This window comes from Pseudomonas sp. TJI-51 (assembly GCF_000190455.2).
Taxonomy (GTDB): Bacteria; Pseudomonadota; Gammaproteobacteria; order Pseudomonadales; family Pseudomonadaceae; genus Aquipseudomonas; species Aquipseudomonas juntendi.
The window spans coordinates 2,568-45,075 of record NZ_AEWE02000021.1 but is presented as its reverse complement, the minus strand read 5'-3'; the positions used below and the strand labels follow the sequence as shown (position 1 = coordinate 45,075).

At 62.6% G+C, this 42,508-nt stretch carries 36 protein-coding genes and 1 pseudogene; 17 read left to right on the top strand and 20 right to left on the bottom strand.

The window, feature by feature from the left end; genetic code table 11:
* The first annotated feature begins 385 nt into the window (after positions 1 to 385).
* From mksB to mksF, 3 genes are read left to right on the top strand one after another with little or no spacing between them, the layout of a single operon-like run.
* On the top strand, positions 386 to 1,675 hold the full coding sequence (gene mksB / locus G1E_RS05785; RefSeq protein WP_009686111.1) for an Mks condensin complex protein MksB: 1,290 nt from the start codon (positions 386 to 388) through the stop codon (positions 1,673 to 1,675).
* Positions 1,665 to 2,372 (top strand): Mks condensin complex protein MksE, encoded by a 708-nt coding sequence (gene mksE, locus G1E_RS05780; protein ID WP_009686110.1) that lies wholly within the window; start codon positions 1,665 to 1,667, stop codon positions 2,370 to 2,372. Before mksB ends, mksE begins: the two co-directional genes overlap by 11 nt.
* Positions 2,369 to 5,200 carry an Mks condensin complex protein MksF gene (gene mksF, locus G1E_RS05775; RefSeq protein WP_009686109.1) on the top strand — a complete coding sequence of 944 codons (2,832 nt, stop codon included), beginning with the start codon at positions 2,369 to 2,371 and terminating at the stop codon, positions 5,198 to 5,200. Before mksE ends, mksF begins: the two co-directional genes overlap by 4 nt.
* 134 nt (positions 5,201 to 5,334) lie before the next feature.
* On the opposite strand, the gene G1E_RS05770 is transcribed toward mksF, so the two are convergent.
* The 5 genes from G1E_RS05770 to rplU form a co-directional block, all read right to left on the bottom strand.
* Positions 5,335 to 5,778, bottom strand: coding sequence for a CreA family protein (locus G1E_RS05770; RefSeq protein ID WP_177329605.1), 444 nt, complete (start codon positions 5,776 to 5,778; stop codon positions 5,335 to 5,337).
* Positions 5,779 to 5,800: 22 nt separating this feature from the next.
* The gene (gene proB / locus G1E_RS05765; protein ID WP_009686107.1) at positions 5,801 to 6,919 is read right to left on the bottom strand and encodes a glutamate 5-kinase; all 1,119 of its coding nucleotides are present in this window, start codon (positions 6,917 to 6,919) and stop codon (positions 5,801 to 5,803) included.
* An 85-nt stretch (positions 6,920 to 7,004) separates the two neighbouring features.
* On the bottom strand, positions 7,005 to 8,231 hold the full coding sequence (gene cgtA, locus G1E_RS05760; RefSeq protein WP_009686106.1) for an Obg family GTPase CgtA: 1,227 nt from the start codon (positions 8,229 to 8,231) through the stop codon (positions 7,005 to 7,007).
* A 188-nt stretch (positions 8,232 to 8,419) separates the two neighbouring features.
* Positions 8,420 to 8,677, bottom strand: a complete 258-nt coding sequence (gene rpmA / locus G1E_RS05755; protein WP_009686105.1) for a 50S ribosomal protein L27 — start codon at positions 8,675 to 8,677, stop codon at positions 8,420 to 8,422.
* A gap of 38 nt (positions 8,678 to 8,715) precedes the next feature.
* A complete protein-coding gene (gene rplU / locus G1E_RS05750; protein WP_003247466.1) occupies positions 8,716 to 9,030 on the bottom strand; it encodes a 50S ribosomal protein L21 in 315 nt (104 codons plus the stop codon).
* Between the two features lie 244 nt (positions 9,031 to 9,274).
* On the opposite strand from rplU, the gene G1E_RS05745 reads away from it, so the two are divergent.
* From G1E_RS05745 to G1E_RS05735, 3 genes are all read left to right on the top strand, one after another.
* Entirely contained in the window at positions 9,275 to 10,243 is a 969-nt protein-coding gene (locus tag G1E_RS05745; RefSeq protein ID WP_009686104.1) for a polyprenyl synthetase family protein, read from the top strand.
* A 167-nt stretch (positions 10,244 to 10,410) separates the two neighbouring features.
* On the top strand, positions 10,411 to 10,752 hold the full coding sequence (locus G1E_RS05740; protein ID WP_009686103.1) for a zinc ribbon domain-containing protein YjdM: 342 nt from the start codon (positions 10,411 to 10,413) through the stop codon (positions 10,750 to 10,752).
* Between the two features lie 83 nt (positions 10,753 to 10,835).
* Positions 10,836 to 11,081, top strand: a complete 246-nt coding sequence (locus tag G1E_RS05735; protein WP_009686102.1) for a hypothetical protein — start codon at positions 10,836 to 10,838, stop codon at positions 11,079 to 11,081.
* Between the two features lie 113 nt (positions 11,082 to 11,194).
* On the opposite strand, the gene G1E_RS05730 is transcribed toward G1E_RS05735, so the two are convergent.
* The 4 genes from G1E_RS05730 to G1E_RS05715 all read right to left on the bottom strand — a co-directional run bounded on the left by G1E_RS05730 (position 11,195) and on the right by G1E_RS05715 (position 15,515).
* Complete coding sequence (locus G1E_RS05730; protein WP_009686101.1) at positions 11,195 to 11,812, bottom strand: FKBP-type peptidyl-prolyl cis-trans isomerase; 618 nt, start codon at positions 11,810 to 11,812, stop codon at positions 11,195 to 11,197.
* 127 nt (positions 11,813 to 11,939) lie between these two features.
* The gene (locus tag G1E_RS05725; RefSeq protein ID WP_003247486.1) at positions 11,940 to 12,428 is read right to left on the bottom strand and encodes a TIGR00645 family protein; all 489 of its coding nucleotides are present in this window, start codon (positions 12,426 to 12,428) and stop codon (positions 11,940 to 11,942) included.
* 147 nt (positions 12,429 to 12,575) lie between these two features.
* Entirely contained in the window at positions 12,576 to 12,914 is a 339-nt protein-coding gene (locus tag G1E_RS05720; RefSeq protein ID WP_009686099.1) for a hypothetical protein, read from the bottom strand.
* A gap of 162 nt (positions 12,915 to 13,076) precedes the next feature.
* Positions 13,077 to 15,515, bottom strand: coding sequence for a Lon protease family protein (locus tag G1E_RS05715; RefSeq protein WP_009686098.1), 2,439 nt, complete (start codon positions 15,513 to 15,515; stop codon positions 13,077 to 13,079).
* A gap of 261 nt (positions 15,516 to 15,776) precedes the next feature.
* On the opposite strand from G1E_RS05715, the gene G1E_RS05710 reads away from it, so the two are divergent.
* From G1E_RS05710 to G1E_RS05695, 4 genes are all read left to right on the top strand, one after another.
* Positions 15,777 to 16,265, top strand: a complete 489-nt coding sequence (locus tag G1E_RS05710) for a DUF3015 domain-containing protein (RefSeq protein WP_009686097.1) — start codon at positions 15,777 to 15,779, stop codon at positions 16,263 to 16,265.
* A 69-nt stretch (positions 16,266 to 16,334) separates the two neighbouring features.
* Entirely contained in the window at positions 16,335 to 18,188 is a 1,854-nt protein-coding gene (locus tag G1E_RS05705) for a DUF4105 domain-containing protein (RefSeq protein WP_009686096.1), read from the top strand.
* Positions 18,189 to 18,309: 121 nt separating this feature from the next.
* Complete coding sequence (locus G1E_RS05700) at positions 18,310 to 18,666, top strand: hypothetical protein (RefSeq protein WP_009686095.1); 357 nt, start codon at positions 18,310 to 18,312, stop codon at positions 18,664 to 18,666.
* Between the two features lie 68 nt (positions 18,667 to 18,734).
* Positions 18,735 to 19,232, top strand: a complete 498-nt coding sequence (locus G1E_RS05695) for a GreA/GreB family elongation factor (protein ID WP_009686094.1) — start codon at positions 18,735 to 18,737, stop codon at positions 19,230 to 19,232.
* Positions 19,233 to 19,281: 49 nt separating this feature from the next.
* On the opposite strand, the gene gdhA is transcribed toward G1E_RS05695, so the two are convergent.
* From gdhA to G1E_RS05680, 3 genes are all read right to left on the bottom strand, one after another.
* Positions 19,282 to 20,622 carry an NADP-specific glutamate dehydrogenase gene (gene gdhA, locus G1E_RS05690; RefSeq protein WP_009686093.1) on the bottom strand — a complete coding sequence of 447 codons (1,341 nt, stop codon included), beginning with the start codon at positions 20,620 to 20,622 and terminating at the stop codon, positions 19,282 to 19,284.
* A gap of 230 nt (positions 20,623 to 20,852) precedes the next feature.
* Positions 20,853 to 22,520 (bottom strand): energy-dependent translational throttle protein EttA, encoded by a 1,668-nt coding sequence (gene ettA, locus G1E_RS05685; RefSeq protein ID WP_009686092.1) that lies wholly within the window; start codon positions 22,518 to 22,520, stop codon positions 20,853 to 20,855.
* Positions 22,521 to 22,757: 237 nt separating this feature from the next.
* Complete coding sequence (locus tag G1E_RS05680) at positions 22,758 to 23,156, bottom strand: hypothetical protein (protein WP_029884888.1); 399 nt, start codon at positions 23,154 to 23,156, stop codon at positions 22,758 to 22,760.
* 248 nt (positions 23,157 to 23,404) lie between these two features.
* Here G1E_RS05680 and G1E_RS05675 point away from each other — a divergent pair, with 248 nt between their 5' ends.
* From G1E_RS05675 to G1E_RS05665, 3 genes are all read left to right on the top strand, one after another.
* Positions 23,405 to 27,235 (top strand): bifunctional diguanylate cyclase/phosphodiesterase, encoded by a 3,831-nt coding sequence (locus tag G1E_RS05675; protein WP_047149689.1) that lies wholly within the window; start codon positions 23,405 to 23,407, stop codon positions 27,233 to 27,235.
* Positions 27,236 to 27,604: 369 nt separating this feature from the next.
* Positions 27,605 to 28,858, top strand: coding sequence for a serine hydroxymethyltransferase (gene glyA, locus G1E_RS05670; RefSeq protein WP_009686086.1), 1,254 nt, complete (start codon positions 27,605 to 27,607; stop codon positions 28,856 to 28,858).
* A gap of 319 nt (positions 28,859 to 29,177) precedes the next feature.
* Positions 29,178 to 30,134 (top strand): arsenic resistance protein, encoded by a 957-nt coding sequence (locus G1E_RS05665; RefSeq protein WP_009686085.1) that lies wholly within the window; start codon positions 29,178 to 29,180, stop codon positions 30,132 to 30,134.
* A 6-nt stretch (positions 30,135 to 30,140) separates the two neighbouring features.
* On the opposite strand, the gene G1E_RS05660 is transcribed toward G1E_RS05665, so the two are convergent.
* Together G1E_RS05660 and G1E_RS05655 are read right to left on the bottom strand one after the other, a co-directional pair.
* Complete coding sequence (locus G1E_RS05660) at positions 30,141 to 32,114, bottom strand: choline BCCT transporter BetT (RefSeq protein WP_009686084.1); 1,974 nt, start codon at positions 32,112 to 32,114, stop codon at positions 30,141 to 30,143.
* Positions 32,115 to 32,278: 164 nt separating this feature from the next.
* Positions 32,279 to 33,163: a homocysteine S-methyltransferase family protein gene (locus G1E_RS05655; protein ID WP_175442619.1), complete on the bottom strand. Its 885-nt coding sequence runs from the start codon at positions 33,161 to 33,163 to the stop codon at positions 32,279 to 32,281.
* Positions 33,164 to 33,281: 118 nt separating this feature from the next.
* On the opposite strand from G1E_RS05655, the gene G1E_RS05650 reads away from it, so the two are divergent.
* Complete coding sequence (locus G1E_RS05650; protein WP_009686082.1) at positions 33,282 to 34,103, top strand: ABC transporter substrate-binding protein; 822 nt, start codon at positions 33,282 to 33,284, stop codon at positions 34,101 to 34,103.
* Positions 34,100 to 34,921 (top strand): amino acid ABC transporter permease, encoded by an 822-nt coding sequence (locus G1E_RS05645; protein WP_009686081.1) that lies wholly within the window; start codon positions 34,100 to 34,102, stop codon positions 34,919 to 34,921. The genes G1E_RS05650 and G1E_RS05645 overlap by 4 nt, the downstream gene beginning before the upstream one ends.
* A gap of 118 nt (positions 34,922 to 35,039) precedes the next feature.
* Here the strand turns inward: G1E_RS05645 and G1E_RS05640 are convergent, their stop codons facing one another.
* Complete coding sequence (locus G1E_RS05640) at positions 35,040 to 35,177, bottom strand: CsbD family protein (protein WP_009686080.1); 138 nt, start codon at positions 35,175 to 35,177, stop codon at positions 35,040 to 35,042.
* Positions 35,178 to 35,254: 77 nt separating this feature from the next.
* Entirely contained in the window at positions 35,255 to 36,241 is a 987-nt protein-coding gene (locus G1E_RS05635; protein WP_009686079.1) for a hypothetical protein, read from the bottom strand.
* A 204-nt stretch (positions 36,242 to 36,445) separates the two neighbouring features.
* Here G1E_RS05635 and G1E_RS05630 point away from each other — a divergent pair, with 204 nt between their 5' ends.
* Together G1E_RS05630 and G1E_RS05625 are read left to right on the top strand one after the other, a co-directional pair.
* On the top strand, positions 36,446 to 37,921 hold the full coding sequence (locus G1E_RS05630; protein ID WP_009686078.1) for a PAS domain S-box protein: 1,476 nt from the start codon (positions 36,446 to 36,448) through the stop codon (positions 37,919 to 37,921).
* Positions 37,922 to 38,159: 238 nt separating this feature from the next.
* Positions 38,160 to 39,545 (top strand): GntP family permease, encoded by a 1,386-nt coding sequence (locus tag G1E_RS05625; RefSeq protein ID WP_009686077.1) that lies wholly within the window; start codon positions 38,160 to 38,162, stop codon positions 39,543 to 39,545.
* Between the two features lie 47 nt (positions 39,546 to 39,592).
* Here G1E_RS05625 and G1E_RS05620 read toward each other — a convergent pair whose 3' ends face one another.
* From G1E_RS05620 to G1E_RS28600, 4 genes and pseudogenes are all read right to left on the bottom strand, one after another.
* Complete coding sequence (locus G1E_RS05620; RefSeq protein ID WP_009686076.1) at positions 39,593 to 40,291, bottom strand: hypothetical protein; 699 nt, start codon at positions 40,289 to 40,291, stop codon at positions 39,593 to 39,595.
* Between the two features lie 350 nt (positions 40,292 to 40,641).
* Positions 40,642 to 41,097: a GFA family protein gene (locus tag G1E_RS05615; RefSeq protein WP_009686074.1), complete on the bottom strand. Its 456-nt coding sequence runs from the start codon at positions 41,095 to 41,097 to the stop codon at positions 40,642 to 40,644.
* A gap of 112 nt (positions 41,098 to 41,209) precedes the next feature.
* Entirely contained in the window at positions 41,210 to 41,569 is a 360-nt protein-coding gene (locus G1E_RS05610) for a hypothetical protein (protein ID WP_009686073.1), read from the bottom strand.
* A 117-nt stretch (positions 41,570 to 41,686) separates the two neighbouring features.
* Positions 41,687 to 42,374: pseudogene (locus tag G1E_RS28600) on the bottom strand (tyrosine-type recombinase/integrase); the annotation flags it as partial.
* Positions 42,375 to 42,508 lie beyond the last annotated feature (134 nt).

Below are 42,508 nucleotides of genomic sequence, written 5' to 3'. Positions count from 1 at the left end.
TCGCGACGCAAGGCCGCTCCCACATCTGTTTCGGGCCAGTCGCTCCTGTGAAGTCATCGCTGCCCGCCTTGCTTGCCCCCTTCGATATCGAAGGGGGCGCTGCTGCTTTTCTACAGTTTCCAGTCATACACCCAGGGTGCGCGCGCCAAGGACTCAGGAGTAATTGGCCCGAAACAGATGTAGGAGCGGCCTTGCGTCGCGNNGTAGGAGCGGCCTTGCGTCGCGATGCGCCGCGCGGGCGGCGCTCGATCTCACTGCCACCACAAAAAACACGCCATACACCCATGTGACATGAGGTTATCCCCCCATTACAGACCAAGGGGTGAAACCCTGCCCCCCGGATGCAGTACAATCGCCCCTTTTTCTTGGCAACGAGTCGAAGCCAATGATCGAACCCAAGCGCGTCCTGCGCGCCCTAGCCGAACACTGGGCCCTGATCGAGCCGCTGTGCGAGCGTTTCGACCAGGGCACCCTGAGCCTGGTCGAGCTGCGCCAGCATGTGGCCCGCCAGCAAGTAGAAAGCACCCCGCAGGACATCACCCAGCTGCTCGACGTGTGGATCCGCCTGGACATCCTGGTCCCGGTGGCCAAAAGCCCGAACCGTTTCGAGCTCAATGCGCAGATACACGACTTTCTCGCCTACCTGCGCCGCGAGCACCGGCTGGGCCTGTGCCTGGAGATCGAAGCCTACCTGCGCCACCTGGAACGCCTTGCGGGGCACATCCAGGACGCCTTCGACAACCGCGACAGCGACGACCTGGCGCGCCAGCTGCGCCTGCTCGACATGCGCGTGCGCGATGTGCTCAAAAAGCTCGACAACGACGAGCAGGCGCTGGTGGCCGTGGCCGAACGGGCCAAGACCAGCAACCGCCAGATCCCGCTGCGCCAGCGCTATGCCGAGGTCCTGGCCACCTGGGACGAGTACGTCGAGCCGATGATCCAGCTGGTCAACGCCGACGGCGCCTTCGAGCAAGGCGTGCGCAAGGTCGAGACCGTGCTGCTCAAGCTGCTGGGCGAACAGGCGCGCCTGGGCCACCTGGTCGATGACGACATGCTGCTGCGCACCCATGCGCGCATCCTGGAGATGCAGACCAACGCTCAGCTCACCCTGCGCCACGCCCGCGAACTGCTGTTGCCGCTGCGCGAAGAAGCCCGTCGGCACAACGCCGTGACCCGTGGCGCCGCACTGGCCCTGTCGGTGATCCGGCGCAAGGGCCTGGATGCCGTGCCGCAAGCGGCCATGCCGATGTTCACCCGCCCGCAAAGCACCTTCCTCGGAAGTGCCAGCCAGGTCGAAGCCTACGTGTACGCCCTGGCCCGCTTCGAGCCCAAGCCGGCGCGCTTCCCCAAGGCCCACAAGACGCAGTCCGGTGCCCTGCCCCGCGCCCCACGCACGGTCAAGGAAATGGCCGAACGTTGCGAACAGGCGCTGCCCCTGCCCGACCTGATGGTCTGGCTGCTGGAGCAGGAGCCCGAAGGCGCCACCGACGAGTTGCTGTACTGGTTCTCGCGCCTGTCGCGGGAAAAGCGCTTCAAGCGCGAACGCCTGGACCGGCGCGAGTACACCACCCAGGAACACCTGGTCAGCCTGCGCTCGTTCGCCCTGACCTCCAGCCGCGAAGACGCCAACAGCGCGCCTACCGACCCCAACGCGAGCCCAGCCCATGCATCTTGATCTTTCCGAACTGTCCCAGCTCGCGCCGATCTTCCGCGAGCTGTTCAAAGGCTTCCACATCAGCCGTCGCGACCCGGAGCTGTACGCTCAGCTGTCGAACTTCCAGGACCAATACCGCACCCTGTTCAAGGCCCTGGGCTTCGAGCTGGTGTGCGACACCCGTGGTTTCTACTACTTCGTGCCGGACATGACCGCCGCGCAGGTCAACAAGACCGCGCAACGCCTGTCGCTGTTCACCTTCATCCTGGTCGAGCACCTGGCGGACCAGGGCCGCGACCCCATGGCAGTGCTGGACGGCGGCAGTATCGGCCGCGACGAGCTGCCCTCGTTGCTGGACAAGTACCGCGACCTGTTCCTGCAGGCCGAGGTGCAGACCGTCGACGAGCTTGAAGAGAAGATCCTGCGGCGCATGACCCAGCTGGGCTTCGCCCACGAAGAAGGCGGCATCTACCGCTTCCTGCCGCCCATGCACCGTTTCCTCGACGTGTGCCTGTCGGTGCAGCAGGACCGCGACCTGGCCGCCACGCTGCACAGCGACCTGCCGCTGCCGACCCCGGTATTGGTCGAGGAAGAAAGCCCCGAAGAACTCAACCGCACCGACGACCCGCTGGACCTCACGCCGTTCGAGGGCGAGGAAAGCGAAGAGGACGCCCTGGCCCGGGCCATCCGCGAAGAGCAACAGGAGATTGACGCATGAGCCAGGAACGCTACGGCATCCGCCGCTTTGCACTGCTCAACACTGCAGGCTACAGCCTTGGCCTGTTCCCGCTGGAGCACCCGCTGTCGGTCTACGGCGCCAACAACCTGGGCAAATCGGCGTCGATCAACGCGCTGCAGTTCCCGATCCTGGCACGCATGTCAGACATGAGCTTCGGCAAGTACAGCCTCGAGCAGTCGCGCCGCTTCTACTTTGCCAGCGACACCTCGTACATTCTCTGCGAACTGAGCCTGCCCCATGGCCCCCACGTGATTGGCGTGGTCGGCCGCGGGCCGGGCGGTGGTTTCGGTCACCAGTTCTTCGCCTACAAGGGCGAACTGGACCTGGCCCACTACCAGAAGAACGACACCTGCCTGCGCCAGAAAGAGCTCTTCACCAACCTCGAGCGCCTGGGCATAAAGGCTTACGAGGTCAAGCCCGACGAGCTGCGCCGGCTGCTTGTCGGCGGCCACACGTCGGTGCCGCTGGACCTGACCATGATCCCGCTGCGCTCCACCAGCGAGCAAAGCCTGAAAACCTTCCGCGCACTGTTCATCAACCTGCTGCACATGCGCGAGATCACTGCGGCCAAGCTCAAGCAACTGTTCCTCGATGCCTTCGAGCACAGCCTGCGCTCGGGCAGCGTTGACTACATCGCCGCCTGCGAAGAGGCCTTCCGCGACGTACGCCGCATGGAACAGGACTACAACGCCCTGGTCGCGGCCGGCCCGCTGGTCGAGGCGCTGGCGGGCGGCGTGGCCCAGCGTGACATCCTGCGCGGCAAGCTGCACCGCATTTCCCCGGTGCTCGACACCTTGCTGGGCACCTGGCAGGAATACGCCATGGCGCGCAAGGAAGAGCTGGTGATCCAGGCCGAGCACTACCGTGGCGAGCAGGACCGCCTGCAGAACGACCAGCGCGGCGGCACCCAGGAGCTGATGCGCCTGGAGCGCGAAATCACCGGTATCCAGCGCTGGCTGGGTGAGCTGTCGGTCCTCAAACACCGCTTTGCGCTGGTCGATGACGTGAAGGTGCTGGAGCAGCAACTGCTGGCAGCCAAGGACGCGCACGACGAACTGGCCGGTGCCCTGGCCCAGTCGCGGCAGTTCAGCGCCGAAGACCTCGACGAGCGTGTGCGCGACCTGGAAAAGCGCCTGAAGCAGGTCAAGCAGCAGCTCGACCATGCCGACAACAACAGCTATGCGCGCCTGCGCGAAGAGTTCTCGCAGCAGGACGTCGACCGCCTGATGCGCCTGTTCAACGGTGCGCTGTTCAGCCTGCCATTGGGCGAGCGCGGCATCGAGCTGGACGACAGCGACCTGTGGGTAAAGTCGCTGGAAGCGGTGCTCGACGGCTTCAAGGGCGAGCGCTTCGAGGCGCCGGGCCTGGCCATCGACCTGACCAACATCGACCCGCCGGCCCTGCAGGCCCTGGCCGACCGCGCCGCCCTGCGCGACCAGAAAGAGCGCCTGGAGAAAGAGCTGAAACAGCTCAAGACCCAGCAGGCCGTAGCCGCCGACCGCTCGGCCTCCAAGGCCCAGACCGAAACCCTGTATCAGGAAGTGCTGGACGCCCAGAAGGCCCTGGAAGACTACCGCCGCAGCCAGACCCTCGCTGCCGAAGAGCCGGAAAAACTCGAGCAACTGTCGCAACTGGAAGCCGCCCAGGACGAGCTCAAGCGCTCCAGCGACGCGTTCACCGAACGCGTCCAGCAACTGTCGGCCAAGCTGCAGCTGGTCGGCCGCCAGCTCGGCGACCTGGAGTCCAAGCAGCGCACCCTGGAAGACGCCCTGCGCCGCCGCCAACTGCTGCCGGCCGACCTGCCCTACGGTACGCCTTTCATGGAAGCCATCGACGATTCGATGGACAACCTGCTGCCGCTGCTCAACGACTACCAGGACAGCTGGCAGAGCCTGCAGCGCGTAGATAACCAGATCGAGGCACTGTATGCCCAGGTGCGCCTGAAAGGCGTGGCCAAGTTCGACAGTGAAGACGACATGGAGCGCCGCGTGCAATTGCTGGTGAACGCCTATGCGCACCGCACCGACGAAGCCCTGACCCTGGCAAAGGCGCGCCGCGCGGCGGTGACCGACATCGCCCGCACCCTGCGCAACATCCGCAGCGACTACGACAGCCTCGAGCACCAGCTGGCGCTGTTCAACCGCGAGATCAACAAGCGCCAGGTATCCAACCTGGAAAGCTTCCGCGTGGTGCTGGCGCCGAACAAGGAAGCGCTCAAGCATATCGACCAGATCATCCACAGTGCCGGCCAGTACGAGGAAGGCGAAACCCTGTCGGTATTCGACCTGACCCAGAGCGCCGAGCAGGACAACAAGAACGAAGAGGCCAAGGAGTACCTGGCGCGCCTGGTGGCGGCCAACCACAACCAACTGGGTTTGAAGGACCTGTTCGAGCTGGCGTTCGAGATCACCAAGGTCAACGGCCAGCCGGTCATCCATGCCGACATCGATGGTGCGGCGTCCAACGGCACCACCATGACCATCAAGGCGCTGACCAACATGTACCTGTTGCTGCACCTGATGGACCGCGACCTGGCCGGCCGTATTCGCCTGCCGTACTACCTGGACGAAGCGGCCGACATCGACGAGCGCAACCAGGCGGCACTGCTGGAAACCAGCCTGCAGCTGGGCTTCGTGCCGATTCTGGCGAGCGTAAAGCCCCAGGTATCGGCACGTGTGGCGATCGACCTGGAAGGTGGCAGCGGGCCGAATGGCATCTACATCGACGAGGCGGACTGGAAGTTCATCAGCCGCTTGGATGAGGTGAAAGCGGTTGTGCGTGAGGACCAGGCCGAAGAGTTGGCCTGAGGAACCTGGGGCCGCTTTGCGGCCCTTTCGCGACACAAGGCCGCTCCCACATTGACCGGCATATGCAGGACCTTTGTGGGAGCGGCCTTGCGTCGCGATGGAGGCCAAAGGCCTCCCGGCCATCTACCAGGCGATCACTGCGCCCAAGGCAAGATCGGAATCGCCGTCACCGCATTCTGTGGGCTGCCCTCGACGATGCGGTCGCTGTACACCAGGTACACCAGGGTATTGCGCTTCTTGTCGAGGAAGCGCACCACCTGCATGGTCTTGAACACCAGCGAGGTGCGCTCCTTGAACACCTCCTCGCCATCCTTGAGCTCACCCTTGAAGCTGATCGGCCCGACCTGGCGGCAGGCGATGGAGGCCTCCGCCCGATCGTCGGCAAGGCCCAGCCCGCCTTTCACCCCGCCCGTCTTGGCCCGCGACAGGTAGCAAGTCACACCTTCGACCTTGGGGTCGTCGAAGGCTTCCACCACGATGCGGTCGTTCGGCCCAAGGAACTTGAACACGGTGGACACCTGGCCGATTTCCTCAGCCCCGGCCAGCATGGGCAAAGCCAACGCGGCAACGGCAATCATCCTTTTCAACACAGCCAAACCCTCAGACCAGAACCAGGTTGTCGCGGTGCACCAGTTCTGGCTCCGCAATGTAGCCCAAGGTGCTCTCGATGGCATCCGAAGGCTGGCCAATGATCTTCTGCGCCTCCAGGGCGCTGTAGTTGGCCAGGCCACGGGCGACCTCTGCACCGTCCGGGCCGACGCACACCACCATCTCGCCACGGCGGAAACTGCCTTGCACGGTTTTCACCCCCACCGGCAGCAAGCTCTTGTTGGCCTGGCGCAGCGCCTGCACGGCACCGGCATCCAGCACCAGGGTGCCACGGGTTTGCAAGTGCCCAGCCAGCCACTGCTTGCGCGCCGCGAGCATGCCGCGCTCGGGTGACAGCAAGGTCCCCAGACGCTCGCCAGCCTTCAGGCGGTCGAGCACGCGCTCGATGCGGCCACCGATGATGATGGTGTGGGCACCCGAGCGGGCCGCCAGGCGCGCGGCGCGCAGCTTGGTCTGCATGCCGCCACGGCCCAGCGCGCCACCGGTGCCGCCGGCCACGGCATCCAGCGCCGGGTCGTCGGCACGGGCTTCGTAGATCAGCTGGGCCTCGGGGTTGTTGCGCGGGTCGGCGTCGAACATGCCATCACGGTCGGTAAGGATCACCAACAGGTCGGCCTCGACCAGGTTGGCCACCAGCGCCGCCAGGGTATCGTTGTCGCCGAAACGGATTTCATCGGTGACCACGGTGTCGTTTTCGTTGATGACGGGCACCACACCCAGGTCGACCAGGGTACGCAGGGTGCTGCGGGCGTTCAGGTAACGCTTGCGGTCGGACAGGTCGTCATGGGTCAGCAGGATCTGCGCGGTGTGCTTGCCGTGCTCGCCGAAGCTCGACTCCCAGGCCTGCACCAGGCGCATCTGGCCGATCGACGCAGCGGCCTGCAGCTCGTTCATCGCGCTCGGTCGCGAGGTCCAGCCCAGCTGGCTCATGCCGGCAGCAACGGCCCCGGAGGACACCAGTACCAACTCCACGCCCGCCTCACGCAGCGCGACCATCTGCTCGACCCAAACGGCCATGGCCCCGCGGTCGAGGCCCTTGCCATCGGCGGTCAGCAGAGCACTGCCAATCTTCACGACCCAGCGCTTGGCGCCCGTCACCTTGCTTCGCATCTTCTTCCAACCTATGTCGAATCTGTAGATACCGTGGATACAAAAACGCCGCTCCAGAGAGCGGCGTTTAGTGTACTGCAACCGGTCAGTCGCGCACGTAAATGATTTCCGGGCCGTCTTCGTCGTCCTCGAAATCATCGTCCCAACCGTCATCGTCGCCGATGTCGTGCACGCTCTTGACGCCGGTGCGACGCAGGGTGCGGGCGTCGTCCAGGGCCTGCAGCTGGGCACGGGCTTCGTCTTCGATGCGCTGGTCGAGGTCGGCCAGCTCTTCGGCGTAGGCCGGGTCGTTGGCCAGGCGGTCGGCGCGGTCTTCGAGGTAGCGCATCAGGTCGTGGCTGAGCTTTTCGGTGCCCTGCTTGGAGATGGCCGAAATCACGTAGACCGGACCGTCCCACTGCAGGCGCTCGACCACTTCCTGCACGCGCGCGTCGCGCTCGTCTTCCATGACCATGTCGGCCTTGTTCAGCACCAGCCAGCGCTCACGCTCGGCCAGCGACGGGCTGAAGCGGGTCAGCTCGTTGACGATCACTTCGGCTGCGTCGGCAGGGCTGCTCTCGTCCAGCGGCGCGATGTCCACCAGGTGCAGCAGCACGCGGGTGCGGGCCAGGTGCTTGAGGAAGCGGATACCCAGGCCGGCGCCATCGGAAGCACCTTCGATCAGGCCGGGGATGTCGGCGATGACGAAGCTCTTCCAGCGGTCGACGCTGACCACACCCAGGTTCGGCACCAGGGTGGTGAACGGGTAATCGGCCACTTTCGGCTTGGCGGCCGAAACCGAGCGAATGAAGGTGCTTTTGCCGGCGTTTGGCAGGCCCAGCAGGCCCACGTCGGCCAACACCTTCATTTCCATCTTCAGGTCACGCTGCTCACCCGGCTTGCCTGGGGTGGTCTGGCGCGGTGCCCGGTTGGTACTGGACTTGAAGCGCGTGTTGCCCAGGCCGTGCCAGCCGCCTTGGGCGACCATCAGTTTCTGCCCCGGGGTGACCAGGTCACCGATCACTTCCTGGGTGGAAGCATCGATCACGGTAGTACCGACCGGCACACGCAGGAACAGGTCTTCACCCTTCTTGCCGGTGCAGTCGGTGCTGCCGCCGTTGGCGCCGCGCTGGGCTTCGTGGTGACGGGTGTAGCGGTAGTCGACCAGGGTGTTCAGGTTTTCGTCGGCAACCATGTACACCGAGCCGCCGTCACCGCCATCCCCACCATTGGGGCCACCGTTCTCGATGAACTTCTCGCGACGGAAGCTCATGCAACCGTTGCCGCCGTCACCGGCCTTGACCCGAATAGATACTTCGTCAACAAACTTCATTAAAACCGCCTCTCGTCGGCAGACGAGCTGAATGACTCAAAAACATGAGGCTCTTGCAAAAATGAGCGCGGCGGCCCCGTACGACCGTAGAAACCAACGCCGGCAACCCAGACAAACAGCTTTGCAAGAGGCTCACCACAAACGAAAAAGCCCCGTCGCATGACGGGGCTTCTGGAGCGACGTCGCGATTAAGCGGCGACGATGCTCACGTAACGGCGCATGAACTCGCCTTTCTTCTCGAACTTGATCACGCCTTCGATCTTGGCGAACAAGGTGTGATCCTTGCCCATGCCAACGCCGTAGCCAGCGTGGAATTCGGTGCCGCGCTGACGGATGATGATGTTGCCTGGCTTGATAACCTGGCCGCCATACATCTTCACGCCAAGGCGTTTCGATTCTGAGTCGCGACCGTTACGAGTACTACCACCAGCCTTCTTGTGAGCCATGGTTCAATTCTCCAAATAAATTCAGGGGATCTAGGGGATTAAGCCTGGATGCCGGTGATTTTGATCTCGGTGAACCACTGGCGGTGGCCCATACGCTTCATGTGGTGCTTACGACGACGGAACTTGATGATGCGAACCTTGTCGTGGCGGCCTTGCGAAACGACTTCGGCCACTACTTTAGCGCCAGCAACAACTGGAGCACCGATGGTGACTTCTTCACCGTTGGCGACCAGCAGGACGCGATCGAAAGTCACGGATTCGCCAGTGGCGACTTCCAGTTTTTCGATCTTGAGGAATTCACCTTCAGCGACTTTGTACTGCTTGCCGCCGGTAACGATTACTGCGTAAGACATGGTATTTCTCCGATAATCCTGCTCACCCAGCGCTTTATATGATGAGTATTGGCTGGCATGGCTGCACAGGGCTGGAACGGCCCGGCGCAATTGCGTAAGGCAGGTGCTGCCCAGGAAGTTAGGGTGCGCGATTGTACGCAACCACGGTTTTGCTTGCAAGTGCCGCCCCCGGCCAGCTGGCACCGCGCCTTGACACACCGGGACCTGCGACCTAGCATGCCGCGCAACCTCACTGGAGCAGCCGATGCAACCCCAAACCTTCTACCGCCCGGTAGCTGATGATTTCAGCGCCGTCGACGAGATCATCAAGAAGCAGCTGACCTCGCGCGTGCCGCTGGTATCGAAGATCGGCGACTATATCACGTCCGCCGGCGGCAAGCGCCTGCGCCCCCTGCTGGTCCTGCTGTGTGGCAAGGCCCTGGGCCGTGAAGGCGACGACCTGCGCCTGCTGGCTGCCACCATCGAGTTCCTGCACACCGCCACCCTGCTGCACGACGATGTGGTCGACATGTCCGGCATGCGCCGCGGCCGTTCCACCGCCAATGCCCTGTGGGGTAACGCGCCGAGCGTGCTGGTGGGTGACTTCCTTTATTCGCGCTCGTTCGAAATGATGGTCGAGCTGGGCTCGATGCCGGTCATGCAGATCCTGTCCAAGGCCACCCGGGTGATCGCCGAGGGTGAGGTGCTGCAGCTGTCGCGGGTACGCGACGCCAGCACTACCGAGGAAGTCTACATGGAGGTCATCCGGGGCAAGACGGCCATGCTGTTCGAAGCTTCCACCCACAGCGCCGCGGCGCTGGCCGAAGCCACGGACGCGCAGCGCGAAGCCCTGCGAACCTTTGGCGACCACCTGGGCGTGGCCTTCCAGCTGGTCGACGACCTGCTGGACTACAAGGGCGACTCGCAGACGCTGGGCAAGAACGTTGGCGACGACCTGGCCGAAGGCAAGCCTACCCTGCCGCTGATCTATACCATGCGCGAAGGCACTGCCGAACAGGCTGCGCTGGTGCGCCAGGCCATTCAGAAGGGCGGCCTGGAAGACCTCGAGCAGATTCGCGTGGCAGTCGAGGAATCGGGTGCGCTGCAGTACACCGCAGAGCTGGCTCGTGATTACGTGAAGCGCGCCATTGCATGCCTTGAGGTGCTGCCGGCCAGCGAGTACCGCGATGCGCTGGTTGAGCTGAGCGAGTTTGCAGTCGCGCGCACGCACTGACAGACCGAGCCGCTTCTTCGCGGGCTTGCCCGCTTCCACAGGTTGATACCGACACTGTGGGAGCGGGCAAGCCCGCGGTTGCTTTTGTCCGGACATAATCCCTTCTGGAAAAATACCTTTTACAATGCGGGCTTTCTACCGCCCGTCTGTTTGTTTGAGGAACCGAAGTGAGCACTCTGCCACCCTGCCCGAAATGCAATTCCGAATACACCTATGAGGATGGCACTCAGCTGATCTGCCCTGAATGCGCCCACGAGTGGTCGGCCAGCGGCGATGCCGAGGCTGCCAGCGACGAGGTGGTGAAAAAGGATTCGGTCGGCAACATCCTGCAGGATGGCGACACCGTCACCGTGATCAAGGACCTGAAGGTCAAGGGTTCATCCCTGGTGGTCAAGGTCGGCACCAAGGTCAAGAACATCCGCCTGTGCGATGGCGACCACGACATCGACTGCAAGATCGACGGCATCGGCGCCATGAAGCTGAAGTCCGAGTTCGTTCGCAAAGTCTGATTACATGAATTCCGGCAATTGGCGCTTGCTATTCTGATAATAAGAATTATTCTCATTGGAATCGATTTCCAAGGAGAGTAGCCATGACTTATCTGATCGACGCCTGGCTGGACCGCCCTCACCCCTACCTGCGCATTCTTCATCGGGAAACCGGCGAAGTGTGCGCGGTACTCGAAGCAGAAGCCCTCGACGAACTGCGTGACCAGGGCGACCTGGACATGAGCGGGTTGAATTCGAGTGAACCGGGGGTATTGAAGGAGCTGGTGCGGAATCTGTTTCTGTTCTGCTATGCGCGGGCGTTGCGCCCCGGGGGAACGGATTGGAATTGAGGTTGGCAGCGCCGGCCTCATCGCTGGCAAGCCAGCTCCCACAAGTACTGCTAACGCGACACCTGTGGGAGCGGGCGAGCCCGCGAATGGGCCGCAAAGCGGCCCCGGCGATCTTACAGAACGTCGAGCAGCTCGACGTCGAACACCAGCACGCTGTGCGGCGGGATGCTGCCCACGCCTTGGGCGCCGTAAGCCAGCTCGCTCGGCACGTACAGGCGCCATTTGCTGCCTGCGTTCATCAGCTGCAGGGCTTCGGTCCAGCCAGCGATCACGCCGCCGACCGGGAATTCAGCCGGCTGGCCACGCTCGTAGGAGCTGTCGAACACAGTGCCGTCGATCAGGGTGCCGTGGTAGTGCGTGCGCACGTTGTCTTCACGGCTTGGCTTGGCGCCGTCGCCGGCAGTCAGCACTTCGAACTGCAGACCGGAAGCCAGGGTAGTGATGCCGTCACGCTTGGCGTTCTCGACCAGGAATTCCTTGCCCGCGGCAGCAGCGGCTTCGGCCTTGGCCGCCGCTTCGGCTTGCATCACTTCGCGGATGACCTTGAAGCTGGCCGACAGATCGGCTTCGCTGACGCGGCTGTCGGCGCCGTTGAAAGCGTCGGTCAGGCCGGCCAGGATCGCTTCCAGGCTGACGCCTGGTGGTGGGTTGTCGCGCAGCTGGCCGCCCAGCTGACGGCCAATGCCGTAGCTGACGCGGGTTTCGTCGGTGGACAGGTTGAGTTCGGACATTGTCGTGCTCCACTGCAGGGCGCAGTGCAGCCGCGCCCTTGATGAAAAGGGCGAGCAGCCTAGCACACTGGGCCGCCGCGAGCAGCTACCAGGCCGAAGGCTGCGCGCGCGAACAGCCCTGTACAACTCAGTGCTTGGTCAGCTTGTCCAGGTAGCCCATGCAGAACGCCGAAACCACGAAGGTCATGTGAATGATCACGTACCACATCAGGTAGTCGGTGGAGATGTTCTGTGCGTCCATGAACACTCGCAGCAGGTGAATGGACGAAATGGCCACGATCGATGCGGCCACCTTCATCTTCAGCGACGAAGAGTCCATTTTGCCCAGCCAGTTGAGCTTTTCCTTGCTTTCGTCGATGTCCAGTTGCGAGACGAAGTTCTCGTAGCCGGAAATCATCACCATCACCAGCAGGCCGCCCACCAGCGACATGTCGATCAGCGACAGGATCACCAGGATCAGGTCGGCTTCACTGAGGGCGAAGACGTTGGGCAGGACGTGGACCACTTCCTGGAAAAATTTCAGCGCCAGGGCCAGCAGGCCGAGTGACAGGCCGAAGTAGATCGGGGCGAGCAGCCAGCGCGAGGCATACATCGCGTTTTCGAGGATACGTTCCATGAAGTTCGGGACTCATCAGGTGACTAAAAAAGCGACGGCGAGTATAGCCAGCCACCTGTTGCAGCAAAAGCCCGATCCAGGCGACCACGACCCCCTGTAGGGCGGCCTTGCGTCGCGATGGGCCCGCAAAGCGGCCCTAGCGCTCGCTCAGGTCTCCGGATGGAACTGGTAGTCCCCCAGGTTCCGGCAGCGCTCGCCGTTGATCCGGCGCAGCTGCGCCTGCAGGTGCAAGCACCAGATCTGCGGGTCTTCTGCCACCTGGTACCCGTGCAGGGTCAGACTGTCGACGATGGCATGCAGCACCGACTCGGCCACCATTGGCCCATGGAACGGCCCCTGGGCCTTGATTGCAGAGGGTTGTTCACCGGCCATGCCGGCGGCGAACAGCAAGGTCCACATGCCGGTGTCGCCGGCCAATGGGCGGATGCTGCATTCGATGCGGGTCACCAGGCCCAGGCACTGGCGTGTGAGGCTGAGGTTGCGCATGGCCGCGTCCCCTCCAATGAGCCTTGTTCAGCCTGAAACCCTCAGGCTGTTTCCATCCTGAACGCTGTTCCTTCCTTAAGTTCCAGCATAGAAGAGCAAAACAGAAAGTTGGAAAACCGGCGCTGAACGGTAGCACATGGCCGCCAGCGCCGGTTTATTGACTTAGGCGGGCTTGGCCTGAGCGATGACTTCCTCAAGGCGCTCCTTTTCCGCCTTTTCGATCTCTTCCTCGCTGATCATCTCGGCAATTTCACGTAGGCGCTCCACCACCCGGGCGTTGACACTGCCCTCGGTGAACTGGCCCTTGTCATCCAGCACGCCGGCCTCTTCGCCCACCAGCAGGCTGAGCGCCTCGTCGGCCTGGCTGACGGCGTAGACGTGGAACATGCCGTTTTCCACAGCCTGCAACACACGCTCGTCCAGCATCAGGGTAGCCACGTTGGCACGCGGGATGATGACCCCCTGCTCGCCCGTCAGGCCACGGGCTTCGCACAGCCGGAAGAAGCCCTCGATTTTCTCGTTCACCCCACCCACGGCCTGCACTTCACCAAACTGGTTGATCGAGCCAGTAATGGCGAAGCACTGCTTGAGCGGTGTACGCGACAAGGCCGAGATCAGCGTGCACGCCTCGCCCAGCGAGGCGCTGTCACCGTCGACATAGCCGTAGGACTGCTCCAGGGCGATACTCGCGGAAATCGCCAACGGGAATTCCTGGGCGTAGCGGCTGCCCAGATAACCGGTGAGGATCATCACCCCCTTGGAGTGGATCGGCTGGCCCAGGTTGACCTCTCGCTCGATGTCGACGATACCGCTGCCGCCCGGGTATACCGTGGCCGAAATACGTGCCGGCATGCCGAACGCCGAATCGCCGACTTCCAGCACCGTCAGCCCGTTGCACTTGCCAATCGCCGCACCCTCAGTGTCGATCAGGATGATGCCGGCAAGCATGTCGTCCAGTACCCGCTGCGATACCCGGCCGGTACGAGTGGCCTTGGCCTTGAGCGCCCGCTCGATATGGCCGGCGTCAGTCATTTCGTCACCGGCCAGCTGGCGGATGAAGTCGGCTTCGCTGACCAGCTGGAACAGGTCGCCGATACGGGCCGACAAGCGCGACTGGTTCTCCGCCAGGCGTGCGCTGAACGTGGCCAGGCGCGCCACCGCATCGCTGGTCAGCGGCGCCATGCCTTCTTCGTTGGTGCGGGTGCGCAACAGCTGGGCGAATTGCTCCAGGTTCTCGTCGACCATGGGCATGTCTTCGTCGAAGTCGACCAGCACGCGGAACATCTCCTGGAAGTCCGAGTCGTGGTCCTGCAGTGCGTAATACAGCTGCCGCGAGCCGATGATCACCAGCTTGACATTGAGCGGGATCATCTGCGGCTGCAGGCTGACAGTAGCCACCCGGCCCAGCTCACCGATCGGCGATTCCATTTTCAGCTTGCGCGATTGCAGCGCACGCTTGAGCGCGTCCCACACGAAAGGTTCGCCCAGCATCTTCTCGGCTTCGAGGATCAGGAAGCCGCCATTGGCCCGGTGCAGCGCCCCCGGGCGCAACTGGCGATACGAGGTATACAGCGCGCCCTGGTCGGTGCTGTATTCGATGCGGCCAAACAGGTTGTCGTAGGTCGGATGCGGCTCGAACACCACCGGTGCGCCACCGTTGGCGTAGTGGCCCACGACCAGGCTTGGCGCGTATTGCTCTTCCAGCAGCTTGCGGGCAACGGCGTCGGTCTTGCTGTCATCAACCAGTTGCTCGACCACGGTGCGCAGCAGGTTCAATTGCACCGATTGCAGGTAGGCGCAGACCGCGGCGTTCTCGGCGTACTTTTCCGAAAGCGGCGCCAGCAGCGGTTGCAAGGCCAGGGTGATGGTTTCTTCGTTCAGCTGGCGCAACTGGTTGTTCGACTCGCGCTTCCATTGCGGCAGGCTGGCCAACTCCTCGTTCAGCTGCTCTTCGAGCTGGGCGATGTCTTCGTGGAACTGCTCGCGCACCTCTTCCGGCAACTGGGCGAATTCCGCTTCGTCCAGCGCCTTGCCATCGGCCATGGGGGTAAAGGCGACGTTGCTGGAGTCGCGGTACAAGGCCACGTCCTTCTCCAGCGACGCCCGCTCGATCACATCCAGGGCGCGGTCATAGCGCTGGTTGAAGGCGCGGTCGATGGCGCCCTTCTTCTGCTGGTACGACGGGTGCTCGAACACCGCCGGGAAGGTGGCCAGCAGGTTGTCGATCAGCCCGCCCATGTCGGCGATGAACTCGGTGGCGGTGCCGGACGGCAGCTCCAGTGCCCGCGGCTCGCGGGTGTCGTCGAAGTGGTTGACGTATACCCAGTCGGCCGGGGTCTGCTGGCGTTTGCCTTCGGCCTTGAGGTAGCGTTTGACGAACGAGAAACGCCCGGTGCCGGGCTCGCCCATCACGTACACGTTGTAACCAGGGCGTGGCATGGCCACGCCGAACTGCAGGGCCTCGACAGCACGCTCCTGGCCCAGGACTCCGCGAAACGGCTCCAGATCGTCGGTATTGGTAAAGGCAAACTGCTCGGGTGAGAAACGCCGGGTCAGGGCTTCAGGCGCAAGACGCAGGCGCGCAGCGACAGGATCGGGCATTGGGTTTCCTTACTTCGGCGGGGCAGATACGCAGCATTCTGGCGCTGCCCGCGCGCGCCTTGCAAGGCTCCAGGGGACTTTATATCGCCGCACCTCACCGCCAGAGCAGGTATTCGAACAGCAAATTTTTCGCAATCAACAACGCAACCTTTAGATCGTGCCTAAACTCCAAGCTGCGCGGGTGGGTGAAATGCTTTCCCGACCTGGCAACCGAGTTGCCAGAAAACACTGACCCTTGGTTATGACAAAGAGAAAAAAGCTATGAAACGGATTCTTCTGGGTACTCTGTTCACCGTGGTCTCGCTCAACGCCATGGCAGAAGCGCCAGGCGGCCCGAACTGCGGCTGGGGCAACATGCTGTTCGAGGGCCAGCGCGGCACGCCGGCTCACTTCCTGGCTTCCACCACCAACGGCACCTCTGGTAACGCCACCTTCGGTATGACCTCCGGCACCAACGGCTGCTCGACCAAGGCTTCGCTGACCTACGGCGGCAAGTCCTGGTTCGCCATGAACGGCATGATGAACGAGCTTTCCGAAGACATGGCCATGGGCCAAGGTGAAGCACTGACCACCTATGCCGTGGTACTCGGCGTGGCCCCGGAAGACCGTGGCTACTTCAACTCGGTCACCCACCAGCACTTCAACCAGATCTTCAGCAGCGCCGACGTCACCGCTGAAACTGTCCACAGCAACACCCTCGCTGTACTGAAGGGCGACCCACGCCTGGCCAAATACGCTACCGAGGCCTAAGCTGCAGCTCCCGCCCCTTCGGGGGCGGGTTTCGCCTTTTTCGGCATCGTTCAGAAGTAGTTGCCCGATATGCTCAAACGCTTCGCTGCCCTCGCGCTGTGTGTCTGCGCCCCTGTTCACGCCGCCCCTGTGCTGGATCAAGGCCGCCTCCAGCAACTGGCCAATACCCCCTACTGGATTGCCTTGGGCCATTACGAAACCGCCAAGCTCGGCGGCTGGCGCAGCTATGTGGACGATGACGCGTTCTTCCTGGCCAAAGACGGTGCGCACCACCCCGACCAGGAGCTGCAAGCCACGGTGCAAGCCCTGTACGCACCGGCCAGCCTCGGCGACAAACATGCCCAGTGCGTATTCCCCGCACGCACCCGCTGGCTGCGTGAGCAGCTGAATTTGCAAGGCTTGCCACAACCGGACTGCCAGGCGTTCAACACCTGGTACAAATCGGTCGACCCGCACAGCGCCGCGCTGATTTTCCCGGCGGCCTACCTGAACAGCCCCTCGTCGATGTTCGGCCACACCCTGCTGCGCATCGACCAGTCCACTACCCGCAGCGACGACACCACGCTGCTGAGCTACGCGATCAACTTCGGCGCCTACATCGAAGGCAGCGACAACAGCATCCTGTATGCCTGGAAAGGCCTGATGGGCGGCTACCCGGGGCTGTTCGCGCTGATGCCCTACCAAGAGAAGCTCTCCGAATACCGCAGCCTGGAAAACCGCGACCTGTGGGAATACCAGCTGGACCTGACCCCACAGGAAACCGGGCGCATGGTCGAGCATGTGTGGGAACTGAAGCAGATCCAGTTCGATTACTTCTTCTTCGACGAAAACTGCTCGTACCGCCTGCTGGAACTGCTACAGGTGGCCCGCCCAAGCCTGGACCTGACATCGCAGTTTCCGCTGACCGCGATCCCCACCGACACGGTCAAGGCCGTGAAACAGTCCGGCCTGGTCGCCAGCGAAACTTACCGCCCTTCGCGCGAACGTGAGCTGCTGGCCCGCGCCGAGCCGCTGGACCACAACGAAAAGCAACAGGTGCTGGCGGTCAGCGCCGACACCGCGCAACTGCAGAGCCCTGCGTTCAAGGCGCTGCCCCGCGAGCGCCAGGCGCTGGTGCAGGACGCCGCCTATCGCCTCGAGCGCTACCGTGCCAACGGTCAGGAACGTGACCCGGGCCAAGCTAAGCGCAGCTTCGAACTGCTGCGGGCGATCAACGGCAACCCGCCCCCGCCGCTGCGGGTAGAGCGCCCCGGCCTGCCCGAAGACGGCCATGATTCACGTACCTGGCAACTGGGGGTGGGCACCCGCGAAGACCGTGCCTACGCCGAGTATGGCCTGCGCATGGCCTACCACGACCTGAACGACAACGCCTATGGCTTCCCGCTGGGCGCCCAGATCGAAATCCTGCAATTGAAGGTGCGCCAGTACGAAGGCAACGACTGGCAGGTACAACGCCTGGACTTGGCCACCATCCGCTCGCTGACCCCACGCAACGCCTTGCTCAAGCCTTGGTCATGGCAAGTGGCTGGCGGCCTGGAGCGGGTACCCGGCAAGCATGATGACGAGGTGCTGGTAAGCCATGTGAATGGTGGCGCCGGCGGCACCTGGCAACTGGCCGATGGCTTGCTCGGTTTTGCCCTGGGCACGGTGCGGGTCGAACACCACAACGACTTCGCCGAATTCATTGCCCCGGCCGCGGGGTTCAATGGCGGGCTGCTGTGGCGCAACGGGCTGGGCAACATGACCCTGGAGGCCAAAGGTGATTACTTCACCAATGGCGAAGTACGTCGCAGCCTGAGCCTGAACCAGCAATGGGAAATCAGCCAGAACCTGGGGGTGAGGTTGAGTGCTTCGCGTGAGTTCAGCCACCTGGCCACTGCGCAGAATGAGGTGATGCTGGAGCTGAAGTGGTACCACTACTGAAGATTGCGGGTTGCCTGCACAGGCAACAGTGTGGCCCGACCAACTCTTTGACACTGTTTTGACACCAACCCGACAAATCGCCACCTAGACTTGCCCCTATCGACGGGAGGGTCAGGTGGTTATGTCGCGGTACTGGTTCGGCGTGTGCATTGCGTTGTTGCTGTCAGGTTGTGAAACCACCCACGAGCAAATGCTCGCCAACGGCTATCCCCCTGCCTATGCCGATGGCTTTCAGGACGGTTGCAGCAGTGGCCACCAGGCCGCCGGCACCATGGCCGGCGACTTTCGCAAGGACGTACCCCGCTACCTGCACGAGCGCCAGTACGAAACCGGCTGGGACGATGGCTTTCGCCAGTGCCAGGCCATGCAGAACACTGAAGAGCAGCGCCAGTACCACGAGCGCTTCTGGGACCAGCGCGACCGCGAGTGGCAGCAGGAAAAGGACCGTGGCGCCGCCAAGGCCTATCGCCACGACTGAGGTCGTTAACGGACATTTCTTTAAACCTGCGGCCTGCCATGATGGTCTTCTGCACAAGGAGGCCTTGCATGAGCCGAGCATTCGTCAATGAGGACCAGGCCGCCGCCCAGGCCGATCAACCGGTAGAGCGGCGCGTCAGTGAGCAACCCAACTATGTGACCGCCAGCGGCCTGCGCCAGTTGCAGGAACGTGTGGCCGAGTTGAATGCCTTGCGCAGCGACCTGCAGGCGCAGGGCGAGCGTGTGGACAAGCAGCGGCTGGCCGATACCGAGCGCGACCTGCGTTACTTCAGCGCGCGGGTGCAGAGCGCCCAGGTGGTACCGCCCGCGACGTCGCACAGCAAGGTGCAGATTGGCAGCCGGGTACGCTTTGTCGACGCGCAAGACCAGGCGCATGAGGTACGGCTGGTGGGCGAGGATGAGGCGGATGCCGGGCGCGGCCTGATCAACTGGGGGTCGCCGTTGGGGCGGGCTTTGCTGGGGGCGGGGCCGGGAGATGAGGTGGTGTGGCAGCGGCCGGTTGGGGAATTGGTGATCGAGGTGACTGACGTGATCGCTGAAGGGTGAGGTGCCTTGTATCGCGACGGGCCGCAAAGCGGCCCCCTGCGATCCCGGATCAAACCACGCCCTGAGCCAACATCGCATCTGCCACTTTGACAAAGCCGGCGATGTTCGCACCTTTCACGTAATTGACCCGGCCATCCGCCTCTTCACCATAATGCACGCAAGCATGGTGGATCGATTGCATGATGTTGTGCAGCTTGCTGTCCACTTCGCCGGCAGTCCACAGCAGGCGCATGGCATTCTGCGACATTTCCAGGCCAGACACGGCCACACCGCCGGCGTTGGATGCTTTGCCCGGGGCATAGAGGATGCCGGCTTCCAGGAAGATATCCACCGCTTCCAGGGTGGTCGGCATGTTGGCGCCTTCGGCCACGCAGATACAGCCGTTGGCCAGCAAGGTACGGGCGTCTTCGGCGCCCAGTTCATTCTGCGTGGCGCATGGCAAGGCGATGTCGCATGCCAGGCTCCAAGGGGTCTGGCCCTTGCGGAACTCCAGGCCGAACTGCTCGGCCAGCTCGCTGATACGGCCCCGCTTGACGTTCTTCAGCGCCATCAGTGCTTCCCACTGGGCATCGGTCAGGCCGGCTTCGGCATACAGCGTGCCTTCGGAGTCCGACATGGAGATCACTTTGCCGCCCAGGTCCATGACCTTGCGCGCGGCATACTGGGCAACGTTGCCCGAGCCCGACACCGCCACGCGACGGCCGTCGATGCGCTTGTCCTGGCGCTTGAGCATTTCCTCGGCGAAATACACACAACCGTAGCCGGTGGCTTCGGGGCGAATCAGGCTGCCACCGTAGGTCATCCCCTTGCCGGTCAGTACCGATGTGAACTGGTTGGCAAGCCGCTTGTACTGGCCAAACATGAAGCCGATTTCGCGGGTACCCACGCCGATGTCACCGGCCGGCACGTCGCAGTCGGCGCCGATGTGGCGGTACAGCTCGCTCATGAACGCCTGGCAGAAGCGCATCACTTCGGCGTCGCTCTTGCCTTTGGGGTCGAAGTCCGACCCGCCCTTGCCACCGCCCATGGGCAGCGAAGTCAGGGAGTTCTTGAAGACCTGCTCGAAGGCCAGGAATTTCAGCACGCTGAGGTTGACCGAGGGGTGGAAGCGCAAGCCGCCCTTGTACGGGCCGATGGCGCTGCTCATCTGGATACGGTAGCCGCGGTTGACCTGCACTTTGCCCTGGTCATCGACCCACGACACGCGAAACAGCACCGCACGCTCCGGCTCGACCATACGCTCCAGAATGCCGGACTGCAGGTAATGAGGGTTGGCCTCAAGGAAAGGCCATAGCGTGCGCAGCACTTCTTCCACTGCCTGGTGGAACTCGGGCTGGCCTGGGTCTCGCTGTTGCAGGCGCAGGAGGAAACTGTCGACAGATTCGATCATGGTAGACATCTCACCGAAGATTTTGGACTTATTGGTTTTTCGGGAATGTACCAAGAAGCAATCGCACCAGAACAGGGCGACATGTCGTTTTTTTGAATTTATTTGGTGCTTTTTATATAAGTGTATACAAAAAAAGCCGCAATACTGACCTTCAAACAGCTAGGCCCGTAAACGTCAGGCACAAAAATGGGGCCACCAAGGGCCCCATTCCTGTGCATCAAGACACTGGCTTATTGGGCCAGTTTCTTGTGCCGTACCCGGTGCGGCTGGGCAGCAGCGTCACCCAGACGCTTTTTGCGGTCGGCTTCGTACTCGGTGTAGTTACCCTCGAAGAACACCACGTTCGAGTCGTCTTCGTACGCCAGGATGTGGGTCGCCACACGGTCCAGGAACCAACGGTCGTGGGAAATCACGATCGCGGCGCCCGGGAAGTCCAGCAGGGCTTCTTCCAGCGAACGCAGGGTTTCCACGTCCAGGTCGTTGGACGGTTCGTCGAGCAGCAGGACGTTACCGCCCTCCTTCAGCGTCAACGCCAGGTGCAGGCGACCCCGCTCACCACCGGACAGGTCCTTGACGAACTTCTGCTGGTCGCCGCCTTTGAAGTTGAAACGGCCAACGTAAGTGCGCGACGGGATCTCGTAGTTGCCGATCTTGATCATGTCGGAACCGTCGGACACCTGCTGGAACACGGTCTTGCTGCCGTCCAGGTCTTCGCGGCTTTGGTCGACGCAAGCCAGTTGCACGGTTTCGCCGATTTCGATGCTGCCCGAATCCGGCTGTTCCTTGCCCATCAGCATGCGGAACAGGGTGGACTTACCAGCACCGTTACCACCGATCACGCCGACGATCGCGCCTTTTGGCATGGCGAACGATAGGTTGTCGATCAGTACGCGGTCGCCATAGCCCTTGGTGACGTTCTTGAACTCGATGACCTTGTCACCCAGGCGTGGGCCGGCCGGGATGTAGATCTCGTTGGTTTCGCTACGCTTCTGGAATTCCTGCGACTGCATTTCTTCGAAGCGCTGCAGGCGGGCCTTGGACTTGGACTGGCGGGCCTTGGCGCCTTTGCGCACCCATTCCAGTTCCTCTTTCATGGCCTTTTCATGGGCGCTTTGCTGCTTGGACTCCTGCGCCAGGCGCTCGGACTTGGCTTCCAGCCAGCCCGAGTAGTTGCCTTCGTACGGGATGCCGGCGCCACGGTCCAGTTCCAGGATCCAGCCAGCGACGTTGTCGAGGAAGTAACGGTCGTGGGTAATCGCCACCACCGTGCCCGGGAAGTCGTGCAGGAAGCGCTCCAGCCAGGCCACCGAGTCGGCGTCCAGGTGGTTGGTTGGTTCGTCGAGCAGCAGCATGTCTGGGGCCGACAGCAGCAGGCGGCAAAGGGCCACACGGCGCTTCTCACCACCGGACAGGTGCTCGATGCGGGCGTCCCAGGCCGGCAGCCGCAGGGCGTCGGCAGCGACGTCCAGCTGGCGCTCCAGGTTGTGGCCATCGGCGGCCTGCAGGATGGCTTCCAACTTGGCCTGTTCGGCGGCCAGCTTGTCGAAGTCGGCATCTGGTTCGGCGTAGGCAGCGTACACCTCGTCCAGGCGGGCCTGGGCGTCCTTGATCACGCTGACCGCTTCTTCGACCACTTCGCGGACCGTCTTGCTCGGGTCCAGTTGCGGTTCCTGGGGCAGGTAGCCCACGTTGATGTCGGGCATCGGACGGGCTTCGCCGTCGAATTCCTTGTCGACGCCCGCCATGATCCGCAGCAGGGTCGACTTACCGGCGCCGTTCAGGCCGAGCACGCCAATCTTGGCGCCTGGGAAGAATGACAGGGAAATGTTCTTGAGAATTTCCCGCTTCGGCGGCACGACCTTGCTCAGCCGATGCATGGTGTAGACGTATTGAGCCAAAACCAAGCCCTCTAATCAGGTAAGTAAAGACATCGACGATCGCCCTGGCGCGCTGACCAGGGAGATGTGTGTTTGGGTGTAATTGAACAAAGGCGACCATTCTACGCCATCGCACGGCGTTTCATAGGCGGGGCGATGGTGGGCAGGGAACGGTGTGATCTATGGGGAAATGTGTTGCCTGTGGCGGCCCCTTCACGACTTTAGCCGCGAAAGGGGCGGCACAGCTGCCGAGATGGCTCAGACGTGACGCTGCCGGGCCTTGCCACGCGGCAACCGGCAACGGTCACCCTGCTCGGCCAGGCGCGCGGCCCAGGCAGACTTCACGCTGAAGCCACTGCTGCGGGCAGGCTGCTGCTCGGCAACATTCGCGGGTTTGGCGGCCGCAGGGGCAGTGCTGACCACCTTGGCTGCAGGCTTGTGGGCCGCAGCCACTGCCGGCGCTGCCGCCTTGGCGGTCTTGCGCAGTTCAGCCAGCGACGGGGCCTTGGGCTTGGCCGAACTGGCCGCTTCAGGTTTGCTCAGCGAACGCTGGCAAGACTTGCAGGATACGTCCTCGGTCACGGCAGTGCTGACAAGGGTCTGACTGCTACGCCCACAGGCGGAATCGAGGCCATTGGAGGAAAAGTGAGTAACCAAAAGCGAACATCTCCGATGCGTTGTCATGTAAAGCGGGCGGCATTCTCGCACAGGTTGCAGGGGCTTGCCGAACCGGCGGGCAGTCGCCATCGGTCCAGATGGCTGGCACTTTGCCATAATCGTAGGCATGCTAGCCGGTTTCGGGTGTCCGGCCTTATAGTGCGCCACCACGGTGTGACTGCCGGACATCGGTACATGCCGTGCACGTTTCGTCCCTGCCATCGCCAGCCCAATCGCAGGATCAGCGCTTGATCAATCTTACTCACCCGTCGTCACTGCGTTCCGCGCCTGAAGCATCCGCCTCTACCCTGCGCGGGTCGATCAAGGGCACGTTGGCGCTGCTGGCCCTGATCCTGCTGGGCCTGCTGCTGTGGCAACTGTTCGCCCAGTTCAACCACACCCAGGCCGACCTGCGCGCGCAGAGCCTGGATGCCAGCGTGGAAATGGCCGACCACCTGAACCTGAACATGGCGTTCAAGGCCCAGCAGGCGCTGAATGTGGTACAGCCCTACATCAACCCGCCGACGCCCGCAGCCATGCCCAGCCTGGTGGATACCCTGCGCCAGCGCCTGCCCGACCTGCAAAGCCTGGCCTGGCTGGACAGCACCGGGCAGTTGCGCGCCGACAGCCTGGCCGGCAGCCCGGACCGGCAGTGGCTGGACGAGTTGCTGGCGCTGAACCAGGGGCGTGCGTACTTCTTCACCAATTCGCCCGACAACCACACGCTGTACATGCTGCTGCGCCAGGCCACCGAGCAGGAACGCGGCTACTGGCTGCTGCGCCTGTCGCCAGACTACTACCGCGAGCTCACCCTGCACCTGGACACCGGCACCCACCCGTTATGGCTGCTGGAAAACAGCCGCACCGGCGAAGTGCTGCAGCGCCATGCCCCCACCGCTACCAGCGATGACCCGCTGCAAAGCGTGATGCTGGCCTTCATCGACAACAGCACCTGGCAACTGCGCGGCCTGTTCGACGCCAAGCTGATGCAACAGAAGCTGCTGCCGGCGCTGATCGGCAAATGCCTGCTGGTGCTGTTTTGCGCCCTGCTGCCGGTGCTGGCCCTGATCAACATGCGCCGACGCCAGCGTGCGCTGCAGGAAGACCGCCGGCGCTACCAGGAAATTTTCGAAGGCACCGGCGTGGCCCTGTGCGTGCTCGACTTGTCGAGCCTGCCGGGCCAGCTGGACCGCTACCACCTGCGCAACCGCGCCGCACTCAAGCACAGCCTGGCCCTGGATCCAGGCCTGCGCCGGTCCCTGCTGCTGGAACTGAAGATCACCGAAGTCAACCAGGTGGCCCGCCAGTTACTGAACATCGACTGCCATGAAGGCGCCTGGCAGCGGTTGATCGACGGCACCGGCGATGGCCGCGACAGCATCGGCATGCAACTGATCGACGCGCTGATCGAACAGCGCCAGGTGCTGGAGCTGGAAGTACGCCTGCCGTCACCGCTGGGTGGCGAGTTGCACCTGTGGTTGATGGCGCGCCTGCCGCAACAACGGCGTGACTACCAGGCGGTGATCCTGAGCATCAGCGACATCACCAGCCGCAAGCAGGTCGAACTGTCGCTGCTGGAGCGCGAAAGCTTCTGGTCCGACGTGGTGCGCACCGTACCCGACCAGCTGTACGTGCAGGATGTGCTCAGCCAGCGGATGATCTTCAGCAACCGCCACCTCGGCCAGACACTGGGCTACGACCGTACCGAGCTGGCACACATGGGCGAGCGCTTCTGGGAACTGCTGCTGCACCCCGAAGACGCCGCGCACTACCAGGCCTTGCGCCAGCAACAGCGGAACAATGGCCACGACCAGCAATTGCACTGTCAGTTGCGCTTCCGCCACCGGGACGGCAGTTGGCGCTGCTACGACATCCGTGAGCAGGTACTGACCCGCAACGCCGAAGGCCTGGTAACGCGCATCATCGGCGTTGGCAAGGATGTCACCGTACAGATCGAGGCCAGCCAGTCGCTGCGTGACAGCGAGCAGCGCTACCGCATGCTGGCCGAAAGCATCAGCGACGTGATCTTCTCCACCGACAGCCTGCTCCAGCTCAACTACGTCAGCCCGTCGGTGCAGAGCGTGCTGGGCTACCAGGCCGAGTGGATCTTCACCAACGGCTGGCAGTCGATCATCGCCAACCCGGCCCAGCTCACCGGCATCTACAGCCTGATGGAGCGGGTCAGCAAGGCCATGGGCGACGCCGAGCAGTTGGCCCAGCTGCGCAGCCAGCTGCCGACCCAGCTGTTCCTGTTCGACTGCCTGCGCGCCGATGGCCGCAAGATCCCGATCGAACTGCGCCTGGTGCTGGTGTGGGACGACGACCAGCGCTTCGAAGGTGTGCTGGGGGTCGGCCGCGACATCAGCCAGCAGCGCCGCGCAGAAAAAGACCTGCGCATGGCCGCGACGGTATTCGAGCACTCGACCTCGGCGATTCTCATCACCGACCCGGCCGGCTATATCGTCCAGGCCAACGAAGCGTTCAGCCGGGTCAGCGGCTACGCCGTCAGCGACGTGCTCGACCAGTTGCCCAGCATGCTCACGGTCGACGAACAGCAGGAAAGCCACCTGCGCTACGTGGTCAAGCAACTGCACCAGCGCGGCAGCTGGGAGGGCGAGGTGTGGCTCAAGCGCCGTGACGGCGACCACTACCCGGCCTGGGTCGGCATCACCGCAGTGCTGGACGATGAGGGCGACCTGGCCAGCTACGTGTGCTTCTTTACCGACATCAGCGAGCGCAAGGCCAGCGAGCAACGCATTCACCGCCTGGCCTACTACGACGCCCTCACCCACCTGCCCAACCGCACGCTGTTCCAGGACCGTTTGTACAACGCCCTGCAACAGGCCGAGCGGCAAAAGGCCTGGGTGGTGCTGATGTTCCTCGACCTCGACCGCTTCAAGCCGATCAACGACTCGCTTGGCCATGCCGCCGGCGACCGCATGCTCAAGGACATGGCCTTGCGCCTGCTGGCCTGCGTGGACGACGACGACACCGTGGCGCGCATGGGCGGCGACGAATTCACCTTGCTGCTGCAACCGCGCGCGACCCGGGAAATGGCCTTGAACCGTGCCATCCATGTGGCCGAGAACATCCTTGCCAGCCTGGTGCGGCCGTTCGTGCTGGAAAACCGCGAGTTCTTCGTCACCGCCAGTATCGGCATCGCCCTCAGCCCGCAGGATGGCAGCGAGCTGAGCCAGCTGATGAAAAACGCCGACACCGCCATGTACCACGCCAAGGAACGCGGCAAGAACAACTTCCAGTTCTACCAGGCCGAGATGAACGCCAGCGCCCTGGAGCGCCTGGAGCTGGAAAGCGACTTGCGCCACGCCATGGAGCAGAACGAGTTCATCCTGTACTACCAGCCGCAGTTCAGTGGCGATGGCAAACGCCTGACCGGTGCCGAGGCGCTGCTGCGCTGGCGGCACCCGACCCGCGGCCTGGTGCCGCCCGGCGACTTCATCCCGGTGATCGAGGAACTGGGCCTGGTGGTGGATGTGGGCGACTGGGTGCTGCGCGAGGCCAGCCGCCAGCTCAAGGCCTGGCACAAGGCCAAGGTGCGGGTGCCCAAGGTCTCGGTGAACATCTCGGCGCGGCAGTTCTCCGATGGCCAGCTGGGCACCCGGATTGCCACCATCCTCGAGGAATGCGGGCTACCGCCGGCGTGCCTGGAACTGGAACTGACCGAGAGTATCCTGATGCGTGAGGTGAACGAGGCGCTGCAGATACTGGCCAGCCTGAAGAACCTTGGCCTGAGCATTGCGGTGGATGACTTCGGCACCGGCTACTCGTCGCTGAACTACCTCAAGCAGTTCCCTATCGACGTGCTGAAGATCGACCGAACCTTCGTCGACGGCCTGCCCGAAGGCGAGCAGGACGCGCAGATTGCCAGGGCGATCATCGCCATGGCCCACAGCCTGAACCTGGCGGTCATCGCCGAGGGCGTGGAAACCCACGAGCAGCTGGAGTTCCTGCGCGAGCACGGGTGCGACGAAGTGCAGGGCTACCTGTTCGGGCGCCCGATGCCGGCGCATCAGTTCGAGGCACAGTTCGCCAACGAGACGTTGTTCATGTTCCATTGACGCTGCCTGCACTGGCCTCATCGCAACTATTGATTCAGGAGGACCTTGTGGGAGCGGGCGTGCCCGCGAACACCGGCGTAGCCGGTGCCAGCCACCGCGCCGGGTTCTTCGCGGGCGGGCCCGCTCCCACACCGACCGCACCAACTTCCAGCCATGTGCCAACCTGTGGGAGCCGGCTTGCCGGCGATGGGGCGCAAAGCCCCCCAGAAACCGGACTTCAAAGTCAACTCCAACCCCCGCTCAGCCCAGACACGGCGCGGGATGCAACATGAGACCCATTGGTCCGCGACTTGACGCCACTTCATATGCCAGCCGCGAATCAATCGGTTAGAATGCCCCCCCAAACTACCCCGATCCTTGAGGACCGCCATGTTCAGCCGTGATTTGACCATTGCCAAGTACGACGCCGAGCTCTTCGAAGCCATGCAGCAAGAAGCCCTGCGCCAGGAAGAGCATATCGAGCTGATCGCCTCGGAAAACTACACCAGCCCGGCTGTCATGGAAGCCCAGGGCTCGGTGCTGACCAACAAGTACGCCGAAGGCTACCCGGGCAAGCGCTACTACGGTGGTTGCGAGTACGTCGACGTCGTCGAGCAACTGGCCATCGACCGTGCCAAAGAGCTGTTCGGTGCCGATTACGCCAACGTTCAGCCGCACGCTGGCTCCCAGGCCAACGCTGCTGTCTACCTGGCCCTGCTGTCGGCCGGTGACACCATCCTGGGCATGAGCCTGGCCCACGGTGGCCACCTGACCCACGGTGCTTCGGTAAGCTCCTCGGGCAAACTGTACAACGCCATCCAGTACGGCATCGACGGCAACGGCCTGATCGACTACGACGAAGTTGAGCGCCTGGCTGTCGAGCACAAGCCGAAGATGATCGTTGCCGGCTTCTCCGCCTACTCGCAAGTGCTGGACTTCGCCCGCTTCCGTGCCATCGCCGACAAGGTGGGTGCCTACCTGTTCGTCGACATGGCTCACGTTGCCGGCCTGGTTGCCGCTGGCGTGTACCCGAACCCGGTACCGTTCGCCGACGTGGTCACCACCACCACGCACAAGACCCTGCGCGGCCCACGCGGCGGCCTGATCCTGGCGCGCAAGAACGAAGAAATCGAGAAGAAGCTGAACTCCGCCGTGTTCCCTGGCGCCCAGGGCGGCCCGCTGGAGCACGTCATCGCCGCCAAGGCCATCTGCTTCAAGGAAGCCCTGCAGCCTGAGTTCAAGGCTTACCAGCAGCAGGTCGTGAAAAACGCCCAGGCCATGGCCGAAGTGTTCATCGAGCGTGGTTTCGACGTGGTGTCCGGCGGTACCCAGAACCACCTGTTCCTGCTGTCGCTGATCAAGCAGGAAATCTCCGGTAAAGATGCGGACGCTGCCCTGGGCAAAGCCTACATCACCGTCAACAAGAACTCGGTACCCAACGACCCACGTTCGCCGTTCGTCACCTCGGGCCTGCGTTTCGGCACCCCAGCCGTCACCACCCGTGGCTTCAAGGAAGCCGAGTGCAAGGAACTGGCTGGCTGGATCTGCGACATCCTGGCTGACCTGAACAACGAAGCGGTGATCGATGCCGTGCGTGAAAAGGTCAAGGCCATCTGCAAGAAGCTGCCGGTTTACGGCAACTAATCGCTGCTCGCCAGAGGAAAACCCGGCTCGAGGCCTAATGCCAGTCAGTTAAGTAATTAAGGGCCGCTTTGCGACCCTTCGCGGGCACGCCCGCTCCCACAAGGGATCGCGCATTTCTTGAGTTCAGCGCCAAACGTGTGGGAGCGGGCGTGCCCGCGAAGGGCTGCAAAGCAGCCCCAGTAACGCTTAACTGACAGGCATTAGGCTCAATGCCGGGTTTTTTTGCGCGCCGGATTTACATATGACTTGCGGCGCAGCACGTTCGCGCTTCGCCGCATTGCAAGACCGGCGCTGCCATTTTTTTTCAGCAGGTAGCGCCTTGACCAGAGACCAACTCGAAACCCGGCAAACGCTCATCTACTTCGCCACCGTGCTGGCGGCCTGCGTTTTCGGCCTTTTCGCCGGTGCGGGTGCTTCAGTGCTAGAAGTGCTGATCACACCCGCCATCGCCGTGCTGATGTACGCCATGTTCTTGCAGATACCCTTTCTGGACCTGCGCGCGAGCCTGGCCAATCGACGCTTCATGGTTGCCTTGCTGCTGGCCAATTTCGTGCTGGTGCCCTTGCTGGTGTGGGGCCTGACGCGCGGGCTGACGGGCCAGCCGGCCTTGCTGGCAGGCGCCCTGCTGGTACTGCTGGCACCTTGCATCGACTATGTGGTGGTGTTCACACACATGGGCAAAGGCGATGCGCGGCTCATGCTGGCCGCCACCCCCGTGCTGTTGCTGCTGCAACTGCTGCTGTTGCCGTTTTACCTGGCGCTCATGCTCGACGATGGCCAGCCGTTGAACCTGGCGATAGGGCCCTTCGTGCAGGCGTTCATGGCGATGATCGTCGTGCCGTTGGCCTTGGCCGTGTGGACCAGTGCCCTGGTCGGCAAGTGGCGGGGGGTGAGCCGGTGGAACGATGCCTGGGCCTGGATGCCCGTACCGGCGATGGCACTGGTGCTGTTCGTGGTGATCGCTTCACAGATCCGGATCGTGTTGCACGACCTGCCGCAACTGCTGCCCGTAGTGCCGGTTTACCTGGGCTTTGCGCTGGTGGCACCGGCCATCGGCTGGGCAACAGCGAGGCTGCTGGGCTTGCCGGCACAGCAGAAGCGCGCCGTGATGTTCAGTGCGGCGACGCGCAACTCGCTGGTGGTGTTGCCGCTGGCGCTCGCCTTGCCAGAGCAGTGGCGCACGCTGGCGGCAGCGGCGGTGATTACCCAGACATTGGTCGAGCTGGTCTGCGAGCTGGTCTACGTGCGGGCGATTCCGGCGATCGCCCGCACGTAAACGGCATCAGCTCACCACGTGCAGGTAATGCAGGTGGCGCTCGTACTGGTCGAGGATGTCGCCGATCACATCCTCACGGCTCCAGCCCATCACATCGTAGTCCTGCCCGCCTTCGCGCAGGTACACCTCTGCCCGGAAGTATTTGCGCGCATCGCTGTTGTCATCGGCGTCGCGCATGACGAAGCTCGGCGTATTGAATGCCCGGGGGCGTACCTCGTACTTGAAGCGCCCTTCACCGGCATGGGAAAGCTCGAGCGTGATGCGGCCGTCGTCACGCTCGTCCACGGTCACCTCATAGCCCTGTTTGCGCAGTTCCTGGGCCACTTCTTCGCATGCGGGCTTGACCACGTCGGCGATGAAGCGGGTAACGTGCGCCCTGCGCGGCATCATGGCGATGTTGCGCAAGCGGCGCTGCCAGCCGCCGTGGTTCTGACGGCCCTGCCGCTGACCTGGCAGTGCCTGGGTGCGCAGCCCACGCCGTGTGGCGTCCAGCCCCAGGGCCTTGAACAAACCCCAGATGGAAAACAGCAGGATGATCGCGAACGGCAAGGCGCTGGCAATGGTGGCCGCCTGCAATGCTTTCAGGCCGTTGGCCAGCAGCAGGGCAATGGCCACCGCGCCCATGGTGACCGACCAGAACACGCGCTGCCAGAGCGGTGAATGGCCCCTGCCGGAAGACGCCAGCATATCCACGACAAGCGCACCCGAGTCGGCCGAGGTAACGAAGAACACGACCACCATCAGCACTGCCAGCATCGAGATGGCCGTAGACCAAGGGAAGTGTTCGAGGAACGCGAACAAGGCCAGCGAGCTGTCCTGATCCACCACCGTGGCCAGGTCCTTGACACCGCCGTGCAGGATCATATGGATGGCCGAGTCGCCAAACACGGTCATCCACAGCAACGTGAAGCCGGCCGGGACGAACAGCACGCCACACACGAACTCGCGAATGGTGCGCCCACGGGAAATGCGCGCAATGAACAGCCCCACGAAGGGCGACCAGGACAACCACCAGCCCCAGTAGAGCAAGGTCCAGCCGCCAATCCAGTCGGTAGGTTCGTAGGCAAACAGGTTGAACGTCTTGTTGACGATATCGGACAGGTAGGCCCCTGTGTTCTGCACATAGGCCTGCAGCAGGAATACCGTAGGGCCTACCGCCAGCACGAAAAGCATCAGGACCACCGCGAGGCCCAGGTTGAGCTCCGACAGGATACGGATGCCCTTGTCCAGGCCGCTGGCCACCGACAGCGTGGCCAATGCACAGGTAACGGCAATCAGAATGACCTGCACCGAGGTGCTGATCGGAAGGCCGAACAACTGGTTCAGCCCACTGTTGATCTGCAGCACACCGTAGCCCAGCGAGGTGGCGACGCCAAATACCGTGCCCAGGATGGCGAAGATGTCCACTGCATGGCCGATAGGGCCGTAGATACGCTCGCCGATCAAGGGGTACAGCGCCGAGCGCAGGGTAAGCGGCAGACCGTTGCGGAAACTGAAGTAGGCCAGGATCAACGCCACGATGGCGTAGATCGCCCAGGCATGCAGCCCCCAGTGGAAAAAGGTGATGTTCATGGCTTCGCGGGCGGCGGCCACCGTGTTGGGGTCACCCACGGGCGGGTTGATGAAGTGCATCACCGGTTCGGCCACACCGAAGAACATCAGGCCGATGCCCATGCCGGCAGAGAACAGCATGGCGAACCAGCTTTTGTTGGGGTAGTCGGGCTCGCTATGGTCCGGGCCCAGCTTGATGTCGCCGTAGCGGCTTACGGCCAGGAAGACGACGCTGATCAGCACCAGTGCGACGGTGAGGATGTAGAACCAGGCTGCATTGGTGACGATCCATTGTTGAACCTGCTCGAAGACGCTTTGGGCATGCGCCTGGAACATTGTGGCGTACAACACCAGTAACAGCACCAGTACTGCACTGGTGAAAAAGACAGGTGGGTTGATGGTGCTCCTGCGTTTCTGGTTTTCAGGCATAGGCGTTACTCCTTCGGGCGTTCAGCGCTGCGCTCCATCACTGGGCAGTCCGAACACGACTGCCCGTGGCGCATGATGCATGGAAGATGCTGAAACCTTACCGTCAGTTCCAGCAATTCCAAAACTTAGCCGCTTCGCTTGCCGTACAGAAGCCTTTGAACCTGTCAGCCGAGGTTACGCTTCAGCTCGGCAATGTGCTCGGGGCCGATGCCGCAGCAGCCGCCCACCATGCTGGCGCCGCGTTCACGCCAGTCCTTGGCCCAGGCAAGGTAGCCCGGTGGGTCCAGGTCTTCACGCAGCTCGTCCAGCCCATCGTTGGCGGTAGCCTCTTTGGGCTGCGGGGGGAAGGCGTTGGCGTAGGCACCGATGGCCACCCCTGCCCCTTGCTTGTCGATAACGGCACGGGCGACGTCAATGGCCGCGCCGATTACTTCCGGCTGGCTGCAGTTGAACAGCACCGCTGCGGCGCCCAGCCCGACTACCGCTTGCACGGCATCAGCCACCGGCTCACCGGAACGCAGGCGCGGCACCGTATCCACGTCCTCGTCCTGCAAAGTGAACGACACCCAGAACGGGCGGCCGTCTTCGGGCAGGTGCGCATGGATGGCACGTACTTCGGCGATGGCGCTCTGGGTTTCGGCCAGCCACAGGTCAACGTGCGGCGCCAGGCCGGCGAGCAGCGGCTTGAGGACTTCTTCGACCCGCTCAGGTTGGAACAGGTCAGGGCGGTAAGAGCCGAACAGCGGTGGCAGCGAACCCGCTACCTTGACCGGGTGTGCAGCATTATCGGCGGCATGACGCGCCAGCTGGCCGGCGGTATTGGCCAGTTGCTGGCCTTCTGTAGCAAAACGTTGCTCGCCAATGTGGAACGGCACGACCGCATAGCTGTTGCTGGTAATGACCTGGGCACCCGCGGCAATGAACGCCGCATGTACACCTACCACGGCCTCGGGCGCCTCGGTCAGCGCCAGCGCCGACCATTCGGGCTGGCGAAACGGTGCGCCGCTGCGCTGCAGTTCACGGCCCATGCCCCCGTCGAGAATAACCATCGCGCGCTGTGTCATATAACTACTCTGAAGGTGGTTATGAATAAAATTCATTATGAGAGAAAGGTTTATAACTATTAAATACACTTTCTCTTTTTTGGCAAACTTTTCAGGTATGTACATGCGCTTTTCTACTGTGCTCGGCGCGGGCCTCGTGTTGCTCGCCACTGCGTCCCAGGCCCTGGCAGGCACCACGCTGGAGCGGGTTGAATCGCGCAAGGAAATGGTCAACGTGTTGATGGAGAGCTACCCGCCGTTCTCCTTCCTCAATGATCAGAACCAACTCGACGGCTTCGACGTGGATGTGGCCAAGGCTGTGGCCGACAAGCTTGGCGTGAAGCTGCGCCTGGAAACCCCGTCGTGGGACGTGATCGCCGCCGGCCGCTGGAGCGGCCGCTACGACATCTGCATCTGCTCGATGACGCCCAGCAAGGCGCGCGCCGAAGTGTTCGACTTCCCGGTGGAGTACTACGCATCGCCGGCAGTGATCGTGGTCAATGCCAAGGATGAGCGCATTCATGGGGCCAAGGACCTGGATGGGCGCAAGGTAGGCTTGACCAGCGCCTCCAGCTACGAGAGCTACCTGAACAAGAACCTGGTGATCGAAGGCAAGGAAGACCAGAAGATCGACTACCCCTTCGACTTTGTGCAAATTGCGCCTTACGACACCGACAACGTCGCTTTCCAGGACCTGGGCCTGGGCGCGGGCGTGCGTCTGGATGCCATTCTTACCAACCTGGTGACCGCGCAGCCGCGCCTGACCCAGGACAAGCGCTTCAAGCTGGCCGGTGCCCCACTGTATGAAGAGCCCAACTCGGTGGCCATCGAGAAAGGCGACCCTGAATGGGATGCCAAGGTGCGCCAGGTGTTTGCCGAACTGAAAGCCGATGGCACGCTGGCCAAGCTGTCGCAGAAATGGATTGGCGCCGACATCAGCAAATGAGCACCTTCCCTTCTTCCCCCAAGCCCGCGGCCAAAGCCACGGGCGCCAGCCTGTTCGGCTTTCGCACCCGGCTGCTGCTGACCTGGCTGGCGCTGTTCGGTCTGTTCGTGGCGTTCTTCCTCAGCTTCGACCTGAAGTTTGCGATCATTGTGGAGAAGTTCCCCAACCTCGCCGGCTTCAAACTGGGCCCTAACGGCTTTTTGCAAGGCGCAGCGCTGACCCTGTTCCTGTGCCTGTGCTCGATGGTGGTCTCGGTGCTGCTGGGCTTTGCCGCAGCCCTGGCGCGCTTGTCCGGCAGTGCGGTGCTGGTCGGTATCGCCAGTTTCTACACGTCGTTCTTCCGCGGTACGCCGCTGCTTATCCAGATTCTGCTGATTTACCTGGGCCTGCCACAGGTCGGCCTGGTGCCCGGCGCAATCAGCGCAGGCATCATTGCGTTGTCGCTGAACTACGGCGCGTACCTCAGTGAAATCTTCCGCGCCGGCATTCTCGGCGTGGCGCGCGGCCAGCGCGAAGCGGCGCTGGCGCTGGGCATGCGCCCGCCGCAGACGTTCTGCTACATCGTGCTGCCCCAGGCCATGCGGGTGATCATTCCGCCCACGGCCAACCAGTTCATCTCGATGCTGAAGGATTCATCGCTGATTTCGGTGATGGGGGTGTGGGAAGTGATGTTCCTGGCCCAGTCGTACGGGCGCTCCAGCTACCGTTACCTGGAAATGCTGACTACCGCGGCAATCATCTACTGGGTACTGTCGATTCTGCTGGAGCTGTTGCAAGCGCGCCTGGAACGGCACTTCGGCAAGGCGTACCAGCGCTGAGCAGTGCCTGGGCGCAGCGGGCACATGCAAGAACGGTCGCCCGAAGGCGACCGCTGGTGGGTGGGGCGACAGTCGGCTAGTCCTTGCTGACGGCGTCCTTCACATCGCCCACCACTTGTTAGGCTTCACCCTTTTTCTCCTGCACCTTGCCCTTTACCTCCAGCTCGGTATTGCCAGTCGCTTTACCGACGGCTTGCTTGACCTTGCCAACCACTTCGTTGGCCATGCCTTTGACTTTGTCAGACGTGCTGCTCATGGTTTTTTCTCCTTCAACGACATCCGTACATGTGGGTTGGGGTTACACCAGTGAAACGGGCAGACCTGGGCGGGTGATCACACATTCACGACCCGGGTCTTGCGTGACGACAGGGCGAAGCGGCCTGCCACAACGCTCAAGGCAGCGCCAAGCAGCAGGGTTACCAGCGTGCCCCAGGCGGCTTTGGACACATTGCTGGCCGCTACCTGGGCAGCTTCACGCGCCTGTTGCTCTGCCTGGTCTTTCAGCACCTGCACCTGCTCGGCGGCTTGCTGGTAGGCACGGGCATAGTTATCCACGATCTGCTGGGCCTCCTGCTGGCTCTTGCCCGTGCGCGCCGCCACGATGTTGACCAGGGCCTGCTTGTCTGCCGCGCTCAGCGCAGGCTCACCGGCCTTGCGTACCCGGTCGAACCATTGCTTGAGCTGGTCAACGGCCTGGGTCGGGTCCTCGGCGGCAATACGGCCCGCCGACTCACCCTGCGCCTGCGCCTGATCGGCCTGCTGCTCCAGGTTCGACGGGTTCAGTTCGGCCTTGCCGGACTGCTGCAGGGTCTTGTTCAGCTCCGCTTCCAGGCTGTCCCAGTCGAGCGAAATGCCCTGCTTACCCAGGCGCTCTTTGATGCCTTGGCCGACTGCCGGTGCGGCCGCAGCCACACCATCCGCGGCAAGCGACAGGCCTTTACCGGCAATATTGCCGGCAGTGCCGACCACGCCCCCGGCCAGCGAAGCCAGCAGCCAGGTCGCCAGCAATGTGGTCACCGTCCAGCTCAACAGGCCATGCAGGCCACCGCGGCCCGGCGCCGTGCGGCCGGCAACCCAGGCACCGGCGGCGACCGAAACCAGGGTGCTGACGAACAACCACACCCCCGCACCTGTGCCAAAGCCACGCAGCGGGTTGCCATCGGCCATCGCGTCAACGGCTCCGGCCCCGATGGCGGTGCCCAGCACACTGAGTACCAGGTAGGTAGCCAAGGCAATGGCCCCCCCGGCGAAAACTGCACTCCACGACACCCGCAGCGGGCTCACGGCATTTGCCGGGGTGCTTACATAGGCTTCAGTCATCTATGCATCCTCGTCAATGGGAACTGGCTGCACCGGCCACGGGTGCCTGATGCAACGTCATGGCCAGTTTGCGGGTCCCATGCAAGGGTGTATTGATGCATCTGCCCCACCCGCACTAGTGCATTGGCACCAATCTGCCGGTGCCTGCTGCGTTTATGCTCAACGCCAGTCACCACACCAGCCATTACCGACCGGGGGACGCCCATGAGCGACGCCGTGCTTGCCCGTGAAACCAACCGCCGCCAGCTGCAGCAGATAATTGCCGGGCTTTCGGATGGCGTGATGCTGCTGGAAGTGGACCAGACGATCATCTGGGCCAACGAAGCCGCCCTGCGCATGCACGGGGTCGACAGCCTGGAACAGCTGGGCGGGGACGCCGAGGGTTATCGCCAGCGCTTTGCCCTGCGCTACCGCAACAACCATCCACTTGAAGCCGACCAGTACCCCATTGCCCGCGTGGCGGCGGGGCAAGTGTTCAGCGATGTCGTGGTCGAGGTTTCGCCGGTTGGCGATGAGGAGGCGCGCAGCCGGGTACACCGGGTGCGCAGCATGGTGCTGGAAGACAGCAAGGGCGAGGCCGAATCGTTGGTGCTGATACTGGCCGACGCTACCGAGTGGGCCAGCGCAGAGCAGCGCTTTGAAAAAACCTTCAACGCCAACCCTGCCCCCGCCGTTATCTGCCGCCTCAGCGACTTGCGCTTCATCAAGGTGAACCAGGGCTTTCTGGAAATGACCGGGCATGTGCGGGAAAACGTCATTGGCCGCTCGGTGTATGAAGTGGACGTGCTGGAAAACGCCGAGCGCAAGGAGTTGGCGATCGAGCGCCTGATAGAAGGCGCGACCATCCCGCAGATGCAGGCCGAGCTGCGCTTGCCAGAAGGCGGCACCAAGCTGGTGATCGTGGCCGGGCAGCCGCTGGACATGCACGAAGAGGATTGCATGCTGTTTTCGTTCACCGACCTGGAGCCCCGGCGCAAGGCGGAGAACGCCCTGCGCCAGAGCGAAGAGCGCTTTGCCAAGGCGTTTCGCCTGAGCCCGGTGCCGACCTTGCTGTGCAGCGCCGACAAGCAGCAACTGATCGATGCCAACGAAGCGTTCCTCGACAGCCTGGGCTACACCGCCCAGGAGCTGATCGGGAAAACCGTGGCCGAAATCGACTTCTTCGCCGACCGCGGGGTGGCAGCGCAGGTGTTCGATGCGCTGGAAAAGAGCGGGCGTATCGAGGCGCTGGATGTGAAGCTGCGCAAGAAAGGTGACGACCCGCTCGACTGCATGCTGCAAGCCGACACCGTGAGCCTGCTGGACACCCCGTGCTACCTGCTGGTGCTGATGGACATCACCGAGCGCAAGCGCTCGGAGCTGGAACTGGTCGAGGCGATCGAGACCGTCATGCAGGATGCATCGTGGTTCAGCCAGACCTTGATCGAGAAGCTGGCCAATGCCAAACGTATTAACACCGGCCGGTTGCCCGATGCCTCGTTCACCGACCTTACCCGCCGCGAGCGGGATGTGCTGGCGCTTATCTGCGAAGGGCTGGCCGACAAGGAGATTGCGGCGCGCCTGAACCTGGCGCTGAACACGGTGCGCAACCACGTGGCAACGGTTTATTCCAAGCTCGATGTGCACAGCCGCAGTGAAGCGATCGTGTGGGCGCGGGAACGGCGTTTGTTCAGTACCTAATGGGTTGTTCGCGGCTGGGCCTGGCGCTGCCGCTGCCAGGGCCTACCCTTGACAGTATCCCGGTTGACCGCAAATACTCTGGGCAGATTCATATAGATGACCAAATAACAAGGTGAATCGTTCCATGACCGCACTCCCCGTCCCGATGCCTTTGCATGCTGGCCAGCCCGCACATTTGATTGCCCTGCCTGCACCTTCTGTTCGCCGCTGACGCGCCTGCCCAACCGAGACTCCTTGCATGACTCCCTTAGATATTCAGCTGTTGCTGACCGCCCTGGTCAGTGTTCTGGTGCTGGTGGCGCTGATCGTATCGCGCCTGAAGATGCACCCGCTTCTGGCCCTGCTGGTGGTGTCCATTGGCGTGGGCTTCGCGACCCATATGCAACCCGGCAGTATCGTTTCGCACCTGCTCACCGGTGCCGGCAAGACACTGGGTGCGGTCGGGGTGGTGATTGCCCTTGGCGCCATGCTGGGCAAGATCCTGGCGGATGCTGGCGTTACCGAACAGGTCGCCGATGTGATCCTCAAACGCACCCCCGACCGCCTGATCCCCTGGGCGATGATGCTGGTGGCCTTCGTCATCGGCATCCCGATGTTCTTCGAGGTGGGCCTGGTGATCATGCTGCCGTTGATTTTCAGCGTGGCACGCAAGCTGGAGGGCAAGGCGCGCTTCAAGGGCTCTGCCTATGTGTACGTGGGTGTGCCAGTGATTTCCGCCTTGGCGGCCATGCATGGCATGGTCCCTCCGCACCCTGGCCCACTGACCGCCATTGCCGTGCTCAAGACCTCGGTTGGGCCGACCATGCTTTACGGCTTCCTTGCCGCGATCCCTGCCATGGTCCTGGGCGGCCCGTTGTACGGCATGTTCATTTCCCGGCGCATGAGCACCCGCCCCGATCAGGCACTGCTGGACCAGTTCACCCTGGCTGAGCAGGCCGACGGCCAACCCCGCCCCGGTGTATTGATCGGCATGCTGGCCGCGCTGCTGCCGGCGATCCTGATGCTGGTGCATGCCGTTGCCGAAATGCTGCTGCCCAAGGGCAATGCGCTGCTGGAATTGGCCAGCTTCCTTGGCAACCCACTGATCGCCATGCTGCTGGGCGTGCTGTTCGCAGGCTTCAGCCTGGTACTGGCGCGCGGTGGCAACGCCGAGCAGTTGCGCGATGCGCTGGGCAAAAGCCTGAAGCCGATTGCCTCGATCATCATGATCATTGCCGGCGGCGGCGCTTTCCAGGAGATGCTGACCAGCGCCAAGGTTGGCGATGCCATCGTGCACCTGACCCAGCAATCGGCATTCCCGCCGTTGATTCTGGGGTGGCTGATCGCCATGCTGCTGTCGGTGTCTACCGGCTCGGCCACCGTTGGCATCGTCGGCGCTGCCGGCCTGCTGGCCCCCTTGGCAGGTGCCGACCCCAGCCTGAACCTGCCCTTGCTGGCCCTGTCCATCGGCTGTGGTTCGCTGTTCTTCAACTATGCCAACCATGCCGGTTTCTGGATGGTGAAAGAGTCGTTTGGCATGACCATGGGGGAAGCGACCAAGACCATCTCGGTGGTGCAGTCGATCGTGGCGGTGGTGGGGTTGATCGTGGTGTTGGTGCTGAATGCGGCGGTTGCGGTGGGCTGAGCCGGGTGAGCGGGTGAGCCAGTTATCCTGGCTCACATGCCCTGGCGTCAGTAGCCGCGCTCCCTCAGCTTTTCTGCCAAGGGCGGGTAGTAGATTTGGCCAATCTCATCCGCAGCCCACCACGCCCAGTGCAACAGGCAGAGCGTAATGCCCCCCAGCACCAGATAGCCCTCCCAGCCAATCAGCTCGGTGACCTGATGCATCAAGCCAGGCAACTGGTAATGCGCCCCGACATTGGCGTTGGCAATGGCCATCACTACCAGCCCGAATACCAGGACACCGGCCTGGTAGCGCTGCTGACGCCACACCTCCCGTTGCTGGCTCTTGCTGCGCCAGTAGTTGAACAGGAACTCATTGCCTTCACGAAGGCTGTGCTCTTTCAAGGCGCTATAGGTCACGTGATTGTGCAGCAGGGAGTAATCGCGCCGGCTCTGTAGCCAGTGCCAAGGGATGTAGGAACCAAGCATGACCGCGACCTGCGCAAGCACTGGAACGCACACCGACACGGCCAGGCAAAACACCACGACACTCACAAAGATCCGCCCGATATTCCCCCAGACCGTAGCCATGTCCCCCGAGAAATCCAGCAGAGTGGTCCCCAGGGCTGTCATGAAAGCCATATCCATGAACAGGCACACGTAGGTGAGTTTCAGGGCCCAACGCACCTCCCAGGCTTTCTCGAATACTGCCCCCGGCAGCCCGGCGATAGGGTTGGTTGTTTTCAGGCTGTCTCTGTTCTGATCCATGCAAAATCCTCGGCAGTTGGCATTGGCCAGTGAATGGTTACTGCAAAGTGCTGGCAGCGCGCCTTGCCTGATTACCATGCCCGAGAGCGGCGCAAGCGTTCCACTCAACTTGAGCCATTTGCTATTCCCTTGCGTCGCCACCTCACCCTGTAGGAGCGGCCTTGCGTCGCGATGGGCCGCAAAGCGGCCCCACTGCCAGCCTCGGACGCGCAGTTCATTACCCGCTATGGCGTCAGTCTGGTGCTGTTCGAGCTGGCCTGCACGGGCTGGGCTGTGGCGGTTTAAGACCTACACCTACCCCGTTGGCGAAAGCCAGATCCCGAAGACCCACGCGAACATGGGCGATGCCCTCAGCCCTGATCACACGCCGGGTTAGCTGCATACCGCACCCACCCCGCAACCTCCGCGCCACCCCCCACCCGATCCTTGGGATGAACACGCCCTTCACTGACCGCCACCTCTGCAAAATCGAACGGGCTCATCCCTTCGATACACGCAACGTTCACCCCATACTGGTCCGGCGAGGAACGCCGCTGGTGGAAGGTGTAGATGCCGCATTTCGAGCAGAAGTAGTGCTTGGCTTCCAGAGTGTGGAACTGATAGAGCGTCAGCGCCTCTTCACCTTGGGTGACCGTGATATCGCCCAGATTGACCGACACCGCCACCGCCCCGCGCATACGGCACAGCGAGCAGTTGCACCTGCGTGCGGTGCGCAGACCATCGGTCAACCGCAGTGAGAAACGCACGGTGCCGCAATGGCACGCTGCTTGGTAGACAGGGCGGTCATCGTTGTTTTCATCCGTCATGGCGTTTCTCCCGTTTGAAAGGCCAGCTTGCCGGACTGGCCGCAGATGCCCGAACACAGGGGCTACCGCTATCGGGCTGGCCAGTACCGCGCCCCATGCAGAAGCGGTCAGGCTAGGTATAAGAGAAAATAATCAGCGCGGTGGCCAAGAGGATGTGAATCACCAAAAGGCTCACCAACAATCGCCTCATGCTTGAGGGGAAACGTTTGACTTCATCGAAGTCAATCACCCCCCTGCGCAGGAAGATGCTAGGCATGGCCAGCACCATGGAGATCAAACCCGTACGCATAACCTTGCCCAAAAGACCTGCATGTTGAAACGTAATCTTATTACCGGTCACGAAGCTACAGCGCGTTAGCAACGACTCGTAGTATTCAGTGTATTTATGTGCGATGAAACACTGCACGACCATCGCAAGCATCATGGGTGCAAGAATCAGAATCGCAATGAGTCCAGGCTCAATTTCATTCACTCCGATACCTCGCCGTACAAAAAGTCACCAAACATTTCGCCCGCCTTGCCCCCTCCATCTCCGAGGACTTTACCGCCCACTGCTCCTCCGACGACAGCACAAGCCAGCGCACCAGGGCCGCCTGTACTGACGCCCAGAACAAAGGCACAGATACCGGTCCCTGCCATACCTCCCAGGAAGGCGAGTCAGCGAGAGTGCAGGACGATGCACGGTGCGCGGCGTTTGAATCGAGCCGGCCAGATCGAGCGCTGGGTTTTGAGTGATCTGCCGCGCCCGCTTCGCACCCCGCATGATCGTGGAGAGATAGTTCTGCACACGCAGCGCAACATCCATGGTGCCGCGACCCTTGATCCGCTGAGTGACCTCAAGCAGATCATGGGTGTCGAGTTCAGCAATAGGCCGCTGGCCAATCAGTGGAAACACATGGGTGCGTAACCTGCTCAGCTCCCGCCTAAACATTTCGAAATGCTACTCCAAGGCAACGGTTTCAAAGAGAAGGCTCGCCCGCTGGGCAGCAATCTTGGCCTTCTGCTTTTCTTCCATCGGATCAAGGTTGTCGAGCAACAGAGCCTTGGCCTCATCGCGCTTGGTCCTCGCGACGGCCAACGAAACGATGGGGTACTTGCCGATGATCAGAGTGCCTTCCTTGCCGTTGGGTTTGAAATACCGCAGCCGCCAAGTCTTCGAGCCACTGGGTGCGACTTAAAGGTACATGCCGCCCGCCGTCGAACAGTTTGTAGGCCCGATCACGCGGTTTGGCCGTGCGGCATTTGAGGTCGCTGAGCGGGATGGCTAGGCGTGCCATAGGGGCGCGTTCTCCACTCAGGAAAGACGCTGTACCCCAAAAAACACCCCCGGTTATTGGGGATTTAGTTGGTTCCCGACGGAGGGTCTTGTAGACGAAAAACCGGCCAGAAGAGTAATGCCTGTCAGTTGAGC

Coding starts and splice junctions, on each gene's coding strand:
- G1E_RS05655 (WP_175442619.1), bottom strand. CDS start 33,163: ATGGTTATTCTCGACGGGGGCATGGGCCGTGAACTGCAGCGCAGCGGC.
- G1E_RS05720 (WP_009686099.1), bottom strand. CDS start 12,914: ATGCGCAACCTCAGCCTCACACGCCAGTGCCTGGGCCTGGTGACCCGC.
- G1E_RS05730 (WP_009686101.1), bottom strand. CDS start 11,812: ATGTCCGAACTCAACCTGTCCACCGACGAAACCCGCGTCAGCTACGGC.
- cgtA (WP_009686106.1), bottom strand. CDS start 8,231: ATGAAGTTTGTTGACGAAGTATCTATTCGGGTCAAGGCCGGTGACGGC.
- rpmA (WP_009686105.1), bottom strand. CDS start 8,677: ATGGCTCACAAGAAGGCTGGTGGTAGTACTCGTAACGGTCGCGACTCA.
- rplU (WP_003247466.1), bottom strand. CDS start 9,030: ATGTCTTACGCAGTAATCGTTACCGGCGGCAAGCAGTACAAAGTCGCT.
- glyA (WP_009686086.1), top strand. CDS start 27,605: ATGTTCAGCCGTGATTTGACCATTGCCAAGTACGACGCCGAGCTCTTC.
- proB (WP_009686107.1), bottom strand. CDS start 6,919: ATGCGAAGCAAGGTGACGGGCGCCAAGCGCTGGGTCGTGAAGATTGGC.
- G1E_RS05770 (WP_177329605.1), bottom strand. CDS start 5,778: ATGATTGCCGTTGCCGCGTTGGCTTTGCCCATGCTGGCCGGGGCTGAG.
- gdhA (WP_009686093.1), bottom strand. CDS start 20,622: ATGATCGAATCTGTCGACAGTTTCCTCCTGCGCCTGCAACAGCGAGAC.
- G1E_RS05705 (WP_009686096.1), top strand. CDS start 16,335: ATGCTCAAACGCTTCGCTGCCCTCGCGCTGTGTGTCTGCGCCCCTGTT.
- G1E_RS05700 (WP_009686095.1), top strand. CDS start 18,310: ATGTCGCGGTACTGGTTCGGCGTGTGCATTGCGTTGTTGCTGTCAGGT.
- G1E_RS05735 (WP_009686102.1), top strand. CDS start 10,836: ATGACTTATCTGATCGACGCCTGGCTGGACCGCCCTCACCCCTACCTG.
- G1E_RS05620 (WP_009686076.1), bottom strand. CDS start 40,291: ATGGATCAGAACAGAGACAGCCTGAAAACAACCAACCCTATCGCCGGG.
- G1E_RS05650 (WP_009686082.1), top strand. CDS start 33,282: ATGCGCTTTTCTACTGTGCTCGGCGCGGGCCTCGTGTTGCTCGCCACT.
- G1E_RS05615 (WP_009686074.1), bottom strand. CDS start 41,097: ATGACGGATGAAAACAACGATGACCGCCCTGTCTACCAAGCAGCGTGC.
- G1E_RS05630 (WP_009686078.1), top strand. CDS start 36,446: ATGAGCGACGCCGTGCTTGCCCGTGAAACCAACCGCCGCCAGCTGCAG.
- G1E_RS05640 (WP_009686080.1), bottom strand. CDS start 35,177: ATGAGCAGCACGTCTGACAAAGTCAAAGGCATGGCCAACGAAGTGGTT.
- mksB (WP_009686111.1), top strand. CDS start 386: ATGATCGAACCCAAGCGCGTCCTGCGCGCCCTAGCCGAACACTGGGCC.
- G1E_RS05635 (WP_009686079.1), bottom strand. CDS start 36,241: ATGACTGAAGCCTATGTAAGCACCCCGGCAAATGCCGTGAGCCCGCTG.
- G1E_RS05725 (WP_003247486.1), bottom strand. CDS start 12,428: ATGGAACGTATCCTCGAAAACGCGATGTATGCCTCGCGCTGGCTGCTC.
- G1E_RS05660 (WP_009686084.1), bottom strand. CDS start 32,114: ATGCCTGAAAACCAGAAACGCAGGAGCACCATCAACCCACCTGTCTTT.
- G1E_RS05625 (WP_009686077.1), top strand. CDS start 38,160: ATGACTCCCTTAGATATTCAGCTGTTGCTGACCGCCCTGGTCAGTGTT.
- mksF (WP_009686109.1), top strand. CDS start 2,369: ATGAGCCAGGAACGCTACGGCATCCGCCGCTTTGCACTGCTCAACACT.
- G1E_RS05710 (WP_009686097.1), top strand. CDS start 15,777: ATGAAACGGATTCTTCTGGGTACTCTGTTCACCGTGGTCTCGCTCAAC.
- G1E_RS05695 (WP_009686094.1), top strand. CDS start 18,735: ATGAGCCGAGCATTCGTCAATGAGGACCAGGCCGCCGCCCAGGCCGAT.
- G1E_RS05715 (WP_009686098.1), bottom strand. CDS start 15,515: ATGCCCGATCCTGTCGCTGCGCGCCTGCGTCTTGCGCCTGAAGCCCTG.
- G1E_RS05745 (WP_009686104.1), top strand. CDS start 9,275: ATGCAACCCCAAACCTTCTACCGCCCGGTAGCTGATGATTTCAGCGCC.
- G1E_RS05645 (WP_009686081.1), top strand. CDS start 34,100: ATGAGCACCTTCCCTTCTTCCCCCAAGCCCGCGGCCAAAGCCACGGGC.
- mksE (WP_009686110.1), top strand. CDS start 1,665: ATGCATCTTGATCTTTCCGAACTGTCCCAGCTCGCGCCGATCTTCCGC.